This window comes from Staphylococcus schweitzeri, assembly GCF_002902405.1.
In the GTDB taxonomy this organism is placed as follows: domain Bacteria; phylum Bacillota; class Bacilli; order Staphylococcales; family Staphylococcaceae; genus Staphylococcus; species Staphylococcus schweitzeri.
On sequence record NZ_PPQS01000026.1, the window covers coordinates 53,715 to 111,385 of the forward strand.

Consider the following 57,671-nt stretch of genomic DNA (forward strand, 5'->3'; position numbering starts at 1 on the left):
AATCAATGGTTGATAGCATGGTATATGATGGTTTAACAGATGTATTTAATCAATATCATATGGGTATTACTGCTGAAAATTTAGTAGAGCAATATGGTATTTCAAGAGAAGAACAAGATACATTTGCTGTAAACTCACAACAAAAAGCAGTACGTGCACAGCAAAATGGTGAATTTGATAGTGAAATAGTTCCAGTATCGATTCCTCAACGTAAAGGTGAACCAATCGTTGTCACTAAGGATGAAGGTGTACGTGAAAATGTATCAGTTGAAAAATTAAGTCGCTTAAGACCAGCTTTCAAAAAAGACGGTACAGTTACAGCAGGTAATGCCTCAGGAATCAATGATGGTGCTGCGATGATGTTAGTCATGTCAGAAGACAAAGCTAAAGAATTAAATATCGAACCATTGGCAGTGCTTGATGGCTTTGGAAGTCATGGTGTAGATCCTTCTATTATGGGCATTGCACCAGTTGGCGCTGTTGAAAAGGCTTTGAAACGTAGTAAAAAAGAATTAAGCGATATTGATGTATTTGAATTAAATGAAGCATTTGCAGCACAATCATTAGCTGTAGATCGCGAATTAAAATTACCTCCTGAAAAGGTGAATGTTAAAGGTGGCGCTATTGCATTAGGACACCCTATTGGTGCATCTGGTGCTAGAGTTTTAGTGACATTATTGCATCAACTGAATGATGAAGTTGAAACTGGTTTAACATCATTGTGTATTGGTGGCGGTCAAGCTATCGCTGCAGTTGTATCAAAATATAAATAATAAGAAAACAGGTTATCACAACAGTATTGATTACATGTTGGCATAACCTGTTTTTATTTGTTTATGGATTTATTGGGTAATATTAGTCATTTGATGGTTTAATTGCAAATGCTCTAACAGGGAACCCAGGTGCATCTTTTGGTTTAGGGCTGATAGCGTAAATGATGGCGCCACGAGTTGGTAATTGATCTAAATTAGTTAATAACTCGACTTGGTATTTATCCTGACCAAGAATATAACGTTCGCCAACTAAATCACCATTTTTTACAACGTCCACAGATGCATCGGTATCGAATGTTTCATGACCAATAGCTTCAACACGGCGTTCTTCAATTAAGTACTTCAAAGCATCTAATCCCCAACCCGGTGCATGTTGTTGTCCGTTTGCATCTTTGTTTTCAAACGTTTCAATATTAGGCCAACGTTTTGACCAATCGGTACGAAGTGCAACAAAAGTGCCAGGTTCAATAGTACCATGCTCTTTTTCCCATGCTTCTATATGCGCACGTGTTACGATGAAATCATTGTTATTCACTACTTCTGTTGAAAAGTCTAATACAATTAACGGCAATACCAATTCTTTTAAATCAATGTCTTCTAAATAACGTTTATTCTCGACAAAGTGAATTGGTGCATCAATGTGAGTACCATATTGCGTTACAATATTCCAACGTTGCACATAGAAACCATGATCTTTAACCGTGAATAAAGTTGAAACTTCGCCTTTTTCAAACTCACTAAAACGTGGTATTTCTGGATCAAATGTATGCGTTAAATCAACCCAAGTTGCTTGTTTTAAAGTATTTAATTGTTGCCATAAAGGATATTGTGTCATAAAATCACCCGTTTTTAGTTTATTATATGATAAATGCTGCGATTATTCTTGGCGTTTAGCTCTAACGGCATTAACAAGTACAGTCAATGCATCTTTGACTTCTTCTTCTTTTCTTGTTTTCAAACCACAGTCAGGGTTTACCCAGAATAATGAGCGGTCGATTTGTTGTAGTGAACGATTGATTGCTGTAGTAATTTCTTCTTTTGTTGGAATACGTGGACTATGAATATCATATACACCTAGACCAATACCTAAATCATAATTAATATCTTCAAAGTCTTTAATTAAATCACCATGGCTACGAGATGTTTCAATTGAAATAACATCAGCATCTAAATCATGAATAGCATGAATGATTTGACCGAATTGAGAATAACACATATGTGTATGGATTTGAGTTTCATCACGAACTGAAGACGTTGCAAGTTTAAATGATAATACAGCATCCTTAAGATATTGTTCGTGATATTCAGAGCGTAATGGTAAACCTTCACGTAATGCAGGTTCGTCAACTTGGATAACTTTGATTCCTGCAGCTTCAAGTGCTAATACTTCTTCGTTGATTGCTAAAGCAATTTGATCTTGAACAACTTTACGTGGTAAATCAACACGTTCAAATGACCAGTTTAGAATTGTTACAGGTCCAGTTAACATACCTTTAACTGGTTTATCTGTTAAGCTTTGTGCATAAACTGTTTCATCAACAGTTAAAGGCGCTGTCCATTTTACATCACCATAAATGATTGGTGGTTTTACGGCACGTGAACCATATGATTGCACCCAACCGAATTTAGTCACTAAGAAGCCTTGTAATTTTTCTCCAAAGAACTCAACCATGTCATTACGTTCAAATTCGCCATGAACTAATACATCTAAACCTATATCTTCTTGAATTTTAATCCATCGAGCAATTTCATTTTTTAAGAATGTTTCATATGCTTCGTCTGTAATGCGTTTGTTTTTCCAATCTGCACGGTATTTTCGAACTTCTCGGCTTTGTGGGAATGATCCAATCGTTGTTGTTGGTAAATCCGGTAAGTTCAAACGTTTTTGTTGTTGTTCAATACGTTGCGCGAATGGTGATTGTCTTGAAGTACGCACGCTTTCGAAATCATAATCTAAGTTTTTGAATGATTGATTTTGGAAACGCGCATAACGTGCTTTTAATTTATCATATTTAACACTATCGTTTTGATTAAATAGGCGACGCAATGCATCTAATTCGTCTAATTTTTCAGTTGCAAAGCTTAAGCCTTCGCCAACACTTGTATCTAATGTTTCATCATCTAAAGATACTGGAACATGTAATAATGAAGATGATGGTTGAATGACAAGCTCATTAGTGTGTGCTAACAATTTATCGATTAAGACTTTTTTAACTTCAATGTCACTTGCCCATACATTACGACCATCAATAATTCCAGCGTATAATGTTTTTGATTTATCAAAATCTCCTGCTTCAATTTGTTTAAGGTTATAGCCATTATCATGGACAAAATCTAAACCTAAACCACCAACAGGTAAAGAACTTAAGAATTTAAGATGTGCACGTTCGAAGTATGTTTGTATGACTAATTTTTTAGCAATACCAGCTTTTTCAAAATAGTCATAAGCTTCACGTGTAATATTTTCATAGCTTTCACTGTCATCTGTAACTAAGATTGGCTCATCAACTTGAATGTACTCAGCACCTGCATCAATTAATGATTCAAACACTTCTTTATAAAGTGGTAATAACGTTTTAACTTTTTCTTCAAAAGTTTGGTGACCGCCTTTTGATACTTTAACAAAAGTAATCGGACCAACAATGACAGGGTGAGCGTTAACGTTTAAAGATTGGGCATATTTAAAGCGATCTAATAATACGTTGCGACTCACTTTAGGCTCAACATTGTTCCATTCAGGTACGATGTAATGATAGTTAGTGTTAAACCATTTTATAAGTGCACTTGCAACATGGTCTTTATTACCGCGAGCAATATCAAATAATAAATCATCATCGATAGTTCTACCTTGGAAACGTTCTGGGATGATGTTGAATAATAATGACGTATCTAGAATATGGTCATACAAAGAGAAATCACCAACTGGGATGCTATCTAAATGATAGTACTTTTGTAATAATAAATTTTCTTTATGTAGATCAGTTAATGTTTGATCTAATTCTTCTTTAGAAATCTTCTTCGCCCAATAACTTTCGATGGCTTTTTTCCATTCTCTTTTTCTACCTAATCTTGGGAATCCTAAGTTTGATGTTTTAATTGTTGTCATAATATTGCCTCCTTGTGAGCAGTAATAGATTTTGAGTATGCTGCAAGTTCTAATGAATCTTCGACATTTTGAAACGGTGTGATAATGTATAAACCATTAAAATATTCATGAACAGTATCGATTAAATCCTTTGAAAGCTTAAGACTTAGTTCTCGTGTTTTGGCTTTATCATCTTTAACTGCTTCAAATTGTTGTAAAATTTCATCTGACATCTTGATGCCTGGCACTTCATTATGCAAAAAGAGTGCGTTTTTGTAACTTGCGATAGGCATAATGCCTATGAAAAATGGTTTGTTCAAGTGCTTAGTGGCATGGTAAATTTCAATGATTTTCTCTTTGCTGTACACGGGTTGCGTTATAAAATAAGACATTCCGCTTTCTATCTTTTTCTCTAGTCGTTTTACGGCGCCATCTAATTTTCGAACATTAGGATTAAAGGCGCCAGCGATGTTGAAGTGTGTACGTTTCTTCAGCGCATCACCGTCAGTATTAATACCTTGATTAAATCTTAGAGCGAGTTCAGTTAATCCTTTAGAATTAACATCATAAACATTTGTTGCACCTGGTAAGTGACCAACTTTTGAAGGATCACCAGTTATGGCCAATATTTCGTTAACGCCAATAAGTGATAATCCAAGTAGATGGGACTGCAAGCCGATTAAGTTTCGATCTCGACATGTAATATGTACGAGCGGTTCGATATTGTAATATTGCTTAATTAAGCTAGCAGCAGCGATGTTACTAATTCGGACAGTCGCTAATGAATTGTCGGCTAGTGTTACGGCATCTACATTAGCTTTATCAAGTTTAGCGATATTTTCAAAAAATCTATCCGTGTCTAAATGTTTTGGTGTATCCAATTCGATAATAACGGTTGGACGTTCTTGAACCTTAGATGTTAATGATTGTCTAACTTTATTTTGAGATGGATTGAAAAGTGCTTTCGTTGGTATCGGAATCACTTTTTTGTCATTAACAGGTTTAAGTGTCTGAATAGATTCTTTAATAAATTTGATGTGCTCAGGCGTTGTACCACAGCAACCACCAATTAAACGAACACCTTCGCGAATTAGATTTTGAGCAACTTGACCGAAATATTGTGCATTGTCACTATACTTAAATTCACTATTTTCAATGTCTAATAAGCTGGCATTTGGATAACAAGATAAGTATGCGTGCTCTGGTAATTCAATATGTGAGAAAGACTCTTGCATATGGTGTGGGCCATGATGACAATTGAGTCCCACGATGTTTGCACCACATTGAACGAGTTGTTTTAATCCTTCATTGATTGCCTGACCATTAACTAAGTAATTTGTGTTTGAAGCTGTTAATTGAGCAATGATTGGAATGTCGTATTTCTTTCTCGTTCGTGAAATGACATTTGTTAGCTCTTCTAGGTCGTAATATGTTTCGAAAAGTAGCGCGTCAACGCCTTCTTCAATTAAGGTGTCTATTTGAATTTCAGTATGATAAAGAATAGTTTGTAAGCTGATATCCTCTTGTTTGATACCTCTAAACCCACCAACTGTGCCTAATATATACGTATCTTTATTTGCTGCTTTTTTTGCGATGCGAACGGCGGCTTGATGTATTGCTTTAACTTTATCTTCGAGACCGAATCGTTTTAACTTTTCAAAATTTGCACCATAAGTATTGGTTTGAATGACATCAGCACCAGCTTCGATATATGAACGATGAATACGTTCAACTTTATCTGGATGGCTAAGGTTATATGCTTCTGGACAGGTGTCTAAACCTTCAGAGTATAAAATGGTTCCAATAGCGCCATCAGCTACTAAAACATTATCTTTCAATTGTGTGAGGAATTGACTCATTGAATGCCTCCTTTAATGCGTATTTGATGTCTGCAATGAGTTCATCAGGATCTTCGAGACCAACACTTAATCGGAATAGACCGAAAGTGATACCACGTTCTTGTCTCACTTCTTCAGGTAGTGCAGCATGTGACATCGTTGCTGGATGTGAAAGTATCGTTTCAACACCGCCCAGACTCACTGAAACGAGTGGTAATGTCAGTGCATCGACAAATTGTTGTGCTTTAGACTCATCAGCTAAACGAAAGCCAATAACGGCACCGCCATTTTTAGCTTGTTCTAAATGATCAGCAGTAAGTCCCGGATAATAAACTTCTGAAATTTCATCTTGCTTTATTAAAAATGACACGATTTTTTGAGCGTTTTCGACAGATTGTTTAAATCTGATTGGAAATGTTTTTAAATGTTTAGCAAGTGTCCAGCTATCTTGAGCAGATAACATATTGCCTGTACCATTTTGTATTAAATAAAGAGCTTCACTAATTGCCTCATTATTAGTAATGACAGCACCAGCAATTAAATCGCTATGTCCACTTAAAAATTTTGTAGCACTATGAATGACAATATCAGCGCCAAGTAATAAAGGTGATTGACCTAACGGTGTCATAAATGTGTTGTCCACAGCTACCAGTAGTTCATGCTTTTCGGCTATTTTAGAAACAGCTTTGATATCAGTAATTTTAAAACAGGGATTCGATGGTGTTTCGATATAAATTAATTTTGTGTTTGATTGAATGGCACCCACGATTTGTTCGAGCTTGGTAGTATCTACGGTTGTAAATTCAATATTAAAACGATTCAAAATTTGCTCAGTGAGGCGAAAAGTACCGCCATATACATCATCAGGTAAGATGACATGATCACCAGATTTGAAAGTCAAAAGTACTGATGAAATAGCAGCAATACCTGATGCAAAAGCAAAAGCGAATTTTCCCTGTTCTAATCGTGCTAACTTCTCTTCTAAAAGTTCACGGTTAGGATTGCCACTTCGTGCATAATCATATTTAACATCGCCACCAAGACTTGTTTGATGGAATGTTGAAGAATCATAGAGTGGTGGGTTAGCTGAATGATATTCCACACCTCTACGCCAATCGAATATCACTTCTGTCTCTTTTGAAAGTGTCATACAATCTCTCCAATCTGAGCTTTATCTAATGCTTGGATGATATCGCGTTCGATGTCTTCATAATTTTCAACGCCTAGTGATAAGCGGATTAAATACTCATCAATGCCACGTTTATCTTTTTCAGCATCTGGCATATCAACATGTGTTTGTGTGTAGGGGAAGGTTACTAATGTTTCAGTGCCTCCTAAACTTTCTGCAAAAATACAAATATCTAAATTTTCTAATAATTTAGCGACGCTATAGGCCTTGTTAAGTCTTAAACTAAGCATGCCAGTTTGCCCGCTGTATAGTACTTCGTCAATTGCTTGAAGTGACTGACATTTTTTAGCAAGTTTTTTTGCGTTTGATTGTGCCCGCTCAATGCGTAAATGCAAAGTTTTAAGTCCACGTAACAACAAATAACTATCTATTGGTGAAAGTGTTGCGCCAGTCATGTTGTGAAAATCAAACAACTGTTGCGCGAGTGATTCATCTTTGACGGTTACGACACCTGCTAGTACATCGTTATGTCCACCAATATATTTCGTAGCTGAATGTAAGACTATATCAGCACCTTCTGCTAATGGTGTTGAAAGATAAGGTGTTAAAAAAGTATTGTCGATAATTGACAATAAGCCTTTAGCTTTACAAAGTTGATAGTACGGCTTTACATCAATAGCAATCATTTGTGGGTTAGATATTGGTTCAATGAATAATGCAACTGTTTTATCAGTGATTTCTTTTTCAACTTGCTCATAATCTGTAAAATCAACGTACTTAAATTTGATATCGTATTGTTGCTCGTAAAATTCAAACAATCTAAATGTGCCACCATATAAATCGAATGAAACTAAAATTTCATCATGAGGTTTAAATAGATTACATATTAATTGAATGGCTGACATTCCACTTGATGTAGCGAATGATGCAATACCATGCTCAAGCTTGGCAAAACAGGTTTCAAATGTTGAGCGTGTAGGATTTTTAGTACGTGTATAATCAAATCCTGTCGATTGTCCTAGTTTTGGATGTTTGTAGGCAGTAGATAAATGGATTGGATTCGCTATAGCACCGGTTGAATCATCAGTTAATGTGATTTGGGCTAGCTGTGTATCCTTCATATTAAGACCCTCCTGTAAGATAAAATAAAAAAGCTTCCGTCCTTCGTACCCGAATGAATCGGATAAAAAGGACGAAAGCTAATGTTTCGCGGTACCACCTTTATTTATTATTCCATCGCTGAAATAACCTTATTCAGTACGCATTAAAAGTAAATATGCTTACTGAACAATTATCACAATTAAAGTCGTTAAGTTAGGATATAGTAATATGATATCCCATACTTATTAACAAAAAATCGTGCGTAAAGAATCCAGTACGCCATTTAACATCAATGTTAATACTGTATCGCTATAACGGGCGAACCCGTAGACACCTCATATTGGCATCAACACTCCAAGGCCATTTTCAAACACGCTTTCAAAATCTTCTCTCAGCTACTAAAGACTCTCTGTATAAGCAGGGTGTGTTTTACTTTCCTCTTTATTGTGTTTAAGTTTCATTAAACTGTTATAAGATATTAATTAGCTTACAGAGGAAAAAAAGATTTGTCAACAATTATTCAGAAAATTTTGATTTAAAAGTTAATTTGTTTGTGAAATTGTAATTCATATCTTGGAGTTGAAAAATGAATTATTTTTTAAATAAAGTGTGATTAATGGTTGTCTGACTCATTTAGAATACATAAAATATATTTAACTGTTGTTATCAAATAAAAAGTGATGTGAGTGAATTGTCAAAAAGTGAAGATCAACGTATTACTAAAACAAAAGATGAACAAATTCAACAAATAGATATCTCGGATATCAAACCGAATCCTTATCAGCCTAGAAAAACTTTCGATGAAAACCATTTAAATGATTTGGCAGATTCGATTAAGCAATATGGAATTTTGCAACCAATTGTGTTAAGAAAAACAGTTCAAGGTTATTACATTGTAGTTGGTGAGAGAAGGTTTAGAGCTTCGAAAATTGCTGGTCTCAAATATGTATCAGCGATTATCAAAGATTTAACAGATGAAGATATGATGGAACTGGCGGTCATCGAAAATTTACAACGTGAGGATTTAAATGCGATTGAAGAAGCTGAAAGTTATCAACGTTTGATGACAGATTTGAAAATTACACAACAAGAAGTAGCGAAGCGATTGAGTAAGTCGCGCCCGTATATAGCGAATATGTTGAGATTATTACACTTGCCGAAAAAGATTGCTGACATGGTAAAAGACGGGCGACTGACAAGTGCACATGGACGTACGTTGTTGGCTATTAAAGATGAACAACAAATGCTTAGGTTAGCGAAACGGGTTGTTAAAGAAAAGTGGAGTGTTAGATATTTAGAAAACCATGTTAATGAATTAAAAAATGTTTCGTCAAAGTCTCAAAAAGACAAAGTAGATATAACTAAGCCTAAATTTATAAAGCAACAAGAACGACAATTGCGAGAACAGTATGGCGCAAAAGTAGATATATCGATAAAAAAATCAATCGGCAAAATCTCATTTGAGTTTGATTCACAAGATGACTTTGTGAGGCTAATCGAACAATTAAATCGTAAGTATGGAAAATAGTTACACAATTTTATATAATAACTCTTTGCGAATCTGTCGATATATCAATACGTACGTACATCTTTTTGAAGATGATGCGACTTCAGTAGGTTGGAAGAATGCAATAATATTAATAAAATTATTTAATACTATATAGAAGGGAGTAACGCTTATCATGAATCAAGTCATGAATATTATTTCATCTCTATTTGAGCCATTAACGAAAATAGAAACATATGAAAATATTGCAACTAAAATCGCTATGATTGTTATTTATATTATCGTAGCACTTATAGTGATTAAAATACTGAATAAAATGATTGAACAGGGATTTAAGATTCAAAATAAAAGTAAGAAGAGTAACAAAAAGCGCTCTAAAACTTTAATATCACTTGTTCAAAATGTAGTGAAGTATATCGTTTGGTTTATAGTTATTACTACGATTTTAAGTAAATTTGGCATTAGCGTTGAAGGTGTTATTGCAAGTGCTGGTGTCGTAGGTTTAGCAGTAGGTTTTGGAGCTCAAACCATTGTTAAAGACGTTATTACTGGATTTTTTATTATATTTGAAAGCCAATTTGATGTAGGTGATTATGTTAAAATAAACAACGGTGGTACAACTGTGGCAGAAGGAACGGTTAAATCAATAGGACTTCGTTCAACACGCATTAATACAATATCTGGAGAACTTACAATCTTGCCAAATAGTAGTATGGGTGAAATAACGAATTATTCAATTACGAATGGAACAGCAATTGTTAAAATTCCAGTATCTGTAGATGAAAATATTGATAATGTCGAGAAGAAATTAAATAAATTATTTACATCTCTGCGTAGTAAATATTATTTATTTGTAAGTGATCCTGTTGTGATTGGTATTGATGCCTTTGAAGATACTAGAGTAATATTAAGGGTTTCAGCAGAAACAATACCAGGTGAAGGTTTCTCTGGTGCACGTATTATTCGTAAAGAAGTACAAAAAATGTTTTTACAAGAAGGTATTAAGACACCACAACCAATAATGACACCTTTTAATCATAGTGAAAACGGTGTTTAGTAGTTTATAATACATGGAGGTCATATTTAATGGCGTCAAAATATGGAATAAATGATATAGTAGAAATGAAAAAACAACATGCGTGTGGAACCAATCGTTTTAAAATTATTAGAATGGGTGCTGACATTAGAATTAAGTGTGAAAATTGTCAACGAAGCATCATGATTCCACGTCAAACGTTTGATAAAAAACTAAGGAAAATCATCGTATCTCAAGATGATACACAAAGATAGGAGAATGATTCATGGCTTTAACAGCAGGTATCGTTGGCTTACCCAACGTTGGTAAATCAACATTATTTAATGCAATTACAAAGGCGGGTGCCTTGGCAGCAAACTATCCATTCGCAACTATAGACCCAAACGTAGGTATTGTAGAAGTGCCAGATGCAAGACTACTTAAATTAGAAGAAATGGTTCAACCTAAAAAAACATTACCCACTACATTTGAATTTACAGATATTGCCGGGATTGTTAAAGGTGCCTCTAAAGGTGAAGGTTTAGGTAATAAATTCTTATCACATATTAGAGAAGTAGATGCAATTTGTCAGGTTGTTCGTGCTTTTGACGATGATAATGTAACACATGTAGCTGGTCGAGTTGATCCGATTGATGATATCGAAGTTATTAATATGGAATTAGTACTTGCGGACTTAGAATCGGTTGAGAAACGCTTGCCTAGAATTGAAAAATTGGCACGTCAAAAAGATAAGACTGCTGAAATGGAAGTGCGCATTTTAACAACTATTAAAGAAGCTTTAGAAAATGGTAAACCCGCTCGTAGTATTGACTTTAATGAAGAAGATCAAAAATGGGTGAATCAAGCACAATTACTGACTTCTAAAAAAATGCTTTATATCGCTAATGTTGGTGAAGATGAGATTGGTGATGACGATAATGACAAAGTAAAAGCAATTCGTGAATATGCAGCACAAGAAGATTCAGAAGTAATCGTAATTAGTGCAAAAATTGAAGAAGAAATTGCTACATTAGATGATGAAGATAAAGAAATGTTCTTAGAAGATTTAGGTATCGAAGAACCAGGATTAGATCGATTAATTAGAACAACTTATGAATTATTAGGATTATCAACATATTTTACTGCTGGTGTGCAAGAAGTACGTGCTTGGACATTTAAACAAGGTATGACTGCACCTCAATGTGCTGGTATCATTCATACTGATTTTGAACGTGGATTTATCCGTGCCGAAGTAACAAGTTATGATGACTATGTACAATATGGTGGCGAAAGTGGCGCTAAAGAAGCGGGCAGACAACGATTAGAAGGTAAAGAATATATTATGCAAGATGGCGATATCGTTCATTTCAGATTTAATGTATAAATGATATAGTGAAGTTAGTTAAATATTGGATAGACAAAAGAGGCGGAATTAATCATTCGCCTCTTTTAATTTTATTTATGATTTATTAAAAGAATGGAATAATTTTACTCGCGTTAATAATATCTTGAGTGCTGAAAAATTGTTTACCTTCGCCGGTATAAGCGGGCTCTAAAACAAGATTTGCTTTTGCACAATAAAGCCATTCAGGATGAATGCCACTACTAAGTATCTCTTGGAATTCTTGAAAGTCTTTAGACCAATCAATATTTAAATTCATTCCTTACCACCTCACAACCATTATAGAACATGTGTTCGATTTTGTGAAGTGTATTTTTTAAAATAGCATAGAAAATTTCAAATGTATTAATGTCAAAAATGATATGAAGAGTAGTTTGAATTATTATTGTAAAAAGTAATGGCACATGATATAATTCTTTATTGTGAGTAATGAAAATTATTCCTTGCTTATCTGTTTTAAGATTGATAAGCCGTATAGACCACAAGGAGGTGCAAATATAAAATGAGAACATATGAAGTTATGTACATCGTACGCCCAAACATTGAGGAAGATGCTAAAAAAGCGTTAGTTGAACGTTTCAACGGTATCTTAGCTACTGAAGGTGCAGAAGTTTTAGAAGCAAAAGACTGGGGTAAACGTCGCCTAGCTTATGAAATCAATGATTTCAAAGATGGCTTCTACAACATCGTACGTGTTAAATCTGATAACAACAAAGCTACTGACGAATTCCAACGTCTAGCTAAAATCAGTGACGATATCATTCGTTACATGGTTATTCGTGAAGACGAAGACAAGTAATAATTAGAGGGGGCGTTTAAATGCTAAATAGAGTTGTATTAGTAGGTCGTTTAACGAAAGATCCGGAATACAGAACCACTCCCTCAGGTGTGAGTGTAGCGACATTCACTCTTGCAGTAAATCGTACGTTCACGAATGCTCAAGGGGAGCGCGAAGCAGATTTTATTAACTGTGTTGTTTTTAGAAGACAAGCAGATAATGTAAATAACTATTTGTCTAAAGGTAGTTTAGCTGGTGTAGATGGTCGCTTACAATCCCGTAATTATGAAAATCAAGAAGGTCGTCGTGTGTTTGTTACTGAAGTTGTGTGTGATAGCGTTCAATTCCTTGAACCTAAAAATGCACAACAAAATGGTGGCCAACGTCAACAAAATGAATTCCAAGATTACGGTCAAGGATTCGGTGGTCAACAATCAGGACAAAACAATTCGTACAATAATTCATCAAACACGAAACAATCTGATAATCCATTTGCAAATGCAAACGGACCGATTGATATAAGTGATGATGACTTACCATTCTAATAAAAATTAACGAAATTAAAGCGAAAAAATTATCAAAGGAGGCACACAATCATGGCAGGTGGACCAAGAAGAGGCGGACGTCGTCGTAAAAAAGTATGCTATTTCACAGCAAATGGTATTACACATATCGACTACAAAGACACTGAATTATTAAAACGTTTTATCTCAGAACGCGGTAAAATTTTACCACGTCGTGTAACTGGTACTTCAGCTAAATATCAACGTATGTTGACTACAGCTATCAAACGTTCTCGTCATATGGCATTATTACCATATGTTAAAGAAGAACAATAATATTTAATTTATTATAAAACCCCGTAAGCATAGGCTTATGGGGGATTTTTTATGCTTTGGGATATAGAAAAAGGGCAAAAAGGATGATGTGAATGTTTTGTGTTCTGGATTTGCACAAAGATATGTTTATATTGCAAAAATAATATGAATTTAGATTCATAAAAAAAGAACTACGCATTTTAAATAAAATGCATAGCTCTTCTTTTTCTTGCATACGAATTAAAATAACTCGCGAGACCTATAAGTCTCTTTCCTCACTAGATAGTTTATACTTTTGGTCTGTTGAAGTCAATAATTTTATCTAAAGCTATAAAAAATCTTTTGATAGCTAATGCATTATTATAATAGCTTTCGTTTCTTTTATATCGCTTTTGAAGTTGGTCCAAATCGTGATATCTTGCTTGGATAATTGCATTACTACAAACTTGATTATGTAATTCTAGCGTAGCGAAAGTATCTATGAAATTTTTTATTCCGAACATGTTTCTAGATATGCCTATATTATTCCCTTTTTCAAATAAATATTGAGGAGATCTACTGTCATAATTTAGATTTGCTATGATGGGTTGGTTATGAGCTGATTTGTTTCTTATATTTTTAACTAAAGGCATTAAAATATTAGCAACTCTCAATTCTTCGTCATTGTACTTCTTGTAATAGAAGTTGAGAAACGAAACGAATTGACCTAGTTGCATGAATTCAATGCAAACCCATGCGGGTGGATTTTGATAGTATTTATTCAACTTTACGGGTAGTTGCCCTCTTTTATTCATATGCTTGAATATTTCGTTTTTATTTTTGATTTTGGTTTCCATAACTTCTTCTGGTGTTCTTGAATTTGTGTCAAAATTTGAATTGTTATATGATTTATCAATACATAAGAACTCATCTATTATTTTATAACCATCTTCTTGGTTATTTTCTGTTATTAGTTTTAAGACTAGACACTTTAAACTATGTTCAATATCTAAAGTTAAATGCAACATTGTGTATCTTAATTTCATATCTATAGTTGCTAAATCTGATAAATAAGCAAATTCTATGAAATAGCCGCCATTCTTTTTTTCGAAATTTTTTCGGAAATAAGCTAGTTTGAAGAAGTAATTATTTTTTCTAAGAATTTCATTTGCTTTTTCGGTGTCAATAATATTAAAAAATATATTCATCTGTTTTAATTTCGCTATTTGCTCATCAAAATTGAGCATAGGCTTAATTTCTGCTAGTGTATCATCTTTTTCCAATATTAACTCCCCAATCATTCAAATTTATTCATCATATCTTTCGCCATCTGATTAGTAACATGTGTGTATATCTCTAGATTTTTTTATAATCTGAATGACCTACATGCTCTTGCATTGCTTTTAAGTTAATTCCTAATTGAGCAAGTGTAGATATATGCGAATGATGTAATGTTTGCGTTGTTATAGGTTTCTTAATAGGACTAATATCAGCGCCCCCCCTTTAATAATGTGGCTAATTTTGTTCGAGTCGATAGGGCTACCAGCCGTATTTGTGAATATGTACTCTCTATCAATAAACTTATCATTCCAAGCATAAGTGTTCTTAGTAAGTCGATGCTTTGGGTAGTGAGCCCTATGGCCTTATAGCTATTACTTCTTTCAGTTGTCACTTTTACTCCAGATGCTTCCATTTTTAATCAGTTATCCAATTAATTGTACCATCGATATCTAGCGTTTTATCTTCATAGTTTATATGTTCTTTCTTTATTGCAAATAGCTCACCGATACGCATGCTATTAGCAATTTGAAACTGTACCATAGCTTTTACCATTTTATAATTACGTTTTCTCGTTGGATATTTTTATACTTAATTACATAGTCGAAACAATCCAGTAACTCCTTATCTTCATTATCTTCTAAAGTGTTATTACGTTTAGCTAGTAACGCATCACTATAGGGATATCTATTTTATCTATTACACATATAACTTTGAATTGCTTACTATTTTAAATTAACAAATTCTATTCTCTTAGATTTAGTCCAATTATGTGTAGACGATTTATAGTTATTAAATTCAGAGTGGTAGCAAATTAAAGTTAATCAAGAGTTAAGATGAATTTAATTCATGAACACGTCTATTATTTTTATAATTGTAGCAAATAAAGCTTTACATCAAGGAGGTAATTAAATATGTTCAAAAAATATGACTCAAAAAATTCAATCGTATTAAAATCTATTCTATCGCTAGGTATCATCTATGGGGGAACATTTGGAATATATCCAAAAGCAGACGCGTCAACACAAAATTCCTCAAGTGTACAAGATAAACAATTCCAAAAAGTTGAAGAAGTACCAAATAATTCGGAAAAAGCTTTGGTTAAAAAACTTTACGATAGATACAGCAAAAATACAATAAACGGAAAATCTAATAAATCTAGGAATTGGGTTTATTCAGAGAGACCTTTAAATGAAAATCAAGTTCGCATACATTTAGAAGGGACTTACACAGTTGCTGGCAGAGTGTATACACCTAAGAGGAATATTACTCTTAATAAAGAAGTTGTCACTTTAAAAGAATTGGATCATATCATAAGATTTGCTCATATTTCTTATGGCTTATATATGGGAGAACATTTGCCTAAAGGTAACATCGTCATAAATACAAAAGATGGCGGTAAATATACATTAGAATCGCATAAAGAGTTACAAAAAGATAGAGAAAATGTAAAGATTAATACAGCTGATGTGAAAAATGTTACTTTCGCTCTTGTGAAAAGTATTAATGACATTGAGCCAATTTAAAATTAAGTTGAATTTAGTATATAAAGTGTTTTATCGATAAAACTTTGGAAGTTAGGTAACTAAAGATGCCTAGCTTTCTTTGTTATGACCCCTAAAGCGAGGATATAGAAAATTACTTATTGATGTTTATGTCGAAACCTACAAAAATAATTCGTCTTTATTTTTATATTAAAGAGCCATATATGCGCTATTAATCAATACATTTACCTTAAAATCTATTCCGGAGTTATAATTATAGTACTTTTAATAAAGAAGGGAAAGAAACACAATTAATGTATACTGCTACATTTGATATTAAACCGAATAGATGCTTGAAAATTATACATAAAGGTCATCATGTAGAAGTCTTTGAAGAAGTTTAAAAGGGGCAAGTATCTAAAAAAGCATTAGACAAATTGAGTCAACAATAGTGTGCTTATATAGTATATAGCAAGGCTCTTTTTAAAAATGAGTACGAACGAAAGTAACGCATGACGATTAATTTAAAAATATTTGTAATAATTATGAATAGAATTAAAGGCAAGGGGTAATACATTCTATATAGCATTTAAGCTTTTGTTAAAAGTTTCAAAAAAATAGGAAGAGAGAGTGATATTATGAAATTAAAATCATTAGCAGTGTTATCTATGTCAGCGGTGGTACTTACGGCATGTGGTAATGATACTCCAAAAGATGAAACAAAGTCGACAGAGTCAAACACTAATCAAGACACTAATACAACAAAAGATGTAATTGCATTAAAAGATGTTAAGACAAGCCCAGAGGAAGCTGTGAAAAAAGCAGAAGAAATATATAAAGGTCAAAAGTTGAAAGGAATTTCATTTGAAAATTCCAATGGTGAATGGGCTTATAAAGTGACACAACAAAAATCAGGTGAAGAATCAGAAGTACTTATTGCTGATAAAAACCAAAAAGTAATTAATAAAAAGACTGAAAAAGAAGATACAGTAAATGAAAATGATAACTTTAAATATAGTGATGCCGTAGATTACAAAAAAGCTATTAAAGAAGGACAAAAAGAATTTGATGGTGATATTAAAGAATGGTCACTTGAAAAAGATGATGGAAAACTTGTTTACAACATCGATTTGAAAAAAGGTAATAAAAAGCAAGAAGTTACTGTTGATGCTAAAAACGGTAAAGTATTAAAGAGTGAACAAGAACATTAAAATGTTTCATTACAAGCACGACCGCAAAAAGTCTTAATTCATAATAATTAATAAAATACCCTCACAATACAATGCATATATCCTGTTTAATATAAAAGGAAATATAGCATACATATTGTGAGGGTTTGTTAATGTTAATATTTATTTATCCATGCGAATATCGACTTCTTCTAAATGTTTTTGATATTCTTTAACTTTACTTTCTAAAAACATTTCATATGGTGCATCAAAAAAGTCAGATAAGTGCATGGCATCTTTAAATTTAGGTTCATGGTGATGATTTTCCCATTCCCAAATTTGATGTGCTTCGTATTTAGTACCATATTTCTCATTTAATTGTTGTGCTAATTCATCAATTTCTAAATTATGTTTAGTTCGTAAGTTATATAAAATATGCATATTCATCGTTATTTAACCTCATTTCTAAGAATTAGTATCAAAGATGCTAATAATATGTGTATATTCTAGTCCTATAAGTTGAAATAATCAAGTTATGAATTTGGTAGAAATATTTAACTTTTTAATGTAGCTAAATGCAAAAGAGGATAGCGATAGCTACATTGAATAAAATTAATATTCAATTATAACTTTGAAAAATATTTGGAGAAAAATAATTTGGATTTGTTTTAGAAAGGTGAATAAAGGGTACTACTTAGAATAACGCAAATATATAGAAAAAGGAGACTGAGAATTATGTTTGGATTTATTGGAATGTTAATTGTCGGTGGCTTAATTGGATGGGCTGCTGGTGGTATTATGGGTAAAGATATCCCAGGTGGTATTTTAGGAAATATTCTTGCTGGTATTATTGGATCATGGGTAGGTGGAAAATTATTCGGACATTGGGGTCCTGAACTAGGAAGCATTTACATCTTACCAGCGTTAATTGGTTCAATTATCTTTATCGCAATTGTAACGTTAATTTTAAGAGCTATGCGTAAATAATAAAATATTCAAGTAAGTTGAATTGATATAAAGATGGCATTCAGTTGTCATCTTTTTTATTTGCGTGAAAACGTTTGATATGTATTATAATATTTGAAAATGTAGGAGAGATAGGATTAAAAAGTAATAAATTGATATGAGGGAATTTTGGAAATAAAAAAGGATGACGTTGGGTTGCGCCATCCAGGAGTATTATGTTCATGAATATAAAAGACTGTGTAGTCATTTAAGAACTACACCCATATAGTAACACATCATTTGATTAAAGACAATACTATTTTCATTATTATTTATTTTAAAAGCAAATTAATTTAATATTATTAGAAAAATATTGAGAAACATCATTTCCATTTGATTATTAGCAATGTTATGGTAAATATGGAATTTAGAAGAAGAGGAGTAATAACATGACGATTTATTTAGTTAGACATGGAGAATCGAAGTCGAATTATGATAATAAACATTCACGATCATATTTTTGTGGTCAATTAGATGTGCCGTTAACGAATACTGGCAAAGAAAGTGCAGACGATTTATGCCAGTATTTTAAAGGGAAAAATATAGCGCATGTATATGTGTCAGACTTATTAAGAACACAACAAACATTTGAACATATTTTTCCATATGACATTCCATCTACGACAACACCTTTATTAAGAGAACGTTCATTAGGAGTGTTCGAGGGTGAATATAAAGATGATGTTAGTGTTAATCCGAAATATGAAAAATATTTTAATGATCCTAAGTTTAAAGATTTTCGTCATAGTTTTTCTCAAAAAGCGCCTGAAGGAGAAAGTTACGAAGATGTATATCAACGTGTTTCACATTTCATGAATCATGTTGTTAGTGAAGATACTAAACAAGATGATATCGTCATTGTTGCACATCAAGTTGTCATTCGTTGTTTAATGGTTTATTTTAATAACGTTTCACGGGAAGAAGCTGTGGATTTAAAAGTTGAAAATTGCAAACCATATATCATTGAATAGAAGTATAGAGGTTCTGAAAAGCTGTGTTTTATAGCGACCTTCAGAACCTTTTTTGTATTTGGAATTTAATGGGAATCATTCTTATTAACAGACTTACTACCAACAGCTAATGTGATAATTGCGCTTACGAACAAAATAATTGATGTAACAAATGACGCTACTGTAAAAGGTGTAAATTGGGTGAGTGATAATATCAATGACAAAAAGAACCAAGAGATAGCCCCTAGAAATTGTAAAATAGCAGAAGAAATTCTAAAACTCATATGATCGAATATGGCTAAAACAAGTGCGGGTAATGCGACTAATATCATCATAATGACGTTGAGAGTAAATAAATATGGTTGTTCGAAAGTTATTGTGTTTGGTCCTGTTGGATGCATGGCTGCTAAAAACAAGCAAACAATCGTTGATAAAATTGATAAAATAATAAAAGTAATTCGAACTTTCATAATGACCATCCTTTGTTTATAAAGTCAATATAAGTATGAAATATGTTAGATATATAGTCAAATGCGTCAACTAATGGGTGATTTTGGCATTGTTAGAGAATTTAAGACCGATAAAAATAAAAGGCACCAAACAGTAATAGGCTGTTTGATGCGCAGAGGGTGGCTTTGGTTAAAATGCTTTGTCATAAAATTTTCCTAAAGATGAAGAACTTTTATCAATGGTAGCTAATGTTTGGTGGAGTGTTATATGCAAGGACGATAACATTCCGTTATTTATCGATGACATCGCTATTGATACCTTTAGATTTTAAGAAATCTTTAATTTTATCTTGTTGCTTTTTATTAACGTCTCCAGCATATTTTGTTGGTACGTCGACCACATTGATTTTATTTTGTGGTTGATAATTAAGCTTTTCGATATCTTCATCGACATTTGCGATAGTGCTATTTAATGCCTTGAAATAATTCATAATTAAACCGACAGGCTTTTTATATTCTTTAGGGATATTATTTTCAGTTACAAATTTCTTGAAATGTAAGTCGTTTTTAACAGCTAAATTAGATAAGTGACTAAGTGTTTCTGCTTGTTTTTCAGTTACTTTAGTTTGACTGTCAATTTGTTTGTCGAGTTTGTGTTGCATAATATATTTGTTATCAAGTATATCGCTATTTACAGACAAATACTTTTCTATAGCTTGCTTCATCTCTGCATCGCTAATATCACTATTTTTCTTATCTGAGCTAAAGATATCTTTTGTTTCTAATTTTTTGGCGCTTTTAGGTGCATGGATGCCAGTACTAGAATGATGATCTTCGTTATCAGATTGATCGGACGCGCAACCTGTAAGTATTAATGTCGATGTTAAAAATGTACTTAGTAGTAATCTCTTTTTCATAATGTAATATAACTCCTTAGTTTATCTTTAATTGAAAAAATATGTATTCATGTTTAATAGAGTAACATTGAATTAGTTTGGAATGTCACGATGACCTTGCAATGACCATAGACGTAAATGATTACGTGCATGAGTTGCTTTTTCTATCAATAATGCGTCGTTTTGAACGTTGTTAAGGATAGCATTATCTATAAATAACTGCATAATTGGTTGTATCAATTTAGACGTAGGTATCGTACGTAAAAGCATAATGATTTCATTCACATACTTTTCCTTCTCAATATCATTTGCCATATTGATTTGTTTGCGTAGATAACTAGTAAACTCTTTAATTGCTTGATCAGATTTCAAATAGTGATGTCTATCATAATAGATTAATTCTTCAACAGAAGCTGGTACATAGTAGTCTTCATCAGAAATATCAATGCCTGACGCCTCAGTCTCGTCAACATCAAATAACACAGGGTGAAAGACAAAGTCATCTTCGATATAATATAGCTCAGTACCAGCTAAAGTATCTAAACTAAATTGCAAATCTTCCATACTAAAAGTAGCGTCATAAAATCTTTGTGTGAGATATAGTAGATGATTAGTTGATAAAATACCATACAAGTTTACAGCGCCAAGTATAATACGAAGAGGCAAAATATCTTTTTTATCTATTAGTCCTTTTTTAATCTTAGAAATCAATTGAGTGATTGTATCATTTCTTGAGCTATCTGTTGTACCAAAATCTTCAAAGTCATCATCTTCATCATATAGTATATCGAAGTGAGGTTCTTCATCCATCATTGATAATTCTATCGCATTTTCAAAATCTGCTAAACTATGCTTAATCGTTTGCTCATCAACAAATTCATTGATAGCTTTCTTTATATCGCCATCACCGATTTGATTCACGTAGTTTTCAATATGTTTACGCACTTCATTTGGTAAAATGAGACAATCATACTCGAAGTCATAATAATAATAGAAATGAGTAATTAAAAATGTGTCAGGATTCATCAAATGAATGTTTTCAAATGTAATTAGTTCATTGTTTAATCGATAGTTATCATCACCTTCAAGTATGCTAGCAAGAATACTAAACTCAAATAGGGAAGCATTAGAAAACACTTGTCCAATGATATGATTATTATTGAAAAATGCTGTCATAATCAATTCAACAAGATTGTGCTTATTTTTATTTGAGAATCCTTTGATACCATACTGTCTGCAAATTGATTTTAGCTCGTCATTAGTTTTTAATAGTAAAGCCTGTTCTAATGTGACGTCGTTTAAACGCGTGTGTTGTCTTACACGAAATACTTCATCATTTAAATGCATATGGTCTATTGTATCTAATGCTTCGAATTCACCATACGCACTATCCAGTACTTCTGAATTGATATATCTTAAAAATAAATTATTCACAAAGAACGCATCTTCGTTAATTTGAATAACAAAACCTAGGTGATTTGTTAGCTTTAAAATATTAACCTCATGGCTATTTATAATTGTGATAGGGTTACCCTTAGATATTATTTTTTCTACAAATCTTTGTTCTGCTTGATCCATATCATGATAAATCTTATGTAAATTTTCAGGACGTAAAGCATGCATCGTAATTTCAAATCCTTCTTTGTCGTTCGGTAAATTAAAATATTCGCATGCATTTTGTAATTTTCCAGGGGATATAAAATGAACATCAAGCATTGCTACACACCTCGTTGTATATTTTAAGTTTATCATAACATGATTTTATACCAGGATAAAAAAATAACAGCATCTTAACAAATGTAAGATACTGTCAGTGAAGCGATTTAAACTTTAGTTTCTGATAATATAGTCAAAGGCATTTAATGCTGCATTTGCACCAGCGCCCATTGAAATTATAATTTGTTTGTTCTTCTGATCTGTGACATCGCCAGCAGCGAATATACCAGGTACGTTGGTATTATTGTTACGATCAATAACGATTTCACCACGTTCGTTTAATTCAACAGCATCTTTTAACCATGATGTGTTTGGAAGTAAACCAATTTGAACAAAGATACCATCTAAGTTAAGTAGATGTTCTTCGCCGGTGCTCATGTCTTCGTAACGTATACCTGTAACATGGTCTTCTCCGACAACTTCAGTAGTTTTGGCATTTGTTTTGATATCAACATTTGATAAAGAACGTAAACGATCTTGTAACACGTTGTCTGCTTTTAATTCGCTAGCGAATTCGAATAATGTAACATGATTAACGATACCAGCAAGGTCAATTGCTGCTTCAACCCCAGAGTTACCGCCACCGATAACTGCTACGTCTTTATTTTCAAATAGAGGTCCGTCACAGTGAGGGCAGAATGCAACACCTTTATTAATCAATTGCTCTTCACCTGGAATATTTAGCTTACGCCAACCTGCACCAGTAGCAATAATGACTGTTTTACTTTCTAAGATAGCACCGTTTTCTAGCGTAACTTTAATAGATTCGTCAGTTTTTTCGATGTCTGTAGCGCGAATGCCTGTCATTGCATCAATGTCGTATTGATCAATGTGAGCTGCTAAGTTAGAAGAAAATTCTGAACCAGTTGTCTCTTTAACAGTAATGAAGTTCTCAATACCAGCAGTATCATTTACTTGACCACCGATTCGATCAGCAACGATACCAGTACGTAAACCTTTACGTGCTGTATAAATGGCTGCACTACCGCTAGCAGGGCCACCACCAACGATTAAGACATCATAAGGTTCTTTATTTTCAAACTCAGATGCATCTGCAGTACTGCCTAATTTAGAAAGAATGTCTTGAATTGTCATGCGACCATTGCCGAATTCTTCACCATTTAAAAAGACAGCAGGAACTGCCATGATGTTTTCAGATTCTTCACGGAATACTGCACCATCAATCATAGAATGCGTGATGTTAGGATTTATCACACTCATTAAATTAAGTGCTTGAACAACATCAGGACATTTTTGACATGTTAAACTGATGAATGTTTCGAAATGATATGAACCTTCTAAGTTTTTAATTTGGTCAATAATTGATTGTTTTTCTTTAGGTGCACGTCCACTAACCTGCAAAATTGCTAAAACAAGAGAGTTAAATTCATGACCTAATGGAATACCTGCAAATGTTATACCTGTCTCTTCACCAGGGCGATTGACTGAAAAACTTGGTGTGCGTTTTAAAGATTTTTCAGAAAGTGACAGTCTAGGTGACATGTCAGTGATTTCTGTTAATAAATCTTTAAGTTCTTTGGATTTATCATCTGAACCAAGGCTGGCAACGAATTCAACGTTGCCCTCCATTAGTTCTAATAGTTGTTTAAGTTGTTGTTTTAAATCAGCATTAAGCATGGTTGTAATGCCTCCTTAGATTTTACCTACTAAATCTAAACCAGGTTGCAATGTTTTAGCGCCTTCTTCCCATTTAGCTGGGCATACTTCGCCAGGGTTTTTACGAACGTATTGAGCTGCTTTGATTTTGTGAGCTAATGTACTAGCATCACGGCCAATACCGTCAGCGTTAATTTCAGATGCTTGTACAACACCATCTGGATCGATAATGAATGTACCACGTTGAGCTAAACCAGTAGCTTCATCTAATACATCGAAATTACGAGTGATTGTTTGTGATGGGTCACCAATCATAGTGTAAGTAATTTTGCTGATTGCATCTGAGTGGTCATGCCATGCTTTGTGTACGAAATGTGTATCAGTTGAAACTGAGAATACATTTACGCCTAATTTTTGTAATTCTTCATATTGATTTTGTAAGTCTTCTAATTCAGTTGGACAAACGAATGAGAAGTCAGCAGGATAGAAACATACTACGCTCCATGAACCTTTTAAATCTTCTTCTGTAACTTCTTTAAATTGATCTTTTTTTGGATCAAAAGCTTGCGCTGTAAATGGTAAGATTTCTTTGTTAATTAATGACATAAATATCTTCCTCCTAAGAATTTAAGTATGAATTAGAACTATTATTTGATTTCGCTTAATTATAATAATTCTAATCTCTTAGTTAGCATTATTACATTTTGATTCGGAATAGTCAACTGGATAACTTTGTAAAGTGAATGATTACTTTTAAAATACTCTAATATATTATAAAGTGCTTTGAGTATGGATTTTATAGTCTGTCTTTTGAAAGTTTGTATCTACATTTAATATCATGATTTTAATGTAAAAAATGTGTTGAAGTAATTTAGATATTCTCAACTAAGTCAACCTTATTGATAATGAGGTGAGAATAGTTGTTCGTGATGAATGAAGAAATGAATGTCAAACTTTGTATTTAAATATTGCAAAATACTTTTGAGGATTCGGTTATTAACTTATAAGCAAATAATTGCTATAAAAAAGTTTAGAAGTGTACAATTGCAATATGTAGAATTTTAATTAATTGTAAAATGTCGAGGAGTGGGTAACGTGTCAGAACATGTATATAACCTTGTGAAAAAGCATCATTCTGTAAGAAAATTTAAGAATACACCTTTAAACGAAGATGTTGTTAAAAAATTAGTAGAAGCTGGTCAAAGTGCTTCGACGTCAAGTTTCATACAAGCATATTCAATTATTGGTATCGACGATGAGAAAGTTAAAGAAAATTTACGAGAGGTTTCTGGACAACCTTATGTTGAAGAAAATGGCTATTTATTTGTCTTTGTAATTGATTATTACCGTCATCATTTAGTTGATCAGCATGTTGAAACAGATATGGAAAATGCATATGGCTCAACGGAAGGTCTGCTAGTAGGTGCGATAGATGCAGCATTAGTTGCTGAAAATATTGCAGTAACTGCAGAAGATATGGGGTATGGCATAGTCTTTTTAGGATCATTGAGAAATGATGTTGCACGAGTTCGTGAGATTTTAGATTTGCCGGAATATGTCTTCCCAATATTTGGCATGGCAGTAGGGGAACCTGCAGATGATGAAAATGGCGCAGCCAAACCACGCTTACCATTTGACCATGTCTTCCATCATAATAAGTATAATGCTGATAAGGAAACACAGTATGCACAAATGGCAGATTACGATCAGACAATCAGCGAGTATTATGATCAACGTACAAACGGAACTCGCAAGGAAACTTGGTCACAACAAATTGAAATGTTCTTAGGAAACAAAGCAAGGTTAGATATGTTAGAACAATTGAAAAAAGCTGGCTTAATCCAGCGATAGCAAGATACAAAAATGACCCGCCCCCACAAGCTTAAAATGATAAGTATAGCTTGTGGGGGCGGGTACTGTTTGCAATGAATTAATGTGAAGTTAATGCAGCATTATCATTTGATTCAAATGTATCTTTATCCCAATGTTTAGTTAACTTAGCGGTACCAGTACCAGCTAACATTGAATCATTCACGTTCAATGCTGTTCTACCCATATCAATTAATGGTTCGACAGAGATGAGGACGCCGGCTAAAGCGACTGGCAAGTTTAACGTAGACAACACCAATATGGATGCAAATGTAGCCCCGCCACCGACGCCAGCAACGCCGAATGAACTGATAATCACGACAGCGATTAATGTGACAATAAATTGTAAATCAATCTCTACATTAGCAATAGGTGCGACCATAATAGCTAGCATGGCAGGGTAAATACCAGCACAACCATTTTGCCCGATAGATAGACCGAATGTTGCTGCAAAATTGGCAATTCCCTCTGGTACACCTAAACGTTTTGTTTGTGTTTGAACATTCAGTGGTAAGGCTCCCGCACTTGAACGAGATGTGAATGCAAAGATTAATACTTCTAAAGTCTTTTTAACATAACGGATAGGACTAATTCCTAATGCACTTAAGATGATTAAGTGGATAATATACATAGTGATCAATGCAGCGTACGATGCGATTAAGAATTTCCCTAACGTCCAAATAGCTCCAAAGTCACTCGTAGCTAATGTGTTAGCCATAATTGCTAATACTCCGTATGGCGTTAAACGTAAGACAAATGTCACGATTGCCATTACTAATGAATAGATAGCATCAATAGCACGTCTAAGCAATTTGCCGTGTTCAGGCTGTTTGCGAGCTACACGTAAATAAGCAAATCCCACAAATGATGCAAAGATAACTACCGCGATCGTTGAAGTTGCACGTTGGCCGGTAAAATCTAAGAATGGATTTTTAGGCAATAATTCTAAAATTTGTTGTGGTAACGTATGCGCTGTTAAATCTTTAGCTTGTTTAGCAATTTCGCTACCTCGTGCTTGTTCAGCATTACCAAGATTAATGGTTGATGCATCTAAACCAAATAGTAAAGCATATACGACACCGACAATAGCAGCAATTGTTACGGTACCGATTAGAAACATAAAAATTAAACTACCAATTTTGGCGAATTTTTCACCGATTTGAATTTTAGTAAATGCAGCTACGATAGAGATAAAAATTAATGGCATCACTATCATTTGCAACAATGCAACATAACCTTGTCCGACGATGTTGAACCAGTCACTTGTAGTTGTAATGATATTCGAATGTGTTCCATATATAAGATGTATTAATACACCGAATACAATACCAATGCCCAAAGCAGTAAATACACGTTTCGCAAAAGATACATGTTTGCGAGCCATCATATGCAATATTACGATGAAAATAAGTAACACAATGACATTAATCAACGTTAGAAAAGCATTCATGAACGTCACTCCTTATATTTTGAATATAATTCCGACTAGTATGATAAGAATAATATTGATTTTAAAATATTTCAAGAGGAAATTGAAAATAAATATAAAAGTGATGAAATTTGACATTGGCATACGAGAATTAAAAAACAATCGTTATGAATTTATTATAGATGGAAAAGTGAATAGGGTGATGAACTAGTAAATTAAAGTCGATATTAGTAAAAGAGAAGGTGCAGGAATAACATAGAACAAGGAAATGCTTATTGCAAAGGCAATGACAGAAATTTCTTCTACGAAAAAAGAGATGAGTTATTAGGAAAAGAAATATATATCGTGAATTGACATGGGGAGGTAGTGACTAAATAAAAGTTGTTGAGCGCATAATTATCGGATCATAAGATGACAAATTATCAGCCTTGTAAAGATGCGCCGAATAAATAATCTGTGAAAATACTGTTGAATCAAAAGAAGTTTGTAGTGAAGGTGAGTGTGAGCCTACGTGATTGCATAGTAACTATGGTAGCCAAGCATCTAAATTTAATAGGCTTAAAAGATTGAATGTATTTAAATATTCAATTAAGCCATCCCACTTAAAAGTAACATACTACAAAAATTTATTCAAAATTAAATTTTAATCATAATGAATAATTAAAAAAACCTGAAACAAACTAACTTGTTCCAGGCTATATGAATTGAATATTAAATTTATGGTTAAATCTCAGCTTTACGTATTGAATATTGAATTTGTGATCAAATCACAATATTATAAATTGAACAAACGTGCGAAGAATCCTTTTTTCTCTTCTTGCGGTTTAGATTCTGTAGTTTCAGATTCTGAACCATTATCTTTTTCTGATTTCGTTTCTACTGAATCATTTGAAGTTACTTGCTCAGAAGCATCAGCATGTGCCTCTGCTACTTGTTGTTCAGCATCATGTTGTGCTGCAACTGTAGCTCCATTGTTTGAAGTTTCAGTTGCATCGTCATTTTTAGATTGCTCAACGTTTGCTTTTTCAATCGCTTCGGTTGCAGAAATTTGCTCCTCTTTATCTACTTTGGTAGTCGCATCATTATCCGTATTTTCAGCTTTAGAAACCGTTTCATCATTTGTTGTTGAATCCTTTGAACCTTTACTTTCAGCCTTTTCATCAGCTATCGCATTGCTTTCAGTTTGAGTTGCTGATTCAGCTAATACTTTAGCTTGAGATGCTTGTGCTTCTTGGATTGCTTCTTGTGATGTTTGAATTGCTTTTAGCGATTCGCTATTAGAATCAATTTTAGTAGTAAGTTGATTTTGAAGTTCTTTTAATTCTTGTTGTTGTTGATGTACTTGATTCATCATTTGACCAAGTAAATGACGCTCTTCTCGCATTTTTTGGATTTCTAAACGTAAATCTTCTACTAGTTGTGCGACATTTTGATTAGTAGGTAAATGTTTGTCATCGTTTTTTACAATGACTTGCAGGAAGTCCTTTTCTTTTTCTAATTCTTCAAATGCCAAATCATAACTATTTGTTTGTTTTACTTTGTCAGCGATGTCTTTGAAAAGCTCGATGTCTTCTTCTTTGAAGTCTGTTGCTTCACGACCGCGGTATTCAGTCTTGCTCAATTGGTATCCACGTTCTTCTAAATGTTGGACTATTTTACGTACCTGTTTCTCACTTAGTTCAACGCGTTGTGCGAATTCTTTTGTTAACATACTTTAAAGTCCTTTCTGCATATACTTTATGTATACTGACGTTTGTCTACGGGCAGTGAAACGTCAGTCTTGCTTCATACATAGTGTAAACGTTATTGTCAGTGATTTCAAGTTTGTTTAAAATGGCTTGCGTAAATCCATTTCTTCTAAAAGTGCATAAATAATATTGCGTGAGATACCATTAGCAAAAACATATTTTAATATATAGTTTGATTTCACACTTGTACCATAAATATCTTTCGTTAATTTAATATTTTTCTTTAAAAACAAATCAACTTTTTTAGCATGACCATCATTACTTGGATGAATGTAATCAATTTCAGTTTGTCTTTCAAACTGGTGCTCATACAAAAATTGTCTGCGATGTTCAATGATGAGACCATTTTCTTTTGTTAAGTCTGCTGGTTCTTTTGGCACTTCCATCATTAAAAAGTTGATGTCTCTTGAGTGAACAATATTTGATAATACATTTAGTTCATGTTCGATTTGATGAAGTGTTTGTGTCATTAACTCGTCGTGGTTGGGTAGGTCTATTGCAAATAAATAAATTAAAAATGCTGCATTGGTTGTGGCTTCATAATGCGCGGTTGCTAAACTAACGACGGCGCCATTTTCTAAGCCTACGATAAAGACATAATCGTTTTCAGTTTTATTGTTTTCTAATGAGTGTTTGATAATACGTTTATCTTCAGTTAGCGACAGGTTCAACTTAGTATCATAAAGTTGAAGTGCTTCGTTATAATGTGGATCTTTGACAGATTGAATGGTTTTAAATTCCATAAGAACACCTCCCCAATTTATTTAATATTATAGCATAATCGACTGTTGTAACAGACGATTCATTTACTTTTAAAATGATAAAAAAACTGTACTATCAAACGTTTGACAGTACAGTAGGCTTTTATGAATGAGTGTTTGATTAATTAAGCTTTAGGACCCTTTGACGCTTCTGCAAAATGTGTAATATCAATTTCTTCATATGCTGAATTATGTTCTTGAACTTCTTTATGTGATGAGTTATCACGCACAGCTACAACTAACATTTTGTCATCTAAAATAAGTTGTTTATATTTTTCTAATTCCTCAGGTATTAAATTGTAACGTGATAAAACAGCATGCTCACCGTCTTCTCCAGTTAACAGTTTAGTCATTCTATCACTAAATGTCCCACTTGTTGAAATAAGGGAGATTTCAGAGTCATGTAAGTCATTTAGGTGTAATTTACTTTTACTAATAATTGTTAGCTCTGATTCTAAATAATCTTCAGACTTTTTTTGATTGATTATGTTGTATAGTTCACCAGTGTCATTTACTACAGTAATATCTGCCATAGTTGTCGCCCCTTTTAAAAATTTATTTATTTAATCTTTTACCCTTCTTATTATAAAGTAAAACCCTTTCATTATTAAGTTATTAGTCTTTGTTGAAGTCAAAGTTAAGTGCGTCTTTATAAAACTGTTAAAAGTTTACACTAGCAGTTATTGAAAAAATATCGAAAATTTGCTATCATCGTTAAATAATTTACATAAACTCATATAATCTAAAGAATATGGCTTTAGAAGTTTCTACCATGTTGCCTTGAACGACATGACTATGAGTAACAACACAATATTAAGGAGTAGCTTCAGCCATTAAATTGCAACCAATTATGTTTATTAACATTTGACATTAAAGGGCACAGTTTATTTGATGAAACTTCTTTTACATTGATTGCATGATGATTTTTCTATGATGCATGTTCGTTCACTCATAAACCCTGGAACTATTAGTTAGTTTGGGGATTTTTTTGTATCTTACAACAATTTTTCATTAAAATGTTTCACACAATACGAGGAGGTTTTTAGGAGTGGAGTTACTAGGACAAAAAGTAAAGGAAGATGGCGTTGTTATTGATGAAAAGATTTTAAAAGTTGATGGATTTTTAAATCATCAAATCGATGCGAAGTTAATGAATGAAGTAGGATTAACTTTTTATGAGCAATTTAAAGATAAAGGTATTACTAAAATTTTAACTATTGAAGCATCAGGTATTGCTCCAGCAATCATGGCAGCACTTCACTTTGACGTGCCTTGCCTATTTGCTAAAAAAGCAAAGCCTAGCACATTAACTGATGGATATTATGAAACATCTATTCATTCATTTACCAAAAATAAGACGAGCACTGTTATTGTGTCAAAAGAGTTTTTATCAGAAGAAGATACTGTACTTATTATTGATGATTTTTTGGCAAATGGTGATGCTTCGCTAGGTCTGTACGATATTGCACAACAAGCTAATGCTAAAACAGCTGGTATTGGTATAGTTGTAGAAAAAAGCTTCCAAAATGGTCATCAACGATTAGAAGAGGCAGGATTAACAGTATCGTCTCTTTGTAAAGTGGCTTCATTAGAAGGAAATAAAGTGACATTGGTAGGGGAAGAATAATGAAAAACCTAATCCTAAGTGTTCAACATCTTTTAGCAATGTATGCAGGTGCCATTTTAGTTCCAATTATTGTTGGTACTAGCTTGAAATTCACACCTGAACAAATCGCTTATTTAGTTACTGTGGACATATTTATGTGCGGTGTCGCAACATTTTTACAAGCAAATAAAGTTACTGGGACAGGATTGCCTATTGTGTTAGGTTGTACATTTACTGCTGTAGCACCAATGATTTTAATTGGGCAATCGAAAGGTATAGATGTTTTATATGGCTCATTATTCTTGTCTGGTATATTAGTTATCATTATCGCACCTTTCTTTTCACATCTCGTTAAATTCTTTCCACCTGTTGTGACAGGGAGCGTGGTTACAATCATTGGTATTAATTTAATGCCTGTAGCCATGAATTATTTGGCTGGTGGTCAGGGGTCTAAGGACTATGGAGATGTTAAGAACATTTTATTAGGTTTCATGACATTAATCGTCATTCTAATTTTACAACGATTCACAACTGGATTTATTAAAAGTATTGCAATATTAATTGGACTCGTTTTAGGAACGATAGGCGCTGGTTTACTTGGGATGGTCGATATTAATCAAGTCAATCATGCCGGTTGGTTAGGCATCCCGGTGCCATTTAGATTCTCAGGATTTAGTTTCGATGTGACTTCGACATTAGTATTCTTTATAGTAGCTATTGTTAGTTTAATTGAGTCAACAGGTGTCTATCATGCGCTGAGTGAAATAACTGGTAAAAAGTTAGAAAGAAAAGATTTTCGTAAAGGTTATACTGCGGAAGGTCTGGCAATTGTATTAGGTTCAATCTTCAATTCATTCCCTTATACTGCCTATTCGCAAAATGTAGGCCTTGTTTCTTTATCCGGTGCTAAGAAAAACAATGTTATATATGGCATGGTCGTACTATTACTTATTTGTGGTTGTATACCTAAATTAGGAGCATTAGCAAATATTATCCCACTACCTGTGTTGGGTGGCGCCATGATAGCTATGTTTGGCATGGTAATGGCATATGGTGTTAGTATATTGGGACATATTGATTTTAAAAATCAAAACAATTTATTAATCATTGCTGTATCAGTTGGATTAGGTACTGGTATTAGCGCAGTTCCTCAAGCATTCAAAGGATTAGGTGAGCAATTTGCCTGGTTAACTCAAAACGGTATTGTTTTAGGCGCAATCGCTGCAATTATTCTTAATTTCTTTTTTAATGGAATAAAGTATAAACAAACGGAAGAAAATGTGAAATAATATAACTAATTAATTTGAAAATGGAGGCTGTTTTTAATGTGGGAAAGTAAATTTGCAAAAGAATCATTAACGTTTGATGATGTGTTATTAATTCCAGCACAATCTGATATTTTACCAAAAGACGTTGATTTAAGTGTACAATTATCAGACAAAGTTAAATTAAATATTCCAGTTATTTCTGCTGGAATGGATACAGTAACTGAATCTAAAATGGCGATTGCTATGGCTCGTCAAGGTGGTTTAGGTGTTATTCATAAAAACATGGGCGTTGAAGAACAAGCGGACGAAGTTCAAAAAGTAAAACGCTCAGAAAATGGTGTCATTTCAAACCCATTTTTCTTAACACCAGAAGAAAGTGTTTATGAAGCGGAAGCATTAATGGGTAAATACCGTATTTCAGGTGTACCGATTGTTGATAATAAAGAAGACCGTAAATTAGTAGGTATTTTAACAAACCGTGATTTACGTTTTATTGAAGATTTCTCAATTAAAATTGTTGATGTAATGACGCAAGAAAATTTAATTACAGCTCCAGTTAATACTACACTTGAAGAAGCAGAAAAAATTCTCCAAAAACATAAGATTGAAAAGTTACCATTAGTTAAAGAAGGTCGTTTAGAAGGTCTTATTACTATTAAAGATATTGAAAAAGTTATCGAATTCCCTAATGCAGCAAAAGATGAACACGGGCGTCTACTTGTAGCCGCGGCAATTGGTATTTCAAAAGATACTGATATTCGTGCTCAAAAATTAGTCGAAGCAGGCGTGGATGTCTTAGTTATCGATACAGCACACGGTCACTCTAAAGGTGTTATCGATCAAGTGAAACACATTAAGAAGACCTACCCAGAAATCACATTAGTAGCTGGTAACGTAGCAACTGCAGAAGCAACAAAAGATTTATTTGAAGCGGGTGCAGACATTGTTAAAGTTGGTATTGGGCCAGGTTCAATTTGTACAACGCGTGTTGTAGCAGGTGTTGGTGTACCACAAATTACAGCAATTTATGATTGTGCAACTGAAGCACGTAAACATGGTAAAGCTATTATTGCTGATGGTGGTATTAAGTTCTCAGGAGATATCATTAAAGCATTAGCTGCTGGTGGACATGCAGTTATGCTAGGTAGCTTATTAGCAGGTACTGAAGAAAGCCCAGGCGCTACAGAAATTTTTCAAGGTAGACAGTATAAAGTATACCGTGGTATGGGTTCTTTAGGTGCGATGGAAAAAGGCTCAAACGATCGTTACTTCCAAGAAGACAAAGCGCCTAAGAAATTTGTTCCTGAAGGTATCGAAGGACGTACGGCATATAAAGGTGCGTTACAAGATACAATTTACCAATTAATGGGCGGTGTGCGTGCTGGTATGGGTTATACTGGTTCACACGATTTAAGAGAATTACGTGAAGAAGCACAATTCACACGTATGGGTCCTGCTGGTTTAGCAGAAAGCCACCCACATAATATTCAAATTACGAAAGAATCACCGAACTACTCATTCTAATTAAGATAAAGGAGAACGACAAATATGGAAATGGCAAAAGAACAAGAGTTAATCCTTGTCTTAGACTTTGGTAGCCAATACAACCAATTAATTACACGCCGAATTCGTGAAATGGGCGTTTATAGTGAATTACACGATCATGAAATTTCAATTGAAGAAATTAAGAAAATGAATCCAAAAGGTATCATCTTATCAGGTGGTCCAAATTCAGTTTATGAAGAAGGTTCATTTACAATTGATCCGGAAATATATAATTTAGGAATCCCAGTACTTGGTATTTGTTACGGCATGCAATTAACTACTAAATTATTAGGTGGTAAAGTTGAACGTGCCAATGAACGTGAATACGGTAAAGCAATCATTAATGCGAAGTCAGATGAGTTATTCGCTGGCTTGCCAGCAGAACAAACGGTTTGGATGAGTCATTCTGATAAAGTTATTGAAATTCCAGAAGGCTTCGAAGTTATCGCTGATAGCCCAAGTACAGACTATGCAGCAATCGAAGATAAGAAGCGTCGCATCTATGGTGTGCAATTCCATCCAGAAGTACGTCATACAGAATATGGTAATGACTTATTAAACAATTTCGTACGTCGCGTTTGTGATTGTAAAGGTCAATGGACAATGGAAAACTTTATCGAAATCGAAATTGAAAAGATTCGTCAACGCGTAGGAGACCGTCGTGTATTATGTGCAATGAGTGGCGGCGTAGATTCATCTGTTGTAGCTGTACTATTGCATAAAGCAATTGGTGATCAACTAACATGTATCTTTGTAGACCATGGCTTACTTCGTAAAGGTGAAGGCGACATGGTTATGGAGCAATTCGGTGAAGGTTTCAACATGAATATTATTCGTGTTAATGCGAAAGATCGCTTTATGAATAAATTAAAAGGTGTTTCAGATCCTGAACAAAAACGTAAAATCATTGGTAATGAATTTGTATACGTATTTGATGATGAAGCATCAAAACTTAAAGGTGTAGACTTCCTTGCGCAAGGAACACTTTATACAGACGTTATCGAATCAGGTACTAAGACAGCACAAACAATCAAATCACATCACAATGTTGGTGGATTACCAGAAGACATGGAATTCGAATTAATCGAACCAATCAATACATTGTTTAAAGATGAAGTACGTAAATTAGGTATTGAGTTAGGTATTCCAGAACATTTAGTGTGGAGACAACCATTCCCAGGACCTGGTCTTGGCATTCGTGTACTTGGAGAAATTACTGAAGATAAACTAGAAATCGTTAGAGAATCAGACGCGATTTTACGCCAAGTGATTAGAGAAGAAGGTCTTGAAAGAGAAATTTGGCAATACTTCACAGTGTTACCAAACATTCAATCAGTAGGTGTTATGGGAGACTACCGTACGTATGATCACACAGTAGGTATCCGTGCGGTAACATCTATCGACGGCATGACAAGTGACTTTGCACGCATCGATTGGGAAGTCTTACAAAAGATTTCAAGTCGTATCGTAAACGAAGTAGACCACGTTAACCGCGTAGTTTATGACATTACATCAAAACCACCAAGCACAATTGAGTGGGAATAATTATATATAGCAAATGATAGGCTGGAGTTACCGTTATTACGCGGTTTCCAGCCTTTTTGGTGTGCTTACGAATGCGGCAGTCGGTGATGAAACAGATACGAAAGAAGTTGTAGTAAAGCGTGGAGAATATAGAGAGAACCCACAAAGTGGCAAAGTACAGTTAGTCTATAATGAACATGTTGAACTGATAGAGGTACCAATGAAACCTAGTGATTGTTTAAAAGATCGTGATATGTTAGGGAAATACCATAAGCTATTTACAGATAAGCATGATATTAACGGGAATGTGCCTATATTCAATAACATTGGTGAATGGGACGGAGACGATAAGGAACTAGATAAAACTGTAAAAGATGTATCTAACGCTAATCCTAACCATCCTGTGATTGTGGATGATATTCCGTCAGAGGAATGATTTAATAAAAAGTTCATAGATAATAGAAATAGATGTTAAAAGAAGCTGCCTGTTAAGACAGCTTCTTTAATAATTATTTACCAAAAACATTAATGCTGCAACGATAATTATTAGCAGCAACAATGTTCCAAAAAAGGGAACGGCTCCTAAACAAAAAGTAAGATAAATAAAACATATTGAAATAATTGTTTGAATTATAGATGTTATAGATGAACTATGCCAAGCAATAAATATTGTTACGCAAAAAAGTACAATTGTTATTAATATAAGTGCTAAGACCTCAAAAGTAGCACCCAAATATCCTTTTACAAAAAGATTACTGATATGAACCGTATCACCAAATTTCTTAACAAATGCATCGGAAGAGCTAGATAATTTAAAATATGAAAAAATTGAAAATGCAAGAGTAATAAAGTTCCATTTAGCTTTACTTAAATCTTCTAGAATATTGTCCATCTAATCACCTCGCGTATAAAATATTTTATAAAAGTTCACTATTAAGTTTAATTGTTTTGCCTAAGCGTTAGAATATTATTCTTAACTGTTAAAAACTTTTATGCTAGTCAACCTTAAAACCAACCGTCATATGTTTTACAGCTTTTTTTACAATCATCGTAAGACTCTGTGAGATCCATTAATTTAGACTGTTCTGTGGCCAAATTAAAAGCAATAGCATCACTAGTTTTACCTTCAAATGCACCTTCTAACCTACTACTTTGATCTTTTAAAATTGATTCGATTTCATCTAAGCTTGAGACGCTATTTTCTATATCTTCTTTTTCGTCACTAATCATACTTTGAATTTCATTTTTTAATTCATGCTTTAAAGCAAATAAACGTGCTTTCTCCATTGCGATTTTGGCATCTTTTTCAGCTTCTTTTTTGATAGCATCTGTAGCATCATGTATACTTTCTCCAATTTCATTTGAAGCATCACGTATATCTTTGAATAAGTCCATTTTATCCCCCCTCAAACCAACGATATATTTCGCTGATTTCTTTGTCACGGTCTTCAAATTTTTTAGTTGCATCAATAATTTTTTCGCTAAATTGGGACAATCTTTGTTTGGTATATTTTAATTCTCCAATTGTATCTTCAAATAACGCTTCATCAAAAAAGTCATAATGGCCACTTTTTGATAATTCTTCAACGTAGTTTTCTATATCTGATGGGGAAATAAATTCATGAGAACCACTTAATAATTTATTAACATATTTCGATTCGATTTCTTTTGCTTGTTTTTTAGTATTTTCCATATATTTTTCTAATGCTTTTATCGCTTTATCGATGTTGTGTAACTTATCTCTCATCTCTCTAGCCATTTGATCAGCTTTTTTACTGTCAACTTTAATTTTTACACTTCCGCCACTGAATTCAAAAGTGTCAATTCCATGACCGGAAATAGGATTGAAAAAGAGTTTCGAAAACTCAGAGTCATCAGCTAATATTTCTGTTCCTAAAATTGAAGATCCCAATGTAGCAATACCAATTTTATCATTTGGGTGTGCATAATCAGTTATAGTTTGATTATACTTACTTAAATCTAAGTTTTCTTTAACATTATCAGGTAATATATTGTAACCATTAGGTGCTGAAAAAGTTTTTGTTTTATCAAAATTAAATAGTACCGTCATCACCTGTGCAATTGTGCCTCCAAGACTATGGCCAGCACCATAAACATGTTTATAATTCCCTTTATTCAAAACTGACTGAGTCCAAAGATAAGCTTCGTTAAATTGATCAGCTTCTTTTGCATTATTTTTATCAACCATTTCTAGCCATTTATTATTACCAACTGTACTTGGGTTAATTTCTTTTAAGCTAGTGTCTCTGTATATAGCTGCATTTAAAATTTTATTTGGATTAGTTTCAATTTTAATGTCATTGGTACCTAAATATATATCAGTACTAATATCAGCAGGTTCATATTTATCTGTCCCAGCATAAACAAAATACACAGTTTCATTGTCTACATTTCCTTTACTGTCTTTTGGAGACACCGCCATTGCTTGGAAGCCATTAACTTTATCGACGCGTGAAGCTTGAATTTTAAAATTGTGTAGGGCGCCATTAGCATCTTCAATTTTTGTTTCTTTATCAGAGGATTTTGTATTATAAACATTACCAGCTAGTTCGTGATATGTGTTATCTTTAGTATGAAGATTGTCCATTATTTCACCTCAAAGGATTGGTTATATTGAATAGAAAAATGATTATTATATTTATTAGTATAATATTAATATCGGGAGGGGTCTATTTAAAAATGAAACATGATCAAAAACAAAAATATTATGATGAACAAAAAGAAAGAATAATAATTTATATGAAGTATAATGTTAAAGGTTATAAAGAAATAAATTTTGAGGAGCAAAAAGAAAATCCTTTAGATGGATTTGTTATTACAGGTTATATAAATAATGACAAGACTAATACCTTTTCAGCGCATATGTGGTCTAAAGACGATTATCAATTTGAATATCTATCAACTTATAGTGGCTATATAGCTAAAAATATGCCAGAAAACCCTAAATCAGTGTCTGAAATAAAAAAAGAACAAAAGAAGCATAAAAAATAGTATTTTACAGCGTTATAGATAAATATCAGTTGAAAGTAAAAAGTGAGCCTATATTAGAGGGTTATAAGTAAAAAGAGGGAGAAAATAAGTCTTGTGAAATACTAATACCAGTTTTATAGTTCTGACAAACGCCCTGTGTTGAAGTGAGGGACGAGTTTGTGTAATATTGTTATGTAACACTAAGTATATAATATTTATAGGATGAGTTATATGAGCATAATTACAAGATTGTTTAATAACAGTGATTTTGAAAAATTAGATTAACTATATAAGTTATATGATGATTTAGGCTATCCCACAAATAAGAACGAATTAAAAAAGAGAATAAAGCAAATCACAAATCATGGTGATTACTTCGTACTGCTTTTGATAAAGGAAAATAAGATAATTGGTCTAAGCGGTATGTGTAAAATGATGTTTTACGAAAAAAATGGAGAGTATATGAGAATACTTGCATTTGTAATAAATTCTGATTTTAGGAAACGAGGTTATGGTAAGAAATTATTAGCAGATTCCGAAGAGCTAGCTAGAAAATTAAATTGTAAAATAATAACGCTTAACAGTGGCAATAGAAATGAAAGATTAGCTGCACATAAATTATATAAAAATAGTGGTTATGCTAGCACTACAATAGGTTTTTCTAAATCTTTATAAATTTATGCATATAAAATAATTTAATACTTATTTTATAGCTTGCTTTATTTAAGAATTAGAAAAATACAGATGACTTTTTAATTTTATTATTGGTTATTATGTATTGTTAATACATATGACCTCACACGTTGCAGGCAGTGAATACGTAATTGAATACGTTAATTATGAAGTAATGTTAATTGATGTGAAGTATTTAGGTATAAAAACGCTGTAATATCAATTGTTATAAAATAATATAAACTAACGAAAAATACTTATTTCATTGAGTGGGAATAATTATATATAGCAAATGATAGGCTGGAGTTACCGTAATTACGCGGTTTCCAGCCTTTTTTGGTATTCTTAATATGGGCAACAGCATGTTATGAAATGATGGGAGTCATATCTGTAGAAATTGGCGTACCAATTTCTTTATGTTGGGGCCCCGCAGTCAACTACTAGAGCCTACGATTTTGATTTTTATGTCCTGGGATCGGTTTCCTATTCTTATTAAAAAGTATTTAAAAATCTATACTATTTATATTGAAATTTTTATTTATGGTTATGCCATAACTACTTTGTATTTCCGGTACTAAACTTTGCAATATTGGGTAATAGTTATTAGCGAAACCAATAATAATGGAATTAATCACATTGATACTAAGTTCTTTATCTTCAGGTAATGCATTTTCTATTATTTTGATTAAGTCTATATATTTTATTTCATCAGAATTTTTATGTGCTAAATACTTCATAAAATCAGTTTGCACTTTTTCGAAAACGCTATATCTTAAGTCCATTTGTACAAATATTAAGCTGACAGTTTTAGTTTCGAATTGACTTTGACCCAAAACTGAAGCAAGTTCTTCTATTGATTGATATAGCAATCTGATATCGCTGTTATCTTCAAGCATATGAAACACTCCTTTATCTTTTTAGAATAACCATGCAATGGCTTCTTTGACTACAGTTGAGACTATTCCAGCATCACCTTTACTTAGACCGGCATTTATTGCGCCTCGTTTAACCGCATCACCGACAGCGTTAGCTGGTACTTCTGACCATTTTAGCAATGGTTTCAATTCTTTTACAATACCTGAATACCCTTTATCAAAAATATTTGCAGCTTTTTTGCCACCAACTTGTTGTATGACATTTTTTGCTTTGCCCTTGTTATCAATAATTAGCTTTATAGCAGTTTTAACTACTTTTGTTCCGCCAAATCGTTGTTGTGCTTCTGGATTCATTGGTAGGTTTGGATTGCGATTAATTTTCACGCCATTTATATTTTCGTATCTTTGGTGAACTGTTTTTGTATTGTTTGATTGTATTTCATTTGCGTTAGTTAAAGGTGAAACAGACGTTAATAAAACGGCAGTCAAGACTAGTGAACCAATAGTTTTTGTGATTTTCATTATACATTTATCTCCTTTAATAGTGAATTTGCAAAATCAAATGTTTGAAATATAAGTATATAATCATTAAAAAACAAAGTGAGTGAAAAGTCTTAATTCGTATAATTTAATTAATTGTTTGCCCCAAAATAGAAAATGCCACTTAACACAATTATTAAAAGTAATGTACCTCTGAAAGAAGTCCAAGCTAATACAAGTGAACATATTAAAAGTACTAATGAAGTGACTGTTTGTTAGAACCCAAAAAGTAATGATTCCATTATATAAGCAAAATAAATAGTTAGTGAAAAAATTGCTACAGCAAGTAACATTAGCCCTATGATTTTCAAAATTCCAGTTGTGTAGCCAGTAACTAATAAATTTTTCACATGAACTTGATTACCATATTGTCATCTCGTTCATAAAATAGTTTAGAAGAGATTGCTATTAAATTTAATTGTTTTGCATAAGTGTCAGAATATTATTCTTAACTGTTAAGAGTCGTTAATTTATTTAAATCCATTAAGATTGTTAGAGATTATTATGCGCTGAGAAACGCCACTGTTACAGTGGAAGATGAATTTGTATAACTAGATATGTTAATCGTAAATGTGGCGTCGTGAAACACGACTTCAAACATCGAGGACCAATCTATCTTTGAGATTGGTTAAAGATTGAAACATATGTAAGAAAATGACATAGTTTATGGAAAGCTCGATAAGTACTTAAAAAATCAATCTAGTTTGAAATCATGCATATCGTTTAATAAAATTTTTCGGAGAAATAAAAACCTTCTAAAAACGAAAAGGTTTATTTGATTTATTTACTTGTATATTGTAAAAGATTACAATGAGTCTATAGATTATGTAGAGAACTCTAGTATGCCTTTTGAGTATATGTGGGGGTCTTTCTTTATATAAAAGGAGTTCCGAGTGGCAACACTAAAAGATGCTAAGACGGGTAAAAAGGAAATTTTGCCATCAACTGCAAAAGATAAAAATGGTAAAAATGTTACGTTAATTTATTTTGAAAAAGACGGTAAATTAGGTTTTTATGTGCAGAAAACACAAAAAGAACGCGGAGTAGGAAAATGCGTTTCTGGTATAGCGGGTGGCGCAGTGACAGGAGGCACTACTTTAGGTCTTGCAGGTGCAGGAGTAGGAACAGTTACTATTCCGGTAATTGGGACAGTTAGTGGAGGCGTAGTTGGAGCTGTTGGTGGTGCTGTCGGCGGTGGACTAACCGGTGGAGCCACATTCTGCTAATAGTGTAGGAGTGATACCATGAAAAAATTTTTAATATATGGGTATGTTCGTTCTTATTTTTAGTAATAATATCATGGGTGATAATTAGTATAAAATTTGGTAATATCAGCACGACGCAAATATTAATTTCAAATCTGTTTATATTTATCGCTTATATACTATATTTAGTTAAGTTCATTCGTTTCAAAAAAAGATGAAAATACGTTTTTTGACCAGAACCTAATTGTGATAGCATATGAAAAGTGAGTAGTGTCCTTTTTTAATCTAATTTACTTATGAAGCGAAAATAACGTGCAAGTAAAAAAACGACCTAAATCCCTTTAAAAACAAGGATTAGGTCGTATTTATTTGATAATGAATTTGTCTAGCGAATATAACGTGCAAGTAACGTGCAAATAAAAAATCATGCGTAATATGGTATATATTTTATATGTCTAGGTAAAGTTTATGAACCTACAGATTTGAAATATTCTTCAGCAACTCCGTCTTTTATAATTCTTGAAATAACCGAGGTTTTTATTTTTACGTTGTTTTGAATTGTCTAAAATAGTCATACATAATCTGTTTAAACCCTTACTTAAGCTTGTAAAATGCGGAAATAAGTTTTCCTTTTTTAGTTATTTTTTCTTGGTATATTTTAAATCCACAATTATTGCAATAAAATTCTTTCAAATTCTTATTATCATACCAATCAACACAAATATGTCTTAGTGCAGTACGATCATAAATTTCAGAAGCAATAGATAAGGCATAGTCCATTACAATTTCTCCTGGTATATGCTTTTTGTGTTTATCGCTCCTACCTAATTTAGTTATTAATAATGCTTGAAATTCTCCATTCTTTTTAGCATCAGACGAGATTTTTCTTTTCGTTTTTCCACTAACGTCTTTTTCAAGCTTTATATTTACAATTTTTAAGCAGAAGTATCCCATTATTTCAAGGTCTGATTTATCTATAATTAAATACGTACGAATGGAATTTAGATCGTTCATTTTTATTGCTTTATGTTTTAGGAAATGTGCTATTGAAGGGTTTAAAGATGTTTGGAATTTCTTGGTTTCTTGACTTATATAGTTATGAAAGAGGGCGTTGTCCTTTATAGCATTTCTGAGATTAGAAATGCTATAAATAAAGTGATTAAGATTTTTTGTTTTCATGTAATTTAAGAAATGGATTTGTTTTTTGTGGGTTATTTTTAATTCTGTTCTTAAATGGTTTGAATTTTGCGGTTGCAAATATGATAGCAGCTTCTTTTGACAAAGTAATAGAACCTTTTTCTTCTGGTACCATGATATTCACTCCTTGTACAATTGGATTTAAATCTTATAAAATAATTTTACTATATAAAATAGGTTGTGTAAATAGTTTCTTATTGTTACCAAATAATATGTTTGGAAGCGTTATGTAATGCCAATCAACACCGAAGTTCTCATGTCCTCTTTCCTTTTACGACTACATATATTGTTAATAATATTGAAATAATAAACTTATAGTGATAATATTTATTTAACTGACCCATGAGAGTAGGAACCCCACCATACGGGAATTTCGAAATCATGGGTTTTTTTGTCTTAAAGGATTGATGCAATAGATAAAGTAGCCATTCTAATATATGGAGAATTTATCAGCTGAAAATTAAAACAGATATGGGTTTTCTTCATTAAATCATTTTTTCTATAAGGAAACAGAGGCAACGCTACTGTCACCTCTGCTTGAAATAATTAGGATGAAATACTCTGAGTTTATAAACGTCCACACCCAAACCCTCCAAACCCCAGACTACACCTACATCTCACTCCCTCGAACACTTACCAAAGCATTGATATGAGTGCCAATACTGGCAATGTACCTTGTTTGAAAAAGATGCTGATATTGCTTGAAAGGCCACCATAAATAGCAACGCCAATGATATACACTAAAATAGCTGTGCATATTTCTTTTGAATTAATACTGAAAAACAAACCGTATATTAGCAAAACTCCTATTAAACCGTTATATACACCTTGGTTCTTCAAAAGCAATTTAATATTTTTGTCTTTCAATTTATCGACGCTTATATTAAATGTCTCGCTGGTCTTTTTGGAAGTTGTAGCAATCGTTTCAAGGTACATAATATAGAAAAACTCTAATGATACAAATATGACTAAAATTGTCGAGATGATATTCACTGTAACGCTCCTTTATTATTAAATATTTTCTTGTAAAAATGATTGCAGTGTCTGTGGTTGATCATTGACTAATTTTTGGAAATCATTGGATTCTTGCTCTAATAATCCTCTTGCTCCTGCGTCGTACATTGATGCCAATAATGCACCAAAGCCTTTAGGTTCATCGTACATTTCTGCAAATGCCTCTAATGAAACGGGTTCATATTTAATTTCTGTGCCTGATGCCTCAGATAAAATTGCAGCAAGTTCTTTCATATCATAACTGTAGCCTGATAATAAATAGCGTTTGCCCCAAGTATCTGGATTTTTAATAATAGCAATGACACCTCTAGCAATATCATTTCTTGTAATATAACTAATACGGCCATCACCAGCTGGATAAATCAGTTTGTGCATATTCATTAATTCTGGTAAATATGGTTTAAGTGGATCCATGTACATCGCCATTCTTACACACGTATAGTCAATGCCACTTGTTGCCAATAGACGTGCTGCATAACCGAAATAAGGACTCATATGGAATGGATTATTATGCTGATCTGCGTAATAACCTATGAAAATGATATGAGAAACGCCACTTTGTTTTGCGGCATATACTAAGTTTTCCACTTCAGGAATACGTTTGAATGATGGATGGATAATACTTGGAATAAATACAACGGTATCCATTCCTTTAAATGCTTCTACCATGCTATCTTGATTAAAATAATCTAATTGTCGTACAGAAACCTTTCCATGCCAATCTTCTGGTACTTTCTCAACATTTCTAATACCAATATGAAAATGATCTATCTTATTTGCAATGGCTTGATTTGTAATATGTGTGCCTAAATGACCTGTAGCACCTGTTAATATAATATTCATTGACTTCATCTCCTCATCTTTATATTCATAACATAATACTTATTTAGTGATTATCAAAACATTTGGTTTTATAAAAAATTGTAATCTGTATTTATTGTCGCTGTGTTTAGTAAATACGCATATATTATTAGCATTGAAAATACCACAATGACTAAGTTTAGTTGATGAGTATCACTAAGATCTTTGAAAATTCCAACAAGGTACTGCGACAATATGGTGTCATTTTTGTGTCTGAAAGTTTTACAGTTTTGATAAATAAAATGGTATAAAGTGAGAATTGTATAAAAATAAGTATTGGTGGATAAGAATTGATTAATAACTGTTAGCATTTTCTTAATTACCTTAACAATGATTCAAGTTTAGTTAAATGAAGTTTAATTTGAATGGCGATAATACATCAATATAATGTAGGTAGATTGTTCATATTACGTAATTGAAAAATCAAATTTAAATAGATTGGGGCTTAAAATTATGAAATTTAAAGCGATAGCTAAAGCAAGTTTAGCATTAGGAATGTTAGCAACAGGTGTAATTACATCGAATGTACAATCAGTACAAGCGAAAACAGAAGTTAAACAACAAAGTGAATCAGAGTTGAAACACTATTATAATAAACCAATTTTAGAGCGTAAAAATGTGACTGGATTTAAATATACTGATGAGGGTAAACACTATTTAGAAGTCACAGTAGGGCAACAGCATTCTCGAATTACTTTACTTGAATCTGATAAAGATAAATTTAAAGACGGAGAAAACTCAAATATAGATGTGTTTATCCTTAGAGAAGGTGACAGTAGACAAGCAACAAATTACTCAATTGGTGGCGTTACAAAATCAAATAGTGTGCAGTATATTGATTATATCAATACGCCAATTTTAGAAATCAAGAAAGGTAATGAAGATGTACTTAAAGATTTTTACTACATTTCAAAAGAAGACATCTCGCTAAAAGAACTTGATTTTAGATTAAGAGAACGTTCAATCAAACAACATGGCCTATATTCGAACGGTCACAAACACGGTCAAATTACAATTACAATGAAAGATGGCAAATCACATACAATCGATTTAAGTCAGAAACTTGAAAAAGAACGTATGGGTGAGTCAATCGACGGTAGACAAATACAAAAAATTCTAGTTGAAATTAAATAATACTTTCTAACAACAAAAGCTATGTTGAGTAGTACTTGTTATGGAAATATATAGAAGTTAAGCGACGTACTGTTGCTTAGCTTCTTTTTCAATCGTCAAAGTTACCTAATCATCCACAGACGAAGCAACTATTATCTTTTACTTAACAAACTTAATCGAGTTTTATGAATAGTTAAAAATAGGTTAATGTCAATATCTGAATACAGCGCCTATAATATGATTGTATGGTTCGATTTACGTAATAAAACAATCTAATATAATAGATTGGAGCATACAACTATGAAAATGAAATCAATTGCAAAAGTAAGTTTATTATTAGGAATTTTAGCAACAGGTGTAAACACTACAACGGAAAAACCAGTATATGCCGAAAAGAAACCTATTGTAATAAGTGAAAATAGCAAAAAATTAAAAGCTTATTATACTCAACCTAGTATTGAATATAAAAATGTGACAGGTTATATCAGTTTCATTCAACCAAGTATTAAATTTATGAATATCATAGATGGTAATACTGTTAATAATCTTGCTTTAGTTGGCAAAGATAAGCAACATTATCATGCGGGTGTACATCGTAATCTTAATATCTTTTACGTTAATGAGGATAAGAGATTTGAAGGTGCAAAGTACTCTATTGGGGGTATCACAAGTGCAAACGATAAAGCTGTCGACCTAATAGCAGAAGCAAGAGTTATTAAAGCAGATCATATTGGTGAATATGATTATGACTTTTTCCCATTTAAAATAGATAAAGAAGCAATGTCATTGAAAGAGATTGATTTTAAATTAAGAAAATACCTTATTGATAATTATGGTCTTTACGGTGAAATGAGTACAGGGAAAATTACCGTCAAAAAGAAATACTATGGAAAGTATACATTTGAATTGGATAAAAAGTTACAAGAAGACCGTATGTCCGATGTTATCAATGTTACAGATATTGATAGAATTGAAATCAAAGTTAGAAAAGCATAACACACATACTTGACGACGAAATAATTTGAAATTGAAATAGAGAGGTTAAGTGACGATCAAACGTTGCTTAACTTCTTTTTAGTGCTTAAAAATCATTTCAAAGGCACATAGAAACGCCACATAAATCTTAAAATTACTAATTATTTTTTGCTTAAATTACTTAATAATACTTCAAAAATTGTTAAACGGGGTTTAATGTGAATATCGTAAAACGCCATCTATAATGAAGTTGTATGATTCTAATTGCGTAATAAAACAATCGAATATAATAGATTGGAGCATACAACTATGAAAATGACAACAATTGCGAAAGCAAGTTTAGCACTAGGTCTTTTAACAATAGGCGTAATCACTACGACAACGCAATCAGCTAACGTAGAAAAAGAACGTACGGCTAATCTCGAAAAGACGCTAAATGCTAATGAGAGAAATACATCAACAGCTAATGCAGAAAAAAAGCAACAATCCAAACGAGAAGCGTTGCAATCGCTAAACATAACAACAGAGCCAGTACTTAAACAAGAAAGATCACAATCGCCAGCCTTAGCCACAATGCCACAAACTAAAGTGACAACATCTCCATCAACAAACACGCCACAACCACCAACCAAGACAGACACATCGCAATCATCAACTGCAGGACAAGCACAAACAGAAATAAATCCTAAATATAAGGATTTAAGAGCTTATTATACGAAACCGAGTTTAGAATTCGAAAATCAGTTTGGATTTATGCTGAAACCATGGACGACGGTTAGATTTATGAATGTTATTCCAAATTATTTTATATATAAAATAGCTTTAGTTGGAAAGGATGATAAAAAATATAAAGAAGGACCATACAATAATATCGATGTATTTATCGTTTTAGAAGACAATAAATATGAATTGAAGAAATATTCTGTCGGTGGTATCACAAAGACTAATAGTAAAAAAGTTGATCATAAGGCACAGTTAAGCATCACTAAAGAAGATAGTAAAGGTACGATTTCACATGATATTTCAGAATACAAAATTACTAAAGAAGAACTTTCCTTGAAAGAGCTTGATTTTAAATTGAGAAAACAACTCATTGAAAGACATAACCTATACGGTAACATTGGTTCAGGAACAATTATTATTAAAATGAAAAATGGTGGAAAGTATACGTTTGAATTACACAAAAAGTTACAAGAGCATCGTATGGCAGATGTCATAGATGCTACAAACATTGATAAAATTGAAGTGTATATAAAATAAGTGGGATAGATTCTGCATAGAAGCTATTAATGCTGAAACAAGGAGTTAAGTGACAACGGCCTACATGTTGCTTAGCTTCTTTTATTATGCATAAGGATGTAAGAAGACGAATATTCACTTGTTTGTAAAAGTGACGTTTCTATGCCTTAAGTGTGACGAAAGACCAAATGTGCCATGTATCAAATCACAACAAAATCATTTTTATTTAACGAACATTATTGATTCCTTAATTTACTTAACGATGATTCAAATATAGTTAAATAAGGTTTAATGTAAATAGAACAATACGCCAACTATAATAAGGCTGTATGATTCAATAAACGTAATCGAACAAATCTAATAATTACGATTGGAGCATACAACTATGAAAATAACAGCAATTGTGAAAGCCAGTTTAGCATTAAGTATTTTAGCGACTGGGGTTATAACATCAACTACTCAAACTGTAAATGCGAGTGAACATGAATCAAAATATGAAAATGTGACAAAAGATATCTTCGACTTGAGAGATTACTATAGTGGTGCAAGTAACCAACTTAAAAATGTTGTCGGTTATCATTATAGTAAAGGTGGGAGACACTACCTTGTCATTGATAAAAATAGAAAGTTCACAAGAGTACAGATATTTGGAAAAGATATACAAAGATTTAAAGCACGTAAAAATCCAGGATTAGATATTTTTGTTGTTAAAGAAGCGGAAAACCGCAACGGCACAGTGTATTCATACGGTGGTGTCACTAAGAAAAATCAAGGCGCTTATTATGATTACTTAAACGCACCAAGGTTTCAGATTAAGAAAAGCGAAGGTGATGGTATTACTACGTATGGTAGATTACACTACATTTATAAAGAAGAGATTTCCCTTAAAGAACTCGACTTTCAATTAAGACAGTATTTAATTCAAAATTTTGATCTTTATAAAAAGTTTCCTAAAGATAGCAAGATAAAAGTGATAATGAAAGACGGTGGTTATTATACATTCGAACTTAATAAAAAATTACAAACAAATCGCATGAGTGACGTCATTGACGGTAGAAACATTGAAAAAATAGAAGCCAATATTAGATAATTCAATGAAATATAGATAATAGTAAAATATGGATAATATAGAGAAGTTAAGCAGTATAAGTTGCTTAGCTTCTTTTTTGTATTGCTATTATGGAAAATGAAGCGGGGTGATTAATCGAAAAATGCAATGAAGCAACAGTAAATATTGTATAAACGGTTGATACTTATAGATGCGAGATGTCGCTTTAGTGACATGAAACAATGTGGAAAACATAATTAAATTGAGGGAAAGTGTGAATAGTTAAAAAAATTAGCATAGTGTTATAAAAAATGATTAACACTGTTAGGATTCCATTAATTAGCTTAACATTGGTTCAGGAATAGTTAAAATGAGGTTAATTCATAGCTTAGTATCCCGCTTATATAATGATAGTAGATTGTTCGTATTACGTAATTGAAATAATCATATAAAATATATTAAGTGAAAATTTCTAAATAGATTTGGAGAATAGTACTATGAAACTAAAAACGTTAGCTAAAGCAACATTAGTATTGGGATTGTTAGCTACTGGTGTAATAACAACAGAAAGTCAAACAGTAAAAGCGGCAGAATCAACTCAAGGTCAACACAATTATAAATCGTTAAAATACTACTATAGCAAGCCAAGTATAGAGTTAAAAAATCTTGATGGTTTGTATAGACAGAAAGTGACAGATAAAGGAGTATATGTTTGGAAGGATCGAAAAGATTATTTTGTTGGCTTGCTTGGTAAAGATATTGAAAAATACCCTCAAGGTGAGCATGATAAGCAAGATGCATTTTTAGTCATCGAGGAGGAAACTGTTAATGGAAGACAATATTCAATTGGTGGTTTAAGTAAGACAAATAGTAAAGAATTTAGTAAAGAAGTCGATGTTAAAGTAACAAGAAAAAATGATGAATCATCTGAAAAGTCTAAAGATAGTAAATTTAAAATTACTAAAGAAGAAATCTCGTTAAAAGAGTTGGACTTTAAATTAAGAAAAAAATTGATGGAAGAAGAAAAATTATATGGTGCTGTTAACAATAGAAAAGGTAAAATTGTAGTTAAAATGGAAGATGATAAGTTTTATACTTTCGAACTTACAAAAAAATTACAACCGCATCGCATGGGTGACACGATAGATGGTACTAAAATCAAAGAAATTAATGTTGAGCTAGAATATAAATAATCTTTGGACAAGCAGACTAGTAATTATAGGGAAGTTAAGCGATAACATATTGCTTAGCTTCTTTTTTTGTGTTGTTATGATGAAAAAAGGAGCGGGTTCATAATCGGATTTTTGGAAAAACGGTTGATACCTATAGATGCATGATGTCGCTTTAGTGACATGAAACAATGTGGAAAACATAATTAAATTGAGGGAAAGTGTGAATAGTTAAAAAATTAGCATAGTGTTATAAAAAATGATTAACACTGTTAGGATTCTATTAACTAAATTAACGTTGGTTCAAAAATAGTTAAAAATGGGTTAATTCATGGAGCAGTATACCACTTATATAATGATAGTAGATTGTTCGTATTACGTAATTGAATTAATCATATCAAATATATTAAGCCAAAATTTATAAATAGATTGGGAGAATAATACTATGAAATTAAAGACATTAGCTAAAGCAACCTTGGCATTAGGTTTATTAACTACTGGTGTCATTACATCAGAAGGTCAAGCAGTTCAAGCAAAAGAAAAGCAAGAGAGAGTACAACATTTATATGATATTAAAGACTTACATCGATACTATTCATCAGAAAGTGTTGAATTCAGGAATGTTAGTGGTAAGATTGAAAACTATAATGGTTCTAACGTTGTACGCTTTAGCCAGCAAAATCAAAATCACCAATTATTCTTATTAGGAAAAGATAAAGAGAAATATAAAGAAGGCCTTGAAGGTCAAGATGTCTTTGTAGTACAAGAATTAATTGATCCAAACGGTAGATTATATACTGTTGGTGGTGTAACGAAGAAAAATAACAAAACTTCTGAAACTAACACACCTTTATTTGTTAATAAAGTTTATGGAGGCAATTTAGACGCAGCAATTGACTCATTTTTAATTAATAAAGAAGAAGTCTCATTAAAAGAACTTGATTTCAAAATTAGAAAGCAATTAGTTGAAAAATACGGTTTATATAAAGGTACTTCTAAATACGGTAAGATCACTATCAATATGAAAGACGAGAAAAAGGTAGAGATTGATTTAAGTGATAAATTGCAATTCGAGCGCATGGGCGATGTGTTGAATAGTAAAGATATTAAAAATATAGCAGTGACTATGAAGAAAATTTAAAGTAAGTACTCAATGACTCTAAAGTAATAAATTTTGAAGCAGCTTAACGATGAAATGTTAAATAGATACGTACATCCTACAAAAAGGGACGTATCTAAATCAACAGTGTCGTTAGGCTGTTTTTATGTTTTATAACGCAGGGTATGAGCATACTAAAAATTCACATTGCTCCTGAAAGTGATGTCCATTGAATATTAATTAGTTCTTCATTAACCATGATTTAAGTTTAATTAAACGAGTGTTAATGTCAGTTTGTCTCAATGACCTTTAAAATAAATATGTATTATTCAAATTACGTAATAAAAGCAATCCAATATATTGAGATTGGAGCATATGAATATGAAATTTACAGTGATAGCTAAAGCGACATTAGTATTAGGAATATTAACAACAAGTGCAATGATAACAGAAAATCAATCGGTTAATGCAAAAGGAAAGTATGAAAAAATGAACCGTTTATATGATACAAACAAGTTACATCAGTATTATTCGGGACCAAGTTATGAGTTAACAAATGTTAGTGGTCAAAGTCAAGGTTATTATGACTCTAACGTTTTGCTTTTTAACCAACAAAATCAAAAGTTCCAAGTGTTTTTATTGGGAAAAGATGAAAATAAATACAAAGAAAAAACACATGGTTTAGATGTCTTTGCGGTACCAGAATTAGTAGATTTAGATGGAAGAATATTTAGTGTTAGTGGTGTAACAAAGAAAAACGTAAAATCAATATTTGAGTCTCTAAGAACGCCGAACTTACTTGTTAAAAAAATAGACGATAAAGGCGGTTTTTCGATTGATGAATTTTTCTTTATTCAAAAGGAAGAAGTATCATTGAAGGAATTTGATTTCAAAATAAGAAAACTATTGATTAAAAAATACAAACTGTATGAAGGGGCAGCTGATAAAGGTAGAATTGTTATTAATATGAAAGATGAAAATAAGTATGAAATTGATTTAAGTGATAAATTAGATTTCGAGCGTATGGCAGATGTCATTAATAGTGAACAAATTAAGAACATCGAAGTGAATTTGAAATAATCAATGATATATAGAATAAAAGCTTAAGAAGCGGCTTAACAACAAAATGTGAATTGACATCCGTGTCCTTATATAAGGAACTGTGTTAAATACATTACTGTTGTTAAGTTGTTTTTGTAATGCAAAGAGCAGAACAGAGTAACATCATCAGTTGTAGTAAACGATAATCCAGTAAAACAACTAAATGAAATAATGAAAGTCATATAACCTGAACATTTAAAAAATATTTGTTTTTCATTAAGAATAATTCAAGTATATTTAAATCGAGGTTAATTATCGTATGAAACGATGCACGTTATAATAAAGGCATATGATGCAAATTACGTAATAATAACAATCCAATACATTAAGATTGGAGCAAAACAATATGAAATTAACAGCGATAGCTAAAGCTACATTAGCTTTAGGAATTTTAACAACAGGAACTTTAACAACAGAAGTTCATTCAGGTCATGCAAAACAAAATCAAAAGTCAGTAAATAAACATGACAAGGAGGCACTACACCGATACTACACTGGAAGAACTATGGAAATGAAAAATATTAGTGCTTTGAAACATGGTAAAAACAACTTACGTTTTAAGTTTAGAGGTATTAAGATTCAAGTATTATTGCCTGGAAATGATAAAAGTAAATTTCAACAGCGTAGTTATGAGGGGTTAGATGTTTTCTTTGTTCAAGAAAAAAGAGATAAGCACGATATATTTTATACTGTTGGTGGTGTAATACAGAATAATAAAACATCTGGAGTTGTCAGTGCACCAAGATTAAATGTTACAAAAGAAAATGGTGAAGATGCTTTTGTGAAAGGTTATCCTTATTATATTAAAAAAGAAAAAATATCACTGAAAGAGTTAGATTTTAAGTTGAGAAAGCATTTAATTGAAAAATACGGTCTGTATAAAACGATCTCAAAAGATGGTTGGGTCAAAATTAGCATGAAAGATGGTAGCTTTTATAACCTTGATTTAAGATATAAATTAGATTTCAAATATATGGGAGAAGTCATGGATAGTAAACAAATTAAAGATATTGAAATTAACTTGAAGTAAATAATTACGAATAAGAAAAAGCAATTGAAGCGGCTTAACGACAAAACGTGGATTGGTACGCATACCATACGAAAAAGGGGTATCAATCGACAGCATCGTTAGGCTGTTTTTATTTGTGTTTTATGAATACTACGCCAGTTTTTATAAATCCAAAAATTCCACCAACAGCATCAAAATTCTCCACATCGTAACATATCCAAATGTTATAATAAATCTATTACACAAAGAGATAAATTACTTATTCAAAGGCGGAGGAATCACATGTCTATTACTGAAAAACAACGTCAGCAACAAGCTGAATTACATAAAAAATTATGGTCGATTGCGAATGATTTAAGAGGGAACATGGATGCGAGTGAATTCCGTAATTACATTTTAGGCTTGATTTTCTATCGCTTCTTATCTGAAAAAGCGGAACAAGAATACGCAGATGCCTTGGCAGGTGAAGACATCACGTATCAAGAAGCATGGGCAGATGAAGAATATCGTGAAGACTTAAAAGCAGAATTAATTGATCAAGTCGGTTACTTCATTGAGCCACAAGATTTATTCAGTGCGATGATTCGTGAAATTGAAACACAAGATTTCGATATTGAACATCTGGCGACGGCAATTCGTAAAGTTGAAACATCAACACTAGGTGAAGAAAGTGAAAATGACTTTATCGGATTGTTCAGCGATATGGATTTAAGTTCAACGCGTTTAGGTAACAATGTCAAAGAACGTACTGCATTAATCTCTAAAGTCATGGTTAACCTTGACGACTTACCATTCGTTCACAGTGATATGGAAATTGATATGTTAGGTGATGCATACGAATTCCTGATCGGGCGCTTTGCGGCGACAGCGGGTAAAAAAGCAGGCGAGTTCTATACACCACAACAAGTATCTAAGATACTGGCGAAGATTGTCACAGACGGTAAAGATAAATTACGTCACGTGTATGACCCAACATGTGGTTCAGGTTCATTACTGTTACGTGTTGGTAAAGAAACAAAAGTGTATCGTTATTTCGGACAAGAACGCAACAACACCACATACAACTTAGCACGCATGAACATGTTGTTACATGATGTGCGCTATGAGAACTTCGATATCCGTAATGATGATACGTTGGAAAATCCAGCTTTCTTAGGTACTACATTTGATGCGGTTATAGCGAACCCACCATACAGTGCGAAATGGTCAGCAGATTCAAAATTTGAAAATGACGAGCGATTTAGTGGTTACGGTAAACTTGCGCCAAAGTCTAAAGCAGACTTTGCCTTTATTCAGCATATGGTACATTACCTAGATGATGAAGGTACAATGGCAGTTGTACTCCCACATGGCGTATTATTTCGAGGTGCGGCAGAAGGTGTCATTCGTCGTTATTTAATCGAAGAAAAGAACTATTTAGAAGCCGTGATTGGTTTGCCAGCCAATATTTTCTATGGGACAAGTATTCCAACATGTATCTTAGTATTTAAAAAATGTCGCCAACAAGACGACAACGTACTATTTATCGATGCATCCAATGATTTTGAAAAAGGAAAAAATCAAAACCATTTAAGCGATGCCCAAGTCGAACGCATTATAGACACATATAAGCGTAAAGAAACGATTGATAAATATAGCTACAGTGCGACATTACAAGAGATTTCCGATAACGATTATAACCTAAACATACCGAGATACGTTGATACATTCGAAGAAGAAGAACCAATTGATTTAGATCAAGTCCAACAAGATTTGAAAAATATCGATAAAGAAATCGCAGAAGTTGAACAAGAAATCAATGCATACCTGAAAGAACTTGGGGTGTTGAAAGATGAGTAATACACAAAAGAAAGTGCCAGAGTTGAGATTCCCAGGGTTTGAAGGCGAATGGGAAGAGAAGAAGCTAGGAGAAGTTACTACCAAAATAGGCAGTGGAAAGACTCCCAAAGGTGGAAGTGAAAACTATACAAACAAAGGCATACCATTTTTAAGGAGTCAAAATATTAGAAATGGTAAATTAAATCTTAATGACTTAGTTTATATTAGTAAAGATATAGATGATGAGATGAAAAATAGTAGAACGTACTATGGTGATGTTCTTTTAAATATTACAGGAGCATCAATAGGTAGAACAGCCATTAATTCAATAGTTGAAACGCATGCTAATTTAAATCAACATGTATGTATTATTAGATTGAAAAAAGAGTATTATTATAATTTTTTTGAACAGTATCTATTATCAAGAAAAGGTAAAAGGAAAATTTTCCTTGCACAAAGTGGAGGTAGTCGAGAAGGACTAAACTTCAAAGAAATTGCTAATTTAAAAATATTCACCTCAACTATATTTGAAGAGCAGCAAAAAGTAGGCAAATTCTTCAGCAAACTCGACCGGCAAATTGAATTAGAAGAACAAAAACTTGAATTACTTCAGCAACAGAAAAAAGGCTATATGCAGAAAATCTTCTCACAAGAATTGCGATTTAAAGATGAAAATGGCAATGAATATCCAGAGTGGAAAGTTACTAGTATACAAGATGTCACAAAATATACCAGCTCAAAGAAGTCTTCTAATCAGTATGCTGACAAGATTGATTCTAAGGGTTATCCAGTTTATGACGCAGTTCGAGAGATTGGTAAAGATTCAAATTATGATATAGAGGAATCATATATTTCTATTTTGAAGGATGGAGCCGGAGTTGGTCGTTTGAATTTAAGACCAGAGAAATCATCCGTAATTGGAACTATGGGTTATTTACAGGCAAATAATATAGACCTTGAATTCCTTTATTATCGAATGAAAATAGTTGATTTTAAAAAGTATATAATTGGTAGTACTATACCGCATTTGTACTTCAAGGATTATTCAAAAGAAACTATATATATACCTTCAAGTATTCAAGAACAAGCAAAAATTGGTAAGTTTATTTCAAATTTGGATAAGATGATTGAAAATAAAACTCGTAAATTAAATTGTCTAAAACAGTTGAAACAAGGATTACTTCAAGGGATGTTTATTTAAACAACTTTAAATTTAGCTTTATTGGTAAAGATATTCACCTAATCAAAAACGAACATTAAATTTAGACACTGTGATAGCGCAGTGTCTTTTTTGTGTCGAAATTGTGTACAGAATAAGTGGTTAAATAAAGTTTAAGCTGAGATAAAGTGTTATTCGTAAATAAAAGAGAGTAGATTGATAGGAATTAAATGATATTAGTTAACTATTTCTTAAATTACTTAATAATGATTAATTTTTAGTTAAAGTAAGTTTAATGTTAAGTACGACTATTGCTCATTATAATAAACGAGGATTGTTCGTATTGCGTAATAGAATAAATCAAACAAACTAAAAATTGGGAGCATAGAATTATGAAATTAAAAAATATTGCTAAAGTAAGTTTAGCACTTGGGATTTTAACAACAGGAATTATTACAACTACTGCTCAGCCAGTAAAAGCAAGTGAAAGTAGATTATCAGTTATTTCAAAAGATACACAAGAATTAAAGAGTTATTATAGTGGAACTGGATTTAATTTTCAAAATGTAAGTGGTTATAGAGATAAGGATAAGATGAATATTATTTATGGACCACAACTGAATGTGATTTCCTTACTTGGCACAGACAAAGAAAGATTTGAAGACGGAAAAGATTATAATAATCTAGATGTCTTTGTAGTAAGAGAGGGATCTGGTAAACAGGCAGATAATATTTCAATTGGTGGAATTACAAAAACAAATGAAAACAAATATAAAGATACTGTTAAACATGTAAATATGTTTATTTATAGAAATACAAGCCATAATACTACTACTGTAAAATCTAC

General features: G+C 32.6%; 58 protein-coding genes, 4 pseudogenes, 1 riboswitch and 1 other annotated feature (1 of these 64 only partly in view). Of the genes and pseudogenes, 34 read left to right on the forward strand and 28 right to left on the reverse strand.

Annotated features, from left to right (window positions below; translation table 11 throughout):
• Positions 1–773 (forward strand): acetyl-CoA C-acyltransferase (locus CD116_RS05265; protein WP_240625086.1); only part of this gene is annotated, 773 nt, incomplete at its 5' end.
• Positions 774–855: 82 nt separating this feature from the next.
• Here the strand turns inward: CD116_RS05265 and CD116_RS05270 are convergent.
• Genes CD116_RS05270 through CD116_RS05290 form a run of 5 tightly spaced genes read right to left on the reverse strand, consistent with a single transcriptional unit; the run spans position 856 to position 7,946 of the window.
• On the reverse strand, positions 856–1,608 hold the full coding sequence (locus tag CD116_RS05270; protein WP_047548664.1) for a cyclase family protein: 753 nt from the start codon (positions 1,606–1,608) through the stop codon (positions 856–858).
• A 42-nt stretch (positions 1,609–1,650) separates the two neighbouring features.
• Positions 1,651–3,879, reverse strand: coding sequence for a 5-methyltetrahydropteroyltriglutamate--homocysteine S-methyltransferase (gene metE / locus CD116_RS05275; protein ID WP_047548661.1), 2,229 nt, complete (start codon positions 3,877–3,879; stop codon positions 1,651–1,653).
• Positions 3,876–5,717: a bifunctional homocysteine S-methyltransferase/methylenetetrahydrofolate reductase gene (locus tag CD116_RS05280; RefSeq protein WP_047548659.1), complete on the reverse strand. Its 1,842-nt coding sequence runs from the start codon at positions 5,715–5,717 to the stop codon at positions 3,876–3,878. Before CD116_RS05280 ends, metE begins: the two co-directional genes overlap by 4 nt.
• Positions 5,686–6,846: a cystathionine beta-lyase MetC gene (gene metC, locus CD116_RS05285; protein WP_047532258.1), complete on the reverse strand. Its 1,161-nt coding sequence runs from the start codon at positions 6,844–6,846 to the stop codon at positions 5,686–5,688. Before metC ends, CD116_RS05280 begins: the two co-directional genes overlap by 32 nt.
• Entirely contained in the window at positions 6,843–7,946 is a 1,104-nt protein-coding gene (locus CD116_RS05290; protein WP_047548658.1) for a PLP-dependent transferase, read from the reverse strand. The genes metC and CD116_RS05290 overlap by 4 nt, the downstream gene beginning before the upstream one ends.
• 64 nt (positions 7,947–8,010) lie before the next feature.
• Positions 8,011–8,380 (reverse strand) — a binding site (T-box leader).
• A gap of 228 nt (positions 8,381–8,608) precedes the next feature.
• Between CD116_RS05290 and CD116_RS05300 the strand changes: the two genes are divergently transcribed.
• The 4 genes from CD116_RS05300 (at position 8,609) to ychF (ending at position 11,832) form a co-directional block, all read left to right on the forward strand.
• Positions 8,609–9,454, forward strand: coding sequence for a ParB/RepB/Spo0J family partition protein (locus CD116_RS05300; RefSeq protein ID WP_047532254.1), 846 nt, complete (start codon positions 8,609–8,611; stop codon positions 9,452–9,454).
• A gap of 154 nt (positions 9,455–9,608) precedes the next feature.
• Positions 9,609–10,490 carry a mechanosensitive ion channel family protein gene (locus tag CD116_RS05305; RefSeq protein WP_001077600.1) on the forward strand — a complete coding sequence of 294 codons (882 nt, stop codon included), beginning with the start codon at positions 9,609–9,611 and terminating at the stop codon, positions 10,488–10,490.
• A gap of 29 nt (positions 10,491–10,519) precedes the next feature.
• Positions 10,520–10,723 (forward strand): DUF951 domain-containing protein, encoded by a 204-nt coding sequence (locus CD116_RS05310; RefSeq protein ID WP_047423892.1) that lies wholly within the window; start codon positions 10,520–10,522, stop codon positions 10,721–10,723.
• 11 nt (positions 10,724–10,734) lie between these two features.
• Positions 10,735–11,832 carry a redox-regulated ATPase YchF gene (gene ychF / locus CD116_RS05315; protein ID WP_001218732.1) on the forward strand — a complete coding sequence of 366 codons (1,098 nt, stop codon included), beginning with the start codon at positions 10,735–10,737 and terminating at the stop codon, positions 11,830–11,832.
• A gap of 85 nt (positions 11,833–11,917) precedes the next feature.
• On the opposite strand, the gene CD116_RS05320 is transcribed toward ychF, so the two are convergent.
• On the reverse strand, positions 11,918–12,109 hold the full coding sequence (locus CD116_RS05320; RefSeq protein WP_047548654.1) for a hypothetical protein: 192 nt from the start codon (positions 12,107–12,109) through the stop codon (positions 11,918–11,920).
• Between the two features lie 243 nt (positions 12,110–12,352).
• On the opposite strand from CD116_RS05320, the gene rpsF reads away from it, so the two are divergent.
• The 3 genes from rpsF to rpsR are packed head-to-tail and all read left to right on the forward strand — an operon-like array spanning position 12,353 to position 13,467.
• Positions 12,353–12,649, forward strand: coding sequence for a 30S ribosomal protein S6 (gene rpsF / locus CD116_RS05330; protein WP_001261460.1), 297 nt, complete (start codon positions 12,353–12,355; stop codon positions 12,647–12,649).
• A gap of 20 nt (positions 12,650–12,669) precedes the next feature.
• Positions 12,670–13,173, forward strand: coding sequence for a single-stranded DNA-binding protein (gene ssb, locus CD116_RS05335; RefSeq protein WP_000934799.1), 504 nt, complete (start codon positions 12,670–12,672; stop codon positions 13,171–13,173).
• A 51-nt stretch (positions 13,174–13,224) separates the two neighbouring features.
• On the forward strand, positions 13,225–13,467 hold the full coding sequence (rpsR, locus tag CD116_RS05340) for a 30S ribosomal protein S18 (protein ID WP_000897044.1): 243 nt from the start codon (positions 13,225–13,227) through the stop codon (positions 13,465–13,467).
• Between the two features lie 266 nt (positions 13,468–13,733).
• On the opposite strand, the gene CD116_RS05345 is transcribed toward rpsR, so the two are convergent.
• A complete protein-coding gene (locus tag CD116_RS05345; protein WP_078101678.1) occupies positions 13,734–14,672 on the reverse strand; it encodes an Abi family protein in 939 nt (312 codons plus the stop codon).
• Positions 14,673–14,722: 50 nt separating this feature from the next.
• Positions 14,723–15,412, reverse strand: a pseudogene (locus CD116_RS13705) (tyrosine-type recombinase/integrase); the annotation flags it as partial.
• Between the two features lie 205 nt (positions 15,413–15,617).
• Between CD116_RS13705 and selX the strand changes: the two are divergent.
• The 3 genes and pseudogenes from selX to CD116_RS05370 all read left to right on the forward strand — a co-directional run bounded on the left by selX (position 15,618) and on the right by CD116_RS05370 (position 17,398).
• A complete protein-coding gene (gene selX / locus CD116_RS05360; protein ID WP_047548644.1) occupies positions 15,618–16,229 on the forward strand; it encodes an enterotoxin-like toxin X in 612 nt (203 codons plus the stop codon).
• 221 nt (positions 16,230–16,450) lie between these two features.
• Positions 16,451–16,591 (forward strand): annotated as a pseudogene (locus CD116_RS05365) (DUF1093 domain-containing protein); the annotation flags it as partial.
• Between the two features lie 234 nt (positions 16,592–16,825).
• Positions 16,826–17,398, forward strand: a complete 573-nt coding sequence (locus CD116_RS05370) for a PepSY domain-containing protein (protein ID WP_047532306.1) — start codon at positions 16,826–16,828, stop codon at positions 17,396–17,398.
• A 141-nt stretch (positions 17,399–17,539) separates the two neighbouring features.
• Here CD116_RS05370 and CD116_RS05375 read toward each other — a convergent pair whose 3' ends face one another.
• Positions 17,540–17,803 carry a hypothetical protein gene (locus CD116_RS05375; RefSeq protein WP_047548641.1) on the reverse strand — a complete coding sequence of 88 codons (264 nt, stop codon included), beginning with the start codon at positions 17,801–17,803 and terminating at the stop codon, positions 17,540–17,542.
• 288 nt (positions 17,804–18,091) lie between these two features.
• On the opposite strand from CD116_RS05375, the gene CD116_RS05380 reads away from it, so the two are divergent.
• Complete coding sequence (locus CD116_RS05380; protein WP_047548639.1) at positions 18,092–18,343, forward strand: GlsB/YeaQ/YmgE family stress response membrane protein; 252 nt, start codon at positions 18,092–18,094, stop codon at positions 18,341–18,343.
• Positions 18,344–18,383: 40 nt separating this feature from the next.
• Here the strand turns inward: CD116_RS05380 and CD116_RS05385 are convergent, their stop codons facing one another.
• On the reverse strand, positions 18,384–18,569 hold the full coding sequence (locus CD116_RS05385; protein ID WP_047532310.1) for a hypothetical protein: 186 nt from the start codon (positions 18,567–18,569) through the stop codon (positions 18,384–18,386).
• Between the two features lie 181 nt (positions 18,570–18,750).
• Between CD116_RS05385 and CD116_RS05390 the strand changes: the two genes are divergently transcribed.
• Positions 18,751–19,332 (forward strand): histidine phosphatase family protein, encoded by a 582-nt coding sequence (locus CD116_RS05390; protein WP_047548635.1) that lies wholly within the window; start codon positions 18,751–18,753, stop codon positions 19,330–19,332.
• A 65-nt stretch (positions 19,333–19,397) separates the two neighbouring features.
• On the opposite strand, the gene CD116_RS05395 is transcribed toward CD116_RS05390, so the two are convergent.
• The 5 genes from CD116_RS05395 to ahpC all read right to left on the reverse strand — a co-directional run bounded on the left by CD116_RS05395 (position 19,398) and on the right by ahpC (position 24,595).
• Positions 19,398–19,781 (reverse strand): hypothetical protein, encoded by a 384-nt coding sequence (locus CD116_RS05395; protein ID WP_047548632.1) that lies wholly within the window; start codon positions 19,779–19,781, stop codon positions 19,398–19,400.
• 269 nt (positions 19,782–20,050) lie between these two features.
• Entirely contained in the window at positions 20,051–20,677 is a 627-nt protein-coding gene (locus tag CD116_RS05400) for an NDxxF motif lipoprotein (RefSeq protein ID WP_047532316.1), read from the reverse strand.
• 72 nt (positions 20,678–20,749) lie between these two features.
• Positions 20,750–22,372: a hypothetical protein gene (locus CD116_RS13710; RefSeq protein ID WP_047548629.1), complete on the reverse strand. Its 1,623-nt coding sequence runs from the start codon at positions 22,370–22,372 to the stop codon at positions 20,750–20,752.
• A gap of 114 nt (positions 22,373–22,486) precedes the next feature.
• On the reverse strand, positions 22,487–24,010 hold the full coding sequence (gene ahpF, locus CD116_RS05410) for an alkyl hydroperoxide reductase subunit F (RefSeq protein WP_047548627.1): 1,524 nt from the start codon (positions 24,008–24,010) through the stop codon (positions 22,487–22,489).
• A gap of 15 nt (positions 24,011–24,025) precedes the next feature.
• A complete protein-coding gene (gene ahpC, locus CD116_RS05415) occupies positions 24,026–24,595 on the reverse strand; it encodes an alkyl hydroperoxide reductase subunit C (protein WP_000052780.1) in 570 nt (189 codons plus the stop codon).
• 489 nt (positions 24,596–25,084) lie between these two features.
• On the opposite strand from ahpC, the gene nfsA reads away from it, so the two are divergent.
• Positions 25,085–25,840: an oxygen-insensitive NADPH nitroreductase gene (gene nfsA, locus CD116_RS05420; protein ID WP_047548625.1), complete on the forward strand. Its 756-nt coding sequence runs from the start codon at positions 25,085–25,087 to the stop codon at positions 25,838–25,840.
• A gap of 79 nt (positions 25,841–25,919) precedes the next feature.
• Here the strand turns inward: nfsA and CD116_RS05425 are convergent, their stop codons facing one another.
• The 4 genes from CD116_RS05425 to CD116_RS05440 form a co-directional block, all read right to left on the reverse strand.
• A complete protein-coding gene (locus CD116_RS05425) occupies positions 25,920–27,308 on the reverse strand; it encodes an L-cystine transporter (RefSeq protein ID WP_047548622.1) in 1,389 nt (462 codons plus the stop codon).
• A gap of 754 nt (positions 27,309–28,062) precedes the next feature.
• Positions 28,063–28,998, reverse strand: coding sequence for a prolipoprotein diacylglyceryl transferase (locus tag CD116_RS05430; RefSeq protein WP_047532206.1), 936 nt, complete (start codon positions 28,996–28,998; stop codon positions 28,063–28,065).
• Between the two features lie 117 nt (positions 28,999–29,115).
• The gene (locus CD116_RS05435) at positions 29,116–29,778 is read right to left on the reverse strand and encodes a hypothetical protein (protein WP_047548619.1); all 663 of its coding nucleotides are present in this window, start codon (positions 29,776–29,778) and stop codon (positions 29,116–29,118) included.
• Positions 29,779–29,921: 143 nt separating this feature from the next.
• Positions 29,922–30,329 (reverse strand): general stress protein, encoded by a 408-nt coding sequence (locus tag CD116_RS05440; protein WP_047548616.1) that lies wholly within the window; start codon positions 30,327–30,329, stop codon positions 29,922–29,924.
• Positions 30,330–30,509: 180 nt separating this feature from the next.
• A riboswitch (purine riboswitch) is annotated at positions 30,510–30,612 on the forward strand.
• Between the two features lie 232 nt (positions 30,613–30,844).
• Between CD116_RS05440 and xpt the strand changes: the two genes are divergently transcribed.
• The 5 genes and pseudogenes from xpt to CD116_RS05465 form a co-directional block, all read left to right on the forward strand.
• Positions 30,845–31,423 carry a xanthine phosphoribosyltransferase gene (gene xpt / locus CD116_RS05445; RefSeq protein WP_047548613.1) on the forward strand — a complete coding sequence of 193 codons (579 nt, stop codon included), beginning with the start codon at positions 30,845–30,847 and terminating at the stop codon, positions 31,421–31,423.
• Positions 31,423–32,691: a xanthine permease PbuX gene (gene pbuX, locus CD116_RS05450; RefSeq protein ID WP_047423857.1), complete on the forward strand. Its 1,269-nt coding sequence runs from the start codon at positions 31,423–31,425 to the stop codon at positions 32,689–32,691. The genes xpt and pbuX overlap by 1 nt, the downstream gene beginning before the upstream one ends.
• Positions 32,692–32,727: 36 nt before the next feature.
• Positions 32,728–34,194, forward strand: coding sequence for an IMP dehydrogenase (gene guaB / locus CD116_RS05455; protein WP_047423855.1), 1,467 nt, complete (start codon positions 32,728–32,730; stop codon positions 34,192–34,194).
• A 24-nt stretch (positions 34,195–34,218) separates the two neighbouring features.
• On the forward strand, positions 34,219–35,760 hold the full coding sequence (gene guaA, locus CD116_RS05460) for a glutamine-hydrolyzing GMP synthase (RefSeq protein WP_000424963.1): 1,542 nt from the start codon (positions 34,219–34,221) through the stop codon (positions 35,758–35,760).
• Between the two features lie 52 nt (positions 35,761–35,812).
• Positions 35,813–36,175 (forward strand): annotated as a pseudogene (locus CD116_RS05465) (terminase small subunit); the annotation flags it as partial.
• Positions 36,176–36,241: 66 nt separating this feature from the next.
• On the opposite strand, the gene CD116_RS05470 reads toward CD116_RS05465, so the two are convergent.
• From CD116_RS05470 to CD116_RS05480, 3 genes are all read right to left on the reverse strand, one after another.
• A complete protein-coding gene (locus CD116_RS05470) occupies positions 36,242–36,631 on the reverse strand; it encodes a hypothetical protein (protein WP_047548610.1) in 390 nt (129 codons plus the stop codon).
• Between the two features lie 113 nt (positions 36,632–36,744).
• Positions 36,745–37,134, reverse strand: a complete 390-nt coding sequence (locus CD116_RS05475; RefSeq protein WP_047548607.1) for a hypothetical protein — start codon at positions 37,132–37,134, stop codon at positions 36,745–36,747.
• A 1-nt stretch (position 37,135) separates the two neighbouring features.
• Entirely contained in the window at positions 37,136–38,347 is a 1,212-nt protein-coding gene (locus CD116_RS05480; RefSeq protein ID WP_047548604.1) for a hypothetical protein, read from the reverse strand.
• A 26-nt stretch (positions 38,348–38,373) separates the two neighbouring features.
• Between CD116_RS05480 and CD116_RS05485 the strand changes: the two genes are divergently transcribed.
• Both CD116_RS05485 and CD116_RS05490 read left to right on the forward strand, forming a co-directional pair.
• Positions 38,374–38,751: a DUF1433 domain-containing protein gene (locus CD116_RS05485; RefSeq protein ID WP_169929115.1), complete on the forward strand. Its 378-nt coding sequence runs from the start codon at positions 38,374–38,376 to the stop codon at positions 38,749–38,751.
• A gap of 210 nt (positions 38,752–38,961) precedes the next feature.
• Positions 38,962–39,405: pseudogene (locus tag CD116_RS05490) on the forward strand (GNAT family N-acetyltransferase).
• Positions 39,406–39,905: 500 nt separating this feature from the next.
• On the opposite strand, the gene CD116_RS05495 reads toward CD116_RS05490, so the two are convergent.
• Positions 39,906–40,298 carry a hypothetical protein gene (locus CD116_RS05495; RefSeq protein ID WP_047548598.1) on the reverse strand — a complete coding sequence of 131 codons (393 nt, stop codon included), beginning with the start codon at positions 40,296–40,298 and terminating at the stop codon, positions 39,906–39,908.
• 21 nt (positions 40,299–40,319) lie between these two features.
• Positions 40,320–40,799: a hypothetical protein gene (locus CD116_RS05500; protein ID WP_047548595.1), complete on the reverse strand. Its 480-nt coding sequence runs from the start codon at positions 40,797–40,799 to the stop codon at positions 40,320–40,322.
• A 911-nt stretch (positions 40,800–41,710) separates the two neighbouring features.
• Here CD116_RS05500 and CD116_RS05505 point away from each other — a divergent pair.
• Entirely contained in the window at positions 41,711–42,043 is a 333-nt protein-coding gene (locus CD116_RS05505; RefSeq protein WP_047548592.1) for a hypothetical protein, read from the forward strand.
• Between the two features lie 573 nt (positions 42,044–42,616).
• Here CD116_RS05505 and CD116_RS13860 read toward each other — a convergent pair.
• The 4 genes from CD116_RS13860 to CD116_RS05525 form a co-directional block, all read right to left on the reverse strand.
• Complete coding sequence (locus tag CD116_RS13860) at positions 42,617–43,201, reverse strand: hypothetical protein (protein ID WP_047423845.1); 585 nt, start codon at positions 43,199–43,201, stop codon at positions 42,617–42,619.
• Positions 43,182–43,334: a hypothetical protein gene (locus CD116_RS05515; RefSeq protein WP_000248845.1), complete on the reverse strand. Its 153-nt coding sequence runs from the start codon at positions 43,332–43,334 to the stop codon at positions 43,182–43,184. Before CD116_RS05515 ends, CD116_RS13860 begins: the two co-directional genes overlap by 20 nt.
• 518 nt (positions 43,335–43,852) lie before the next feature.
• Complete coding sequence (locus tag CD116_RS05520) at positions 43,853–44,212, reverse strand: DUF1304 domain-containing protein (protein WP_047548590.1); 360 nt, start codon at positions 44,210–44,212, stop codon at positions 43,853–43,855.
• Between the two features lie 18 nt (positions 44,213–44,230).
• A complete protein-coding gene (locus CD116_RS05525; RefSeq protein WP_047532220.1) occupies positions 44,231–45,076 on the reverse strand; it encodes an SDR family oxidoreductase in 846 nt (281 codons plus the stop codon).
• A 471-nt stretch (positions 45,077–45,547) separates the two neighbouring features.
• On the opposite strand from CD116_RS05525, the gene CD116_RS05535 reads away from it, so the two are divergent.
• The 12 genes from CD116_RS05535 to CD116_RS05590 form a co-directional block, all read left to right on the forward strand.
• Positions 45,548–46,228 (forward strand): superantigen-like protein SSL1, encoded by a 681-nt coding sequence (locus tag CD116_RS05535; RefSeq protein ID WP_047532221.1) that lies wholly within the window; start codon positions 45,548–45,550, stop codon positions 46,226–46,228.
• 279 nt (positions 46,229–46,507) lie between these two features.
• The gene (locus tag CD116_RS05540) at positions 46,508–47,203 is read left to right on the forward strand and encodes a superantigen-like protein SSL2 (protein ID WP_047548588.1); all 696 of its coding nucleotides are present in this window, start codon (positions 46,508–46,510) and stop codon (positions 47,201–47,203) included.
• Between the two features lie 288 nt (positions 47,204–47,491).
• On the forward strand, positions 47,492–48,442 hold the full coding sequence (locus CD116_RS05545) for an exotoxin beta-grasp domain-containing protein (protein WP_047548585.1): 951 nt from the start codon (positions 47,492–47,494) through the stop codon (positions 48,440–48,442).
• Positions 48,443–48,560: 118 nt separating this feature from the next.
• Positions 48,561–48,698, forward strand: a complete 138-nt coding sequence (locus CD116_RS05550; protein WP_047548582.1) for a hypothetical protein — start codon at positions 48,561–48,563, stop codon at positions 48,696–48,698.
• A 108-nt stretch (positions 48,699–48,806) separates the two neighbouring features.
• Positions 48,807–49,511: a superantigen-like protein SSL5 gene (locus tag CD116_RS05555; protein ID WP_047548579.1), complete on the forward strand. Its 705-nt coding sequence runs from the start codon at positions 48,807–48,809 to the stop codon at positions 49,509–49,511.
• Positions 49,512–49,966: 455 nt separating this feature from the next.
• Positions 49,967–50,662 (forward strand): superantigen-like protein SSL6, encoded by a 696-nt coding sequence (locus tag CD116_RS05560; RefSeq protein WP_047548576.1) that lies wholly within the window; start codon positions 49,967–49,969, stop codon positions 50,660–50,662.
• Between the two features lie 421 nt (positions 50,663–51,083).
• Positions 51,084–51,779, forward strand: coding sequence for a superantigen-like protein SSL7 (locus CD116_RS05565; protein ID WP_047548573.1), 696 nt, complete (start codon positions 51,084–51,086; stop codon positions 51,777–51,779).
• A 339-nt stretch (positions 51,780–52,118) separates the two neighbouring features.
• The gene (locus tag CD116_RS05570; protein WP_047548570.1) at positions 52,119–52,817 is read left to right on the forward strand and encodes a superantigen-like protein SSL8; all 699 of its coding nucleotides are present in this window, start codon (positions 52,119–52,121) and stop codon (positions 52,815–52,817) included.
• Positions 52,818–53,184: 367 nt separating this feature from the next.
• Positions 53,185–53,868 (forward strand): superantigen-like protein SSL10, encoded by a 684-nt coding sequence (locus tag CD116_RS05575; RefSeq protein ID WP_047548567.1) that lies wholly within the window; start codon positions 53,185–53,187, stop codon positions 53,866–53,868.
• A 261-nt stretch (positions 53,869–54,129) separates the two neighbouring features.
• Positions 54,130–55,686 (forward strand): type I restriction-modification system subunit M, encoded by a 1,557-nt coding sequence (locus CD116_RS05580; RefSeq protein WP_047548564.1) that lies wholly within the window; start codon positions 54,130–54,132, stop codon positions 55,684–55,686.
• Positions 55,679–56,866 carry a restriction endonuclease subunit S gene (locus CD116_RS05585; protein ID WP_047548561.1) on the forward strand — a complete coding sequence of 396 codons (1,188 nt, stop codon included), beginning with the start codon at positions 55,679–55,681 and terminating at the stop codon, positions 56,864–56,866. Before CD116_RS05580 ends, CD116_RS05585 begins: the two co-directional genes overlap by 8 nt.
• 350 nt (positions 56,867–57,216) lie before the next feature.
• Positions 57,217–57,671 carry the 5' portion of a superantigen-like protein SSL11 gene (locus CD116_RS05590; RefSeq protein ID WP_047548558.1) on the forward strand. Its footprint extends 235 nt past the window's final position, so the window shows 455 of its 690 coding nt (coding positions 1–455); its start codon is at positions 57,217–57,219; the stop codon falls past the right edge of the window.

Excerpts from the sequence above, each read along its gene's own strand:
- pbuX (WP_047423857.1), top strand. The coding sequence starts at position 31,423 with ATGAAAAACCTAATCCTAAGTGTTCAACATCTTTTAGCAATGTATGCA.
- rpsF (WP_001261460.1), top strand. The coding sequence starts at position 12,353 with ATGAGAACATATGAAGTTATGTACATCGTACGCCCAAACATTGAGGAA.
- CD116_RS05470 (WP_047548610.1), bottom strand. The coding sequence starts at position 36,631 with ATGGACAATATTCTAGAAGATTTAAGTAAAGCTAAATGGAACTTTATT.
- CD116_RS05425 (WP_047548622.1), bottom strand. The coding sequence starts at position 27,308 with ATGAATGCTTTTCTAACGTTGATTAATGTCATTGTGTTACTTATTTTC.
- CD116_RS05585 (WP_047548561.1), top strand. The coding sequence starts at position 55,679 with ATGAGTAATACACAAAAGAAAGTGCCAGAGTTGAGATTCCCAGGGTTT.
- CD116_RS05525 (WP_047532220.1), bottom strand. The coding sequence starts at position 45,076 with ATGAATATTATATTAACAGGTGCTACAGGTCATTTAGGCACACATATT.
- guaA (WP_000424963.1), top strand. The coding sequence starts at position 34,219 with ATGGAAATGGCAAAAGAACAAGAGTTAATCCTTGTCTTAGACTTTGGT.
- CD116_RS05280 (WP_047548659.1), bottom strand. The coding sequence starts at position 5,717 with ATGAGTCAATTCCTCACACAATTGAAAGATAATGTTTTAGTAGCTGAT.
- CD116_RS05535 (WP_047532221.1), top strand. The coding sequence starts at position 45,548 with ATGAAATTTAAAGCGATAGCTAAAGCAAGTTTAGCATTAGGAATGTTA.
- CD116_RS05305 (WP_001077600.1), top strand. The coding sequence starts at position 9,609 with ATGAATCAAGTCATGAATATTATTTCATCTCTATTTGAGCCATTAACG.
- CD116_RS05345 (WP_078101678.1), bottom strand. The coding sequence starts at position 14,672 with ATGCTCAATTTTGATGAGCAAATAGCGAAATTAAAACAGATGAATATA.
- CD116_RS05560 (WP_047548576.1), top strand. The coding sequence starts at position 49,967 with ATGAAACTAAAAACGTTAGCTAAAGCAACATTAGTATTGGGATTGTTA.
- CD116_RS05370 (WP_047532306.1), top strand. The coding sequence starts at position 16,826 with ATGAAATTAAAATCATTAGCAGTGTTATCTATGTCAGCGGTGGTACTT.
- CD116_RS05570 (WP_047548570.1), top strand. The coding sequence starts at position 52,119 with ATGAAATTTACAGTGATAGCTAAAGCGACATTAGTATTAGGAATATTA.
- CD116_RS05375 (WP_047548641.1), bottom strand. The coding sequence starts at position 17,803 with ATGAATATGCATATTTTATATAACTTACGAACTAAACATAATTTAGAA.
- CD116_RS13860 (WP_047423845.1), bottom strand. The coding sequence starts at position 43,201 with ATGAAAACAAAAAATCTTAATCACTTTATTTATAGCATTTCTAATCTC.
- CD116_RS05320 (WP_047548654.1), bottom strand. The coding sequence starts at position 12,109 with ATGAATTTAAATATTGATTGGTCTAAAGACTTTCAAGAATTCCAAGAG.
- selX (WP_047548644.1), top strand. The coding sequence starts at position 15,618 with ATGTTCAAAAAATATGACTCAAAAAATTCAATCGTATTAAAATCTATT.
- ychF (WP_001218732.1), top strand. The coding sequence starts at position 10,735 with ATGGCTTTAACAGCAGGTATCGTTGGCTTACCCAACGTTGGTAAATCA.
- CD116_RS05475 (WP_047548607.1), bottom strand. The coding sequence starts at position 37,134 with ATGGACTTATTCAAAGATATACGTGATGCTTCAAATGAAATTGGAGAA.
- CD116_RS05480 (WP_047548604.1), bottom strand. The coding sequence starts at position 38,347 with ATGGACAATCTTCATACTAAAGATAACACATATCACGAACTAGCTGGT.
- CD116_RS13710 (WP_047548629.1), bottom strand. The coding sequence starts at position 22,372 with ATGCTTGATGTTCATTTTATATCCCCTGGAAAATTACAAAATGCATGC.
- CD116_RS05545 (WP_047548585.1), top strand. The coding sequence starts at position 47,492 with ATGAAAATGACAACAATTGCGAAAGCAAGTTTAGCACTAGGTCTTTTA.
- CD116_RS05540 (WP_047548588.1), top strand. The coding sequence starts at position 46,508 with ATGAAAATGAAATCAATTGCAAAAGTAAGTTTATTATTAGGAATTTTA.
- CD116_RS05430 (WP_047532206.1), bottom strand. The coding sequence starts at position 28,998 with ATGTTAACAAAAGAATTCGCACAACGCGTTGAACTAAGTGAGAAACAG.
- CD116_RS05495 (WP_047548598.1), bottom strand. The coding sequence starts at position 40,298 with ATGCTTGAAGATAACAGCGATATCAGATTGCTATATCAATCAATAGAA.
- CD116_RS05565 (WP_047548573.1), top strand. The coding sequence starts at position 51,084 with ATGAAATTAAAGACATTAGCTAAAGCAACCTTGGCATTAGGTTTATTA.
- CD116_RS05555 (WP_047548579.1), top strand. The coding sequence starts at position 48,807 with ATGAAAATAACAGCAATTGTGAAAGCCAGTTTAGCATTAAGTATTTTA.
- CD116_RS05310 (WP_047423892.1), top strand. The coding sequence starts at position 10,520 with ATGGCGTCAAAATATGGAATAAATGATATAGTAGAAATGAAAAAACAA.
- guaB (WP_047423855.1), top strand. The coding sequence starts at position 32,728 with ATGTGGGAAAGTAAATTTGCAAAAGAATCATTAACGTTTGATGATGTG.
- CD116_RS05290 (WP_047548658.1), bottom strand. The coding sequence starts at position 7,946 with ATGAAGGATACACAGCTAGCCCAAATCACATTAACTGATGATTCAACC.
- ssb (WP_000934799.1), top strand. The coding sequence starts at position 12,670 with ATGCTAAATAGAGTTGTATTAGTAGGTCGTTTAACGAAAGATCCGGAA.
- metC (WP_047532258.1), bottom strand. The coding sequence starts at position 6,846 with ATGACACTTTCAAAAGAGACAGAAGTGATATTCGATTGGCGTAGAGGT.
- CD116_RS05515 (WP_000248845.1), bottom strand. The coding sequence starts at position 43,334 with ATGGTACCAGAAGAAAAAGGTTCTATTACTTTGTCAAAAGAAGCTGCT.
- CD116_RS05440 (WP_047548616.1), bottom strand. The coding sequence starts at position 30,329 with ATGGCAGATATTACTGTAGTAAATGACACTGGTGAACTATACAACATA.
- ahpC (WP_000052780.1), bottom strand. The coding sequence starts at position 24,595 with ATGTCATTAATTAACAAAGAAATCTTACCATTTACAGCGCAAGCTTTT.
- rpsR (WP_000897044.1), top strand. The coding sequence starts at position 13,225 with ATGGCAGGTGGACCAAGAAGAGGCGGACGTCGTCGTAAAAAAGTATGC.
- ahpF (WP_047548627.1), bottom strand. The coding sequence starts at position 24,010 with ATGCTTAATGCTGATTTAAAACAACAACTTAAACAACTATTAGAACTA.
- metE (WP_047548661.1), bottom strand. The coding sequence starts at position 3,879 with ATGACAACAATTAAAACATCAAACTTAGGATTCCCAAGATTAGGTAGA.
- CD116_RS05580 (WP_047548564.1), top strand. The coding sequence starts at position 54,130 with ATGTCTATTACTGAAAAACAACGTCAGCAACAAGCTGAATTACATAAA.
- CD116_RS05395 (WP_047548632.1), bottom strand. The coding sequence starts at position 19,781 with ATGAAAGTTCGAATTACTTTTATTATTTTATCAATTTTATCAACGATT.
- CD116_RS05385 (WP_047532310.1), bottom strand. The coding sequence starts at position 18,569 with ATGACTACACAGTCTTTTATATTCATGAACATAATACTCCTGGATGGC.
- CD116_RS05400 (WP_047532316.1), bottom strand. The coding sequence starts at position 20,677 with ATGAAAAAGAGATTACTACTAAGTACATTTTTAACATCGACATTAATA.
- CD116_RS05380 (WP_047548639.1), top strand. The coding sequence starts at position 18,092 with ATGTTTGGATTTATTGGAATGTTAATTGTCGGTGGCTTAATTGGATGG.
- CD116_RS05435 (WP_047548619.1), bottom strand. The coding sequence starts at position 29,778 with ATGGAATTTAAAACCATTCAATCTGTCAAAGATCCACATTATAACGAA.
- CD116_RS05575 (WP_047548567.1), top strand. The coding sequence starts at position 53,185 with ATGAAATTAACAGCGATAGCTAAAGCTACATTAGCTTTAGGAATTTTA.
- CD116_RS05270 (WP_047548664.1), bottom strand. The coding sequence starts at position 1,608 with ATGACACAATATCCTTTATGGCAACAATTAAATACTTTAAAACAAGCA.
- CD116_RS05500 (WP_047548595.1), bottom strand. The coding sequence starts at position 40,799 with ATGAAAATCACAAAAACTATTGGTTCACTAGTCTTGACTGCCGTTTTA.
- CD116_RS05390 (WP_047548635.1), top strand. The coding sequence starts at position 18,751 with ATGACGATTTATTTAGTTAGACATGGAGAATCGAAGTCGAATTATGAT.